56 protein-coding genes and 2 pseudogenes (1 of these 58 cut by a window edge) are annotated in these 55,024 nt (G+C 66.3%); 38 read left to right on the plus strand and 20 right to left on the minus strand.

Going from position 1 to position 55,024, the window contains the following annotated elements; translation table 11 throughout:
• Positions 1-447, plus strand: a 447-nt coding sequence (locus ACWGRX_RS11570) for a branched-chain amino acid ABC transporter permease (RefSeq protein WP_452117664.1), incomplete at its 5' end; no start/stop codon positions are given.
• Positions 448-555: 108 nt separating this feature from the next.
• On the opposite strand, the pseudogene ACWGRX_RS11575 reads toward ACWGRX_RS11570, so the two are convergent.
• A pseudogene (locus tag ACWGRX_RS11575) lies at positions 556-1,296 on the minus strand (IS5 family transposase); the annotation flags it as partial.
• Between the two features lie 165 nt (positions 1,297-1,461).
• Between ACWGRX_RS11575 and ACWGRX_RS11580 the strand changes: the two are divergent.
• The 4 genes from ACWGRX_RS11580 to ACWGRX_RS11595 all read left to right on the plus strand — a co-directional run bounded on the left by ACWGRX_RS11580 (position 1,462) and on the right by ACWGRX_RS11595 (position 5,501).
• Positions 1,462-1,701 (plus strand): hypothetical protein, encoded by a 240-nt coding sequence (locus ACWGRX_RS11580; RefSeq protein ID WP_452117665.1) that lies wholly within the window; start codon positions 1,462-1,464, stop codon positions 1,699-1,701.
• A 181-nt stretch (positions 1,702-1,882) separates the two neighbouring features.
• The gene (locus ACWGRX_RS11585; RefSeq protein WP_452117666.1) at positions 1,883-2,755 is read left to right on the plus strand and encodes an FAD binding domain-containing protein; all 873 of its coding nucleotides are present in this window, start codon (positions 1,883-1,885) and stop codon (positions 2,753-2,755) included.
• A complete protein-coding gene (locus tag ACWGRX_RS11590) occupies positions 2,752-3,231 on the plus strand; it encodes a (2Fe-2S)-binding protein (protein WP_452117667.1) in 480 nt (159 codons plus the stop codon). The genes ACWGRX_RS11585 and ACWGRX_RS11590 overlap by 4 nt, the downstream gene beginning before the upstream one ends.
• Positions 3,228-5,501 (plus strand): xanthine dehydrogenase family protein molybdopterin-binding subunit, encoded by a 2,274-nt coding sequence (locus ACWGRX_RS11595; protein ID WP_452117668.1) that lies wholly within the window; start codon positions 3,228-3,230, stop codon positions 5,499-5,501. Before ACWGRX_RS11590 ends, ACWGRX_RS11595 begins: the two co-directional genes overlap by 4 nt.
• A 705-nt stretch (positions 5,502-6,206) precedes the next feature.
• On the opposite strand, the gene ACWGRX_RS11600 is transcribed toward ACWGRX_RS11595, so the two are convergent.
• From ACWGRX_RS11600 to ACWGRX_RS11610, 3 genes are all read right to left on the minus strand, one after another.
• Complete coding sequence (locus ACWGRX_RS11600; protein ID WP_452117669.1) at positions 6,207-6,554, minus strand: DUF779 domain-containing protein; 348 nt, start codon at positions 6,552-6,554, stop codon at positions 6,207-6,209.
• Positions 6,555-6,622: 68 nt separating this feature from the next.
• On the minus strand, positions 6,623-8,140 hold the full coding sequence (gene adh, locus ACWGRX_RS11605) for an aldehyde dehydrogenase (protein WP_452117670.1): 1,518 nt from the start codon (positions 8,138-8,140) through the stop codon (positions 6,623-6,625).
• A 134-nt stretch (positions 8,141-8,274) separates the two neighbouring features.
• Positions 8,275-9,243, minus strand: coding sequence for a GAF domain-containing protein (locus ACWGRX_RS11610; protein WP_452117943.1), 969 nt, complete (start codon positions 9,241-9,243; stop codon positions 8,275-8,277).
• A 331-nt stretch (positions 9,244-9,574) separates the two neighbouring features.
• Between ACWGRX_RS11610 and ACWGRX_RS11615 the strand changes: the two genes are divergently transcribed.
• From ACWGRX_RS11615 to ACWGRX_RS11630, 4 genes are read left to right on the plus strand one after another with little or no spacing between them, the layout of a single operon-like run.
• Positions 9,575-10,537 (plus strand): extracellular solute-binding protein, encoded by a 963-nt coding sequence (locus ACWGRX_RS11615; protein WP_452117671.1) that lies wholly within the window; start codon positions 9,575-9,577, stop codon positions 10,535-10,537.
• 7 nt (positions 10,538-10,544) lie between these two features.
• Positions 10,545-11,633 carry an ABC transporter ATP-binding protein gene (locus ACWGRX_RS11620; protein WP_452117672.1) on the plus strand — a complete coding sequence of 363 codons (1,089 nt, stop codon included), beginning with the start codon at positions 10,545-10,547 and terminating at the stop codon, positions 11,631-11,633.
• On the plus strand, positions 11,630-12,499 hold the full coding sequence (locus ACWGRX_RS11625; RefSeq protein WP_291635498.1) for an ABC transporter permease: 870 nt from the start codon (positions 11,630-11,632) through the stop codon (positions 12,497-12,499). The genes ACWGRX_RS11620 and ACWGRX_RS11625 overlap by 4 nt, the downstream gene beginning before the upstream one ends.
• The gene (locus ACWGRX_RS11630; RefSeq protein ID WP_291635496.1) at positions 12,496-13,275 is read left to right on the plus strand and encodes an ABC transporter permease; all 780 of its coding nucleotides are present in this window, start codon (positions 12,496-12,498) and stop codon (positions 13,273-13,275) included. The genes ACWGRX_RS11625 and ACWGRX_RS11630 overlap by 4 nt, the downstream gene beginning before the upstream one ends.
• A gap of 75 nt (positions 13,276-13,350) precedes the next feature.
• On the opposite strand, the gene ACWGRX_RS11635 is transcribed toward ACWGRX_RS11630, so the two are convergent.
• Complete coding sequence (locus ACWGRX_RS11635; protein ID WP_452117673.1) at positions 13,351-14,742, minus strand: dihydroorotase; 1,392 nt, start codon at positions 14,740-14,742, stop codon at positions 13,351-13,353.
• A 235-nt stretch (positions 14,743-14,977) separates the two neighbouring features.
• Between ACWGRX_RS11635 and ACWGRX_RS11640 the strand changes: the two genes are divergently transcribed.
• The 7 genes and pseudogenes from ACWGRX_RS11640 (at position 14,978) to ACWGRX_RS11670 (ending at position 19,317) form a co-directional block, all read left to right on the plus strand.
• Entirely contained in the window at positions 14,978-15,721 is a 744-nt protein-coding gene (locus ACWGRX_RS11640) for a GntR family transcriptional regulator (protein ID WP_452117674.1), read from the plus strand.
• Entirely contained in the window at positions 15,714-16,052 is a 339-nt protein-coding gene (locus tag ACWGRX_RS11645) for a hypothetical protein (RefSeq protein ID WP_452117675.1), read from the plus strand. The genes ACWGRX_RS11640 and ACWGRX_RS11645 overlap by 8 nt, the downstream gene beginning before the upstream one ends.
• Position 16,053: 1 nt before the next feature.
• A complete protein-coding gene (locus ACWGRX_RS11650; protein WP_452117676.1) occupies positions 16,054-17,064 on the plus strand; it encodes a CobW family GTP-binding protein in 1,011 nt (336 codons plus the stop codon).
• 190 nt (positions 17,065-17,254) lie between these two features.
• A pseudogene (locus ACWGRX_RS11655) lies at positions 17,255-17,434 on the plus strand (IS3 family transposase); the annotation flags it as partial.
• A 25-nt stretch (positions 17,435-17,459) separates the two neighbouring features.
• Entirely contained in the window at positions 17,460-17,651 is a 192-nt protein-coding gene (locus ACWGRX_RS11660) for a BPSL0067 family protein (RefSeq protein WP_452117944.1), read from the plus strand.
• Entirely contained in the window at positions 17,651-18,118 is a 468-nt protein-coding gene (locus ACWGRX_RS11665) for an STY0301 family protein (protein ID WP_452117677.1), read from the plus strand. The genes ACWGRX_RS11660 and ACWGRX_RS11665 overlap by 1 nt, the downstream gene beginning before the upstream one ends.
• Before the next feature lie 47 nt (positions 18,119-18,165).
• The gene (locus tag ACWGRX_RS11670; RefSeq protein ID WP_452117678.1) at positions 18,166-19,317 is read left to right on the plus strand and encodes an alpha/beta fold hydrolase; all 1,152 of its coding nucleotides are present in this window, start codon (positions 18,166-18,168) and stop codon (positions 19,315-19,317) included.
• A gap of 50 nt (positions 19,318-19,367) precedes the next feature.
• Here the strand turns inward: ACWGRX_RS11670 and ACWGRX_RS11675 are convergent, their stop codons facing one another.
• Positions 19,368-19,955, minus strand: coding sequence for a TetR/AcrR family transcriptional regulator (locus tag ACWGRX_RS11675; protein WP_452117679.1), 588 nt, complete (start codon positions 19,953-19,955; stop codon positions 19,368-19,370).
• A gap of 220 nt (positions 19,956-20,175) precedes the next feature.
• Here ACWGRX_RS11675 and ACWGRX_RS11680 point away from each other — a divergent pair, with 220 nt between their 5' ends.
• The 5 genes from ACWGRX_RS11680 (at position 20,176) to ACWGRX_RS11700 (ending at position 26,037) form a co-directional block, all read left to right on the plus strand.
• Positions 20,176-21,588, plus strand: coding sequence for an FAD-binding oxidoreductase (locus ACWGRX_RS11680; protein WP_452117680.1), 1,413 nt, complete (start codon positions 20,176-20,178; stop codon positions 21,586-21,588).
• A 33-nt stretch (positions 21,589-21,621) separates the two neighbouring features.
• The gene (locus ACWGRX_RS11685) at positions 21,622-21,909 is read left to right on the plus strand and encodes a YciI family protein (RefSeq protein ID WP_452117681.1); all 288 of its coding nucleotides are present in this window, start codon (positions 21,622-21,624) and stop codon (positions 21,907-21,909) included.
• A 64-nt stretch (positions 21,910-21,973) separates the two neighbouring features.
• Entirely contained in the window at positions 21,974-22,792 is an 819-nt protein-coding gene (locus ACWGRX_RS11690; protein ID WP_452117682.1) for an SDR family NAD(P)-dependent oxidoreductase, read from the plus strand.
• 214 nt (positions 22,793-23,006) lie between these two features.
• Positions 23,007-23,960 carry a TAXI family TRAP transporter solute-binding subunit gene (locus ACWGRX_RS11695; RefSeq protein WP_452117683.1) on the plus strand — a complete coding sequence of 318 codons (954 nt, stop codon included), beginning with the start codon at positions 23,007-23,009 and terminating at the stop codon, positions 23,958-23,960.
• Positions 23,961-24,114: 154 nt separating this feature from the next.
• Positions 24,115-26,037 (plus strand): TRAP transporter permease, encoded by a 1,923-nt coding sequence (locus ACWGRX_RS11700; RefSeq protein WP_452117684.1) that lies wholly within the window; start codon positions 24,115-24,117, stop codon positions 26,035-26,037.
• 69 nt (positions 26,038-26,106) lie between these two features.
• Here ACWGRX_RS11700 and ACWGRX_RS11705 read toward each other — a convergent pair whose 3' ends face one another.
• Together ACWGRX_RS11705 and ACWGRX_RS11710 are read right to left on the minus strand one after the other, a co-directional pair.
• Entirely contained in the window at positions 26,107-26,553 is a 447-nt protein-coding gene (locus tag ACWGRX_RS11705; RefSeq protein ID WP_452117685.1) for a hypothetical protein, read from the minus strand.
• 215 nt (positions 26,554-26,768) lie between these two features.
• Positions 26,769-27,515 carry a superoxide dismutase gene (locus ACWGRX_RS11710; RefSeq protein ID WP_452117686.1) on the minus strand — a complete coding sequence of 249 codons (747 nt, stop codon included), beginning with the start codon at positions 27,513-27,515 and terminating at the stop codon, positions 26,769-26,771.
• 213 nt (positions 27,516-27,728) lie between these two features.
• Here ACWGRX_RS11710 and ACWGRX_RS11715 point away from each other — a divergent pair, with 213 nt between their 5' ends.
• The 12 genes from ACWGRX_RS11715 to ACWGRX_RS11770 all read left to right on the plus strand — a co-directional run bounded on the left by ACWGRX_RS11715 (position 27,729) and on the right by ACWGRX_RS11770 (position 39,058).
• Complete coding sequence (locus tag ACWGRX_RS11715) at positions 27,729-29,183, plus strand: methyl-accepting chemotaxis protein (RefSeq protein ID WP_452117945.1); 1,455 nt, start codon at positions 27,729-27,731, stop codon at positions 29,181-29,183.
• Positions 29,184-29,269: 86 nt separating this feature from the next.
• The gene (locus ACWGRX_RS11720) at positions 29,270-29,737 is read left to right on the plus strand and encodes a response regulator (RefSeq protein ID WP_291635464.1); all 468 of its coding nucleotides are present in this window, start codon (positions 29,270-29,272) and stop codon (positions 29,735-29,737) included.
• 157 nt (positions 29,738-29,894) lie between these two features.
• Positions 29,895-30,176 carry an STAS domain-containing protein gene (locus ACWGRX_RS11725; RefSeq protein WP_291635463.1) on the plus strand — a complete coding sequence of 94 codons (282 nt, stop codon included), beginning with the start codon at positions 29,895-29,897 and terminating at the stop codon, positions 30,174-30,176.
• Positions 30,177-30,181: 5 nt separating this feature from the next.
• Positions 30,182-30,541, plus strand: coding sequence for a response regulator (locus ACWGRX_RS11730; RefSeq protein ID WP_066471565.1), 360 nt, complete (start codon positions 30,182-30,184; stop codon positions 30,539-30,541).
• A gap of 9 nt (positions 30,542-30,550) precedes the next feature.
• The gene (locus tag ACWGRX_RS11735) at positions 30,551-32,809 is read left to right on the plus strand and encodes a chemotaxis protein CheA (RefSeq protein WP_452117687.1); all 2,259 of its coding nucleotides are present in this window, start codon (positions 30,551-30,553) and stop codon (positions 32,807-32,809) included.
• Positions 32,810-32,811: 2 nt separating this feature from the next.
• Positions 32,812-33,315, plus strand: a complete 504-nt coding sequence (locus tag ACWGRX_RS11740) for a chemotaxis protein CheW (protein ID WP_452117688.1) — start codon at positions 32,812-32,814, stop codon at positions 33,313-33,315.
• 88 nt (positions 33,316-33,403) lie between these two features.
• On the plus strand, positions 33,404-35,365 hold the full coding sequence (locus tag ACWGRX_RS11745; protein WP_452117689.1) for a methyl-accepting chemotaxis protein: 1,962 nt from the start codon (positions 33,404-33,406) through the stop codon (positions 35,363-35,365).
• Between the two features lie 24 nt (positions 35,366-35,389).
• A complete protein-coding gene (locus ACWGRX_RS11750) occupies positions 35,390-36,238 on the plus strand; it encodes a CheR family methyltransferase (protein WP_452117690.1) in 849 nt (282 codons plus the stop codon).
• Positions 36,235-36,828: a chemoreceptor glutamine deamidase CheD gene (locus ACWGRX_RS11755; protein WP_291635451.1), complete on the plus strand. Its 594-nt coding sequence runs from the start codon at positions 36,235-36,237 to the stop codon at positions 36,826-36,828. Before ACWGRX_RS11750 ends, ACWGRX_RS11755 begins: the two co-directional genes overlap by 4 nt.
• Positions 36,828-37,946, plus strand: coding sequence for a chemotaxis-specific protein-glutamate methyltransferase CheB (cheB, locus tag ACWGRX_RS11760; RefSeq protein ID WP_452117691.1), 1,119 nt, complete (start codon positions 36,828-36,830; stop codon positions 37,944-37,946). The genes ACWGRX_RS11755 and cheB overlap by 1 nt, the downstream gene beginning before the upstream one ends.
• A gap of 10 nt (positions 37,947-37,956) precedes the next feature.
• Positions 37,957-38,343 (plus strand): response regulator, encoded by a 387-nt coding sequence (locus ACWGRX_RS11765; protein WP_291635447.1) that lies wholly within the window; start codon positions 37,957-37,959, stop codon positions 38,341-38,343.
• 154 nt (positions 38,344-38,497) lie between these two features.
• Positions 38,498-39,058: a glutathione peroxidase gene (locus ACWGRX_RS11770; protein WP_452117692.1), complete on the plus strand. Its 561-nt coding sequence runs from the start codon at positions 38,498-38,500 to the stop codon at positions 39,056-39,058.
• A 21-nt stretch (positions 39,059-39,079) separates the two neighbouring features.
• Here the strand turns inward: ACWGRX_RS11770 and ACWGRX_RS11775 are convergent, their stop codons facing one another.
• The 6 genes from ACWGRX_RS11775 to fliK all read right to left on the minus strand — a co-directional run bounded on the left by ACWGRX_RS11775 (position 39,080) and on the right by fliK (position 45,168).
• Positions 39,080-40,498 (minus strand): mannose-1-phosphate guanylyltransferase/mannose-6-phosphate isomerase, encoded by a 1,419-nt coding sequence (locus ACWGRX_RS11775; RefSeq protein WP_291635443.1) that lies wholly within the window; start codon positions 40,496-40,498, stop codon positions 39,080-39,082.
• A gap of 81 nt (positions 40,499-40,579) precedes the next feature.
• The gene (gene mog, locus ACWGRX_RS11780; RefSeq protein WP_452117693.1) at positions 40,580-41,125 is read right to left on the minus strand and encodes a molybdopterin adenylyltransferase; all 546 of its coding nucleotides are present in this window, start codon (positions 41,123-41,125) and stop codon (positions 40,580-40,582) included.
• Between the two features lie 10 nt (positions 41,126-41,135).
• Positions 41,136-42,143, minus strand: coding sequence for an NAD-dependent epimerase (locus tag ACWGRX_RS11785; protein ID WP_452117694.1), 1,008 nt, complete (start codon positions 42,141-42,143; stop codon positions 41,136-41,138).
• Between the two features lie 60 nt (positions 42,144-42,203).
• A complete protein-coding gene (locus ACWGRX_RS11790) occupies positions 42,204-43,337 on the minus strand; it encodes a GNAT family N-acetyltransferase (RefSeq protein WP_452117695.1) in 1,134 nt (377 codons plus the stop codon).
• Positions 43,334-43,606: an EscU/YscU/HrcU family type III secretion system export apparatus switch protein gene (locus ACWGRX_RS11795; RefSeq protein ID WP_291647020.1), complete on the minus strand. Its 273-nt coding sequence runs from the start codon at positions 43,604-43,606 to the stop codon at positions 43,334-43,336. Before ACWGRX_RS11795 ends, ACWGRX_RS11790 begins: the two co-directional genes overlap by 4 nt.
• Positions 43,603-45,168 (minus strand): flagellar hook-length control protein FliK, encoded by a 1,566-nt coding sequence (fliK, locus tag ACWGRX_RS11800; protein ID WP_452117696.1) that lies wholly within the window; start codon positions 45,166-45,168, stop codon positions 43,603-43,605. The genes ACWGRX_RS11795 and fliK overlap by 4 nt, the downstream gene beginning before the upstream one ends.
• A gap of 116 nt (positions 45,169-45,284) precedes the next feature.
• Here fliK and ACWGRX_RS11805 point away from each other — a divergent pair, with 116 nt between their 5' ends.
• The gene (locus tag ACWGRX_RS11805) at positions 45,285-46,295 is read left to right on the plus strand and encodes an aldo/keto reductase (RefSeq protein WP_452117697.1); all 1,011 of its coding nucleotides are present in this window, start codon (positions 45,285-45,287) and stop codon (positions 46,293-46,295) included.
• A 200-nt stretch (positions 46,296-46,495) separates the two neighbouring features.
• Here ACWGRX_RS11805 and ACWGRX_RS11810 read toward each other — a convergent pair whose 3' ends face one another.
• On the minus strand, positions 46,496-46,906 hold the full coding sequence (locus ACWGRX_RS11810) for a DUF2000 family protein (protein ID WP_452117946.1): 411 nt from the start codon (positions 46,904-46,906) through the stop codon (positions 46,496-46,498).
• A gap of 64 nt (positions 46,907-46,970) precedes the next feature.
• On the opposite strand from ACWGRX_RS11810, the gene ACWGRX_RS11815 reads away from it, so the two are divergent.
• A complete protein-coding gene (locus ACWGRX_RS11815; RefSeq protein ID WP_452117698.1) occupies positions 46,971-47,780 on the plus strand; it encodes an AraC family transcriptional regulator in 810 nt (269 codons plus the stop codon).
• 6 nt (positions 47,781-47,786) lie between these two features.
• Here ACWGRX_RS11815 and ACWGRX_RS11820 read toward each other — a convergent pair whose 3' ends face one another.
• Positions 47,787-48,107 (minus strand): hypothetical protein, encoded by a 321-nt coding sequence (locus ACWGRX_RS11820; protein ID WP_452117699.1) that lies wholly within the window; start codon positions 48,105-48,107, stop codon positions 47,787-47,789.
• Positions 48,108-48,218: 111 nt separating this feature from the next.
• Positions 48,219-48,830 (minus strand): TetR/AcrR family transcriptional regulator, encoded by a 612-nt coding sequence (locus tag ACWGRX_RS11825; protein ID WP_452117700.1) that lies wholly within the window; start codon positions 48,828-48,830, stop codon positions 48,219-48,221.
• Between the two features lie 100 nt (positions 48,831-48,930).
• On the opposite strand from ACWGRX_RS11825, the gene ACWGRX_RS11830 reads away from it, so the two are divergent.
• Together ACWGRX_RS11830 and ACWGRX_RS11835 are read left to right on the plus strand one after the other, a co-directional pair.
• Positions 48,931-49,671, plus strand: a complete 741-nt coding sequence (locus ACWGRX_RS11830) for an SDR family NAD(P)-dependent oxidoreductase (protein WP_452117701.1) — start codon at positions 48,931-48,933, stop codon at positions 49,669-49,671.
• A gap of 168 nt (positions 49,672-49,839) precedes the next feature.
• Complete coding sequence (locus ACWGRX_RS11835) at positions 49,840-50,952, plus strand: acyltransferase family protein (protein ID WP_452117702.1); 1,113 nt, start codon at positions 49,840-49,842, stop codon at positions 50,950-50,952.
• Here ACWGRX_RS11835 and ACWGRX_RS11840 read toward each other — a convergent pair.
• Both ACWGRX_RS11840 and ACWGRX_RS11845 read right to left on the minus strand, forming a co-directional pair.
• Positions 50,930-51,727 carry an MBL fold metallo-hydrolase gene (locus ACWGRX_RS11840; RefSeq protein WP_452117703.1) on the minus strand — a complete coding sequence of 266 codons (798 nt, stop codon included), beginning with the start codon at positions 51,725-51,727 and terminating at the stop codon, positions 50,930-50,932. The genes ACWGRX_RS11835 and ACWGRX_RS11840 overlap by 23 nt on opposite strands.
• A 129-nt stretch (positions 51,728-51,856) precedes the next feature.
• Entirely contained in the window at positions 51,857-52,396 is a 540-nt protein-coding gene (locus ACWGRX_RS11845) for a hypothetical protein (protein ID WP_452117704.1), read from the minus strand.
• A gap of 184 nt (positions 52,397-52,580) precedes the next feature.
• Between ACWGRX_RS11845 and ettA the strand changes: the two genes are divergently transcribed.
• Positions 52,581-54,233, plus strand: coding sequence for an energy-dependent translational throttle protein EttA (ettA, locus tag ACWGRX_RS11850; protein ID WP_452117705.1), 1,653 nt, complete (start codon positions 52,581-52,583; stop codon positions 54,231-54,233).
• Positions 54,234-54,432: 199 nt separating this feature from the next.
• Here the strand turns inward: ettA and ACWGRX_RS11855 are convergent, their stop codons facing one another.
• On the minus strand, positions 54,433-55,024 hold the 3' portion of the coding sequence (locus ACWGRX_RS11855) for an alpha-hydroxy acid oxidase (protein ID WP_291647009.1). 581 nt of this gene lie beyond the right edge of the window; 592 of the gene's 1,173 nt are visible here — the last part of the coding sequence; the start codon falls outside the window, past its right edge — the gene reads right to left on this strand; it ends in the stop codon at positions 54,433-54,435.

Here is a 55,024-nt window from a genome sequence, read left to right on the forward strand (position 1 = left end):
CTGATCTTCATGGCCGGGCTGCTCGCCTTCTACCGCATCATCCACTCGCCCTTCGGCCAGGTCTGCAAGGCGATCCGGGACAATGAGCCGCGCGCTATCTCGCTGGGCTATCGCGCCAACCAGTACAAGCTCGCCGTCTTCGTGCTCTCGGCGACACTGGCCGGGCTCGCCGGCTCGACCAAGGCGATCGTCTTCCAGCTGGCCTCGCTGACCGACGTGCACTGGTCGATGTCGGGCGAAGTGGTGCTGATGACGCTGGTCGGCGGGCTCGGGACGATCTTCGGGCCGATCGTCGGCGCCCTCGTCATCGTCTCCATGCAGAACTTCCTGGCGACGCTCGGAGCCTGGGTCACCGTCATCCAGGGCGTGATCTTCGTGCTTTGCGTGCTGCTCTTCCGAGAAGGCATCCTCGGCGTCATCGCCAAATGGATCAAGAAACCGCTCTGAGCGGCGGCAGACACTTCAAACCCGATCGGCAGGAGCACGCGCATGAAGAAGGCTTATCCCGATGGGGCGGCGGCGCTCGCAGGCGTCGTCCAGGGTCGAGACACAACGCAGCCAGCATGAGACGAGAGCGGCGGGGCAAAGCGAGGCGAGATAATTTCTGGCGAGCTTGTCATTGCGTGTTGCGATGCGCCTGAAGTCCTTGAGGTGGCAGAACATGCGCTCGATGGCATTGCGATCTCGATAGCGCTTGCGGTCGAAGGGATGAAGGAACCTGCGGTCGCCCTTGTTCGGGATGACCGGGCGCATGCCTCTTTCGATGAGGTTTTCGCGGACCGCATCGCTGTCATAGGCCTTGTCGGCCAGAAGCTCGTCCGCTGGTGGTGCGGCGTCGAGCATGACGGGCAGCATCCTGATGTCTGCGGCCTGTCCGGGTGTGAACGCGAGAACGAGAGCGCGCCCTTTGCCGTCGCTCAGGGCATGGATCTTAGTCGTTCGACCACCGCGGGAGCGGCCAATCGCCTGACATTACTCCCCCCTTTTTCGGCGCCGGCCACCGAGCGATGCGCCTTGATGTGAGTGCTGTCGGCGAGAAGTTGTCGGTAGCGTGCGCTTGTCTCCAGTCAGGGCGGCGTAGATGCCCTTCCGGAACCACCGGTTGAAGCGATTGTAGACCGTCGTGCAGGGGCCGTACTCCGCCGGGCAGCCGCACCAGCGGCAGCCGCGCCGAAGCACATGGACGATCCCGCTCAGGATGCGCCGGACGTCGACCCGAGGCGGGCTGCCATAATGCGGCAGCAGCGGCTCGATCTTCGACCATTGCTCGTCATTCACCCAGAACAGGCGGCTCATGGAACTTCCCTTTCCCATGAGCCACCTGAATCACAAGATGCCCGTTGAGTTTAGACCCTAGGACTGGATGACCATCAAGCAGGCGGCTTCGGCCTTTGCTGTGTTTCGGCCCTTTAATTGCGGAGAGCTGTCAACCTCGGATTTCGCGAGGTCATCGTCGGGGTCATGGTCCTTTCCGAGGTCGTGCGCCTCATGTTGCTGTTTGGGTCGGGTGCCTCGATGGCGCTCGCGGACGCCTTACGATGCCGGCCGGAGGGGGCATCCACCTCATCAGTTCACGCCGATCTTCCGCGCTTCATCGATCAGGTTTACAACGCCAACCGACTGCACTCCGCGTTCGGCTATCTCAGCCTGCAGCAGTTCGAGGATCAACACGTCCGGATCACGATCAAATCTACAGTCTGATGGCTGATTTCGGCCGACAAGTGACCTGTGGGGCGGGTGCTTTTCTATCGAGAACCCGGCCTTCGCGCGGAAGCGGTCATCAAGGATATGTCTCTATCCGTGGAGACACCACCCGCGTCGGAGTCGGTGAAAAACTGTTTCTTTGTCGCCGCCGGCGACCAGCTCGCAGGGACCCGTCCAGTTGAACGAGATCCAATACCAACGGCCAACAGCGCTGGCTGACGCATTGGCGATCCTTGCCTGCGACGGAGCGAGACCTCTGGCAGGCGGCAGCGATCTCATCCCGCAGCTGCGCGAAGGGCGGCGGCAGTCGAAGATCGTCGTCGACCTGAAACATGTTCCGGAGCTGACCGCGATCGAGGAGCTGGAGGACGGCTCCTGGCGGATCGGGGCCGCGGTGGCAATCGCCCCCCTGCGTAAGCACGCCGGCTTCCGCATTGCTCACGCGGCGCTGCTCGATTCCGCGGGATTGATCGGCAGTCTCCAGGTGCAGAGCCGTGCAAGCCTAGGCGGCAATCTTTGCAACGCGGCGCCGTCGGCCGATGGCGTTCCCCTCCTGATCGCTCTTGATGCCGCCGCGATCATCCATGGTCCCGCTGGAGACAGAAAGATCCCCGCGGGCGAGATCGTCGCCGGACCGGGCCGGGCCAGCCTCGCTCCGGGAGAGCTGGTCGTCTCGCTCCTGCTGCCGAAGCGGTCGCAGCGATCGGCGGACCGCTATTGCCGCTTCACCCCGCGCCGCGAGATGGATATCGCCGTTGCCGGCGCGGGCGTCCGCATCGATCTCGCTGGAGACGGTACGATCACGGCCGCGCGGCTGGTCCTGTCGTCGGTCGGCCCGACGCCGATCCGCGCCGTCGCGGCCGAAGCGACGATGATCGGCGAAAAGCCCTCCGCCGCGCTGTTTCACGCGGCCGGCGTCCGGGCCGCGCAGGAAACTCGGCCGATCAGCGACACGCGCGGCTCGGCCGAGTACCGGCGTGAGCTGGTCGCCGTGCTCACACGGCGCGCGCTAGCCGATTGCGCCTCGCGTTTGGGAGTTTCCCTGTCGTGAGAATCATCGTCTCGGCGGAGGTCAACAGCGAAGCGCGCCAGGCCATCGTGGACACGCGGGACACGCTGCTCGTGCTGCTGCGCGAGGGGCTCGGCCTCACGGGCACGAAGGAAGGCTGCTCCAACGGCAATTGCGGCACCTGTACCGTGCTGGTCGAGGACGAGCCCGTCTGCTCCTGCCTCATGCTGGCGGCGGAGGCCGAAGGCGCGCGCATCACCACGATCGAGGGCATCGCGCAGGGCAACACTCTGCATCCCGTCCAGGCCGCGCTCGTCGCCCTTGGCGGCACGCAATGCGGCTATTGCACACCGGGCATCGTGATGTCGGCGGTCGCGCTACTCGCGCGTAACCCTGCGCCCAACGAACACGAGATCCGGCACGCGATCGCCGGCAATCTCTGCCGCTGCACTGGCTACGACAAGATCGTCTGCGCGATCGAAGCAGCGGCCGAGACGATCGCCGGAGCTTCGACATGAGCGGCGTCTCCGAGGAGGATGGCATGAAGGTCGTCGGCAAGCGGGTCGCGCGCGTCGATGGCGGCGAGCGCGTGACCGGCCGCGCGATCTATTCTGGCGATTTGAAACGCCCCGGGATGGTGGTCGGCAAGATCCTGCGCTCCCCGCATGCGCATGCGCGGATTCTCGGGATCGACACGTCGAGGGCTCGCGCGCTGAAGGGCGTTCTCGCGGTCATCACCGCCAAAGATCTGGCGGATCTCAAGCCCGGCACCCTCTACCCCAATGCGGACAGCTTCGCCGATGCCTGGGTTTCAGCGCGGACCGTCATTGCGCGCGACAAGGTTCTGTGGCGCGGCCATGCGGTGGCGGCGGTCGCCGCCGTTGACGAATACAACGCCCGGGCCGCATTGCAGTTGATCGAGGTCGAATACGCACCGCTGCCGGCATTGATAGACATCGAGACCGCAACGGCGTCGGGCTCGAAGCCGATCGTCGCCGAGCACGCGCCCAAGGGGTTCGACACTGACTGCCCGGCCCCACGCAATGCCGGCAGCCGCACGGTCATCGCGCGTGGCGATACGACGGCCGCGTTCGCTGAGGCAGCCATCGTCGCCGAGATCTCCGTGGCAGTCGACACAGCGCATCACGGCTATCTCGAGCCGCATGCCTGCGTCGCTGAAAGCGACGCCGACGGCCGCTTGACGGTCTGGGTCTCGACGCAGGGTGTGTTCGCGACCGAGATGCAGCTCGCCGCGCTGCTCGCCCTGCCCCAGAGCAGGATCAAGGTGATTCCGCTCGAGGTCGGCGGTGCGTTCGGTGGCAAGATCACCGTGCATGTCGAGCCGCTCGCGGCGCGTCTGGCGCAGTTGACCGGACGCCCGGTGAAGATCGTGACCTCGCGCGAGGAGGTCCTGCAAGGCGGCTCTGGTACGGGCGCCGCGGCGCGCATCGGCGTTAGGCTCGCCGCCGACGAGGCGGGCAGTCTGAGCGCGATCGAGGGCCGCTACATCGTCGATGCTGGCGGCCTTCCGGGCACGCCGACAACCTTGCTGATGCAGTCATCGGCCGCGCCCTATCAGTCTGCGAACCTGGACCTCCAAGGTTGGGACATCCTGACCAACAAGCCGCATACCGAATCCTATCGCGGCCCGGGCGGTATCCAGGCCGCTTTCGCCATGGAGCAGGCGATCGACGAGCTTTCGCTTCGGCTCGGCCTCGACCCGCTTGAATTGCGGCGCCGGAATGCCGCTTACACTGGAACCCCGATGCCACTCGGCATGCCCTTTCCTTCGATGCCGTTCCCAGAGGTCATCGCGTGCATGGCGAGCCACGCCTGCTGGCGAGAGCCGATCGCGCCCGGGAGCCTGCCGCGCGGACGCGGCGTCGCGCTCGGTTACTGGCGCGGCACGTCGATGACCTCGGCCGCGCATGTCACAATCGCGGGCGATGGGCGCCCGATGGTCACCATGGGCGCCGTCGACCTCTCCGGCACGCGCACCGCTATGGCGCAGGTGGCTGCGGAAGAGTTCGGCTATGCGGCGGACGACGTCCATGTCGCGACGGGCGATTCGAAATCGGTGGGCTTTACCGACATCGCCGCCGGCAGTCGGATCGCCCGCACGATGACCGTCGCCGTCTCCGAAGCTTGCCGGGATGCGATCGCGCAATTGCGTCGGCGTGCCGCGATCAAGCTGCAATGCAAAGTCGAGGACGTCACTTACGCGGCGACCGCGTTTCATAGCAAGATCGGCGGCTCGATCGGCATCGCCGACCTGATGCGCCTGACGTTGTCGGACGGCGCGGTCATCGGCCGCGGCGTTTCGACGAGGCTTCCGCTCGGCGTCGAGATCGGCGGGCATGTCTGCGACGTCGAGGTCGATCCGGAAACCGGGCAGGTGACGATCCTGCGCTACACCGCATTCCAGGAGGTCGGCCGGGCCCTGAACCCAACTGCGATCGAAGGCCAGATCCACGGCAGCATCGCGCAGGGCGCGGGCTGGGCGCTGACGGAGCATTTGGACTATGCGCCGGACGGGCGGCTGCGCAACGCCAGCCTTCTGGATTACCGCATGCCGACGGCACTCGATCTACCGAAGATCGGTGTGGTGATCCTGGAGACGCCGGTTCCCGACGTGCCCTATGGCGTCCGGGGCGTCGCCGAGATGCCGATCATCCCTGTTGCCGCGGCTATCGGCAACGCGATCCGGCGTGCGATCGGCGTGCGCATGACGCAGATGCCGATGACACCGGAGCGTGTTCTAGCAGCAATCGGAAATCGAAGGCCTTGAGAGAGATGGCGGTGGGCAGCGGGTCAACTAGGCTGTTCCGAGAGGGAATGCCTCATGCTAACCAGGGCCGGAAAATGTCGAGCTGAATTTCAGTTCCCTGGCATATTGAGCTCCGTTTCCGTGCGAGTATTCCCTGTTTTCCCGGCAGAACAGGGATTCGAAGCGGAGACCTGTGCGCTTCCAACCGCCCCCACCACCACCATCTTCGCCGGCCCCGTGTTTTACCAGGTGCGGGATTCTACGTGATTTCAAAGGTTTGCGGCGGGATTTGGGGCGAGCTTTAGCTCTCTGAGCTGTGACTTGGGCCGAATCGGACCATTCTGCCCTGGCGGTCCCTGGGGCCTGGTTTTGTCTTTCCGGAGGGTGGCGGTAGGCACCACCGGAGACCGGTTCGCGCGCTGTCGGAGTCGGTTTCGCTTCCGCTGTGGTCGTCTGAGGGCGGTTGAAGGTCGCGCCAGAGGCGGCGGGCGCTCTTTGGTGACGATCTTCGTTTCGACGGCGTCGATGGCGAGCTTCTTCTTCACCGCGCTACGCTTTTCGACCTCCTGCGTCGTATAGCAGGTCGGGCCCGTTCTCCAGGTAACCAACGGAGCCTGATGCCTGCTCACATGTTTGGCGACGATATTGGGGATCGCACCGGCGCATGCGCCAATTCCTCGCTCGGCAGCAAATCAATGGGTGCTGTGCCGGAACTCCCGCTGCCAACTAGCCGATCGAGCAGAGGTCCGATCGCACGAAGAAACGACGCTCACGCCCGTTGTCGAGTGAGAACATGCCGCCGCGCCCCGGCACGACGTCGAGCGTCAGGCGTGTATGCTTCCAGACCTCGAACTGCGGTGCGCCGATGTAAAATGGTGTTTCGCCGATCGTGCCGAGCAGGACATCGTGGTCGCCGAGAATAAAATCGTTCCGCGGATAGCACATCGGCGATGAACCATCACAGCAGCCACCCGACTGGTGGAATAGTACCGGGCCATGTTCGGCGATGATCTCGCGCAGAAGCTCCTCGGCGGCCGGTGTCGCCGAAACGCGTTCCAATGAAGCTATAGCCATGCTTTCCTGCCCTTTGGAAAGGCGCGCCGCGCGAGCCGTGGGCCCGCGCGGCTCAGTGCAAGTGATCGTCAGAAGAAGCCGAGCTTCTTCGGCGAGTAGCTGACGAGCATGTTCTTGGTCTGCTGGTAGTGATCGAGCATCATCTTGTGGTTCTCACGCCCGATGCCGGACTGCTTGTAACCGCCAAAGGCGGCGTGAGCCGGATAGGCGTGGTAGCAGTTCGTCCAGACGCGACCCGCCTGGATCGCACGGCCGAAGCGATAGGCGCGGTTGCCATCGCGCGTCCACACGCCGGCGCCCAGGCCGTAGAGCGTGTCGTTGGCGATGGAGAGCGCTTCCTCGTCATCCTTAAAGGTCGTGACGGAGACCACGGGCCCGAAGATTTCCTCCTGGAAGACGCGCATCTTGTTATTGCCCCGGAGAACCGTCGGCTTGATGTAGTACCCGCCGGCCAGATCGCCCGGAAGCTCGTTGCGCGCCCCGCCGGTCAGCACTTCCGCGCCCTCCTTCCGGGCGATATCAAAATAGCTAAGGATCTTTTCGAGCTGCTCGGACGAGGCCTGCGCGCCGATCATGGTGGCGGCATCGAGCGGATCACCCTGCTGGATCGCCTCGACCCGCTTCAGTGCCCTCTCGATGAAGCGCTCGTAGATGCTTTCATGGATCAGCGCGCGGCTGGGGCAGGTGCAGACCTCGCCCTGGTTGAGCGCGAACATGACGAAGCCCTCGATCGCCTTGTCGAGGAAGTCGTCGTCGTCGACCGCCACGTCCTTGAAGAAGATGTTCGGGGACTTGCCGCCGAGTTCCAGCGTCACCGGGATCAGGTTCTGACTGGCATACTGCATGATCAGCCGGCCGGTGGTCGTCTCGCCGGTGAAGGCGATCTTGGCGATGCGGCTGCTCGAGGCCAGAGGCTTGCCGGCCTCGAGACCGAAGCCGTTGACGATGTTCAGCACACCCGGCGGGAGGATGTCGGCGATCAGTTCGGCCAGTACGAGGATCGAGGCCGGGGTCTGCTCGGCTGGCTTCAGTACGACGCAGTTGCCCGCGGCCAGCGCGGGCGCGAGCTTCCACACTGCCATCAGGATGGGGAAGTTCCAGGGGATGATCTGGCCGACGACGCCAAGCGGTTCGTGAAAATGATAGGCGACAGTGTCGTGGTCGATCTCGGAGATGCCGCCTTCCTGCGCGCGGATGGCGCCGGCGAAATAGCGAAAATGGTCGATTGCGAGCGGCAGATCGGCGGCGGTCGTCTCGCGGATCGGCTTGCCGTTATCCCAGGTTTCGGCTCGGGCGAGCAGGTCGAGATTGTCTTCCATCACCTGCGCGATGCGGTTGAGCAGCACGGAGCGTTCGGCTGGGCTGGTCCGTCCCCAGATATCCTTGGCGGCGTGCGCGGCATCGAGCGCAGCATCGACATCCTTGGCGTCGGAGCGGGCGACTTCGCAGAGCAACTGGCCGTTGACCGGCGAATGGTTCTTGAAATATCGCCCGCTCAGCGGCTCCGCCCATTTGCCGCCAATGAAGTTGCCGTAGCGCGCCCTGAAAGGCGCCCCGGACGAACGGGTGAATTCCGGCCTGTTCATGCAAATCTCCCTTGCTCGACGCTGAAACCGCGTCCTCAGGAGAGTCTGAACGCTCCTTGGCGGCTGTCAGCCCTCAGAATCCGAGAGACACCGCCAAACCGTCGCATCTTTGCGACACTGTGCAGCGCAATACTTCAGTCTGGCCGTTCAATCCCGAGCCTGTTCAGCTTGCGGTGAAGCGTGGCGCGCGAAACACGTAGCTCACGGGCTGCCGCAGTGACGTTGCCGCCGGAGCGGAACAGGGCACGTTCAAGAATCCCTCTCTCGGCGTTCTTGAGTTCTTCACCGAACCGCGTCTCGCAGAGGTCTTCCTCGCTCGACGGAAAAGGTCTGCCCGTCAGCCCGTCGCGATAGCGATAGGCTTGCCTTGCCGCCCGGGTGGCTCCGACCACAAGATCGTCCTTGTCGAGCGCGAGCAAGCAGTTCAGGTGCCATTTCGCGGCGGGAGCCACGACGATGCGAGAGCCAGGGAACGCCAGGCGAAAATGTTCGACTTCGATGCGGCGTGCCGCGTCCCCCACGGCCATCGCGATGAGGTTGACCAGCTCTTCCGTGAGATCTGTTCGGCACGAGGACACGTCGAGGGCGCCGGCGAGGTTGCCTTCGTGGTCATGGATTGGGGCGGTCGTACACGAGAGTAGCGTGTTGCGTGTGAAGAAGTGCTGATCCCGGTGAATCGTGAGCGTGCGCTGCTCGACAAGACACGTTCCGATGCCGTTCGTTCCCTCGTTCTCCTCGCTCCAGACCGAGCCGGGCCACAGCCCCCACTTTTCGAAGGTTTCGTCGTCGCCGACAGTGCCGCGGCGTTCGAGCGGTACACCGTCGCGATTGGCGAGCAGCACGCAGCAGCCCATCGCGCCGACCGCACTATAAAGTCGGTCAAGGCTTGCCTGCGCCGCTCTCAGCATAAGCTCCATCGGCCGTTTCGCCGCGCCAAGCTCTCCCTCGCTCAGCCGGTTCGGGCTGCGCCGCTCGGCCGGGTCGAGCCGATGAAGGCTCGCTGACCTTTGCCAGGATGCGACGAGCGCAGAGTTGACTGCTTCGCCTGACCGGATGGCGGAATGAACCCTGTCAGCATGCCACACTGCCTCTGCCTTGGTCATCGCGACCTCCTTGCCGGGCGCCAGATTGGCCTGTTCAACTCGGAATATCATGCCCCGTTTTCATTTTGCATAAATGGTGTATAAAACGATTGTCATAGCCCGCCCATCGTCGAGGATCGCGGACCGATCCGGAGACGTTGCGGCATCGGCTCTGCGCAACATGAGTGTGTCCTCGCGAACCTTTCGGTCAGTGGGGCATGCAAAATAAGATGGGGAATGCCAAATGGGTTCGCACACAACGAAATTCAGCCGACGCCAGATGGGAGGTTTGCTCGGGGGGGCCGCGGTTGCAGCGACGATCTCCCGTCCGGCTTTCGCGCAGAACCGGCGTTTGGCGGTTGTCGTCTCGGCCATCTACAAGCGCTCCTTCGACGCTTACGTCGTGCCGAAGATGAAGGAACTGCACGGCATTGACGTTGCCGCTTCTTCCATGCTGAGCGCCGAAGCGCTGGCCCGCGCCATCGGCCAGCGCGCCAATCCACAGATCAGCCTGTTCACGCTCGACCAGGGCCCATGGCAGCAAGGCAAGGATGTCGGCCTGTGGGCGCGTCTCGACACGACCGCGATCACGAACGTCAACGCCATTCCCGAAAAGTTCCGCGATGCCGATGGGCGCGGCGTGTCGCTGTTCAATTATCTGACGGGCTTCTGCTATGACGAGGAAGCGCTGAAGGCGGCCGGTGTGCAGCCTCCCGGCGCGTTCTTCGACATGTGGAAGCCGGAGTTCAAGAACCGCATCGCGCTGCCGCAGTTCACCAACACCTTTGCCTATGTCACGCTTGAGCGCACCACGCAGCTGGCAGGCGGCAACCCTGCGCAGTCCTTCGATCCCGGCTTCGCCAAGCTCGCCCAGTTGCGCCCGAACGTGCGCACCTTCATCGGGCCCCTCGGGCAGCTCATCCAGCTCTTCCAGCAGAAGGAGATCTGGCTCGCCTTCGCTCCCCAGCTCAGTGCTCTTCAAGCAGCCGCAGCGGGCATGCCGATCCGCTGGAAGGCGCCCACCGACGGCGCCGTGGCGCTCTCGCAGTTCCTCGCCATTCCCGAGAATGCGCCGGCGCGGCGCGAAGCGGAACTCCTGGCCGAGCTGATGCTTTCGCCGGAGTATCAGAAGGTGCTGGCCGAGACGGATTTCATGGTGCCGTCCAATCCGAAGGTGCAGCTGAGCCCGGAGTTCGCCGCCATGTTCCCGGTCACGCCCGAGATCAGCGCCGCCGCGGCGCAGGTGTCGTGGATCGAATATAATCGTCAGCGCGTGGCTCTGAGCGAGCGCTGGCAGCGTGAGATCCAGGGCTGAGGCGGGTATGTCTGATTGCATGTCGCTCGAGATCCTGAACCTGCGCAAATCGTTCGGGGCTGCAACCGTCCTCAGCGACATATCGATGAGCGCCGGGCGAGGGGAGTTCATTTCCCTCGTCGGCCCATCAGGATGCGGCAAGACCACGACGCTCAACATCGTCGCCGGCTTCGAGGCTCCCGATGTCGGCGATGTCAAGATCGACGGCGTGTCCATGTTGGGCACGCCGTCTTATCGTCGCAAGCTCGGCATGGTGTTCCAGAGCCATGCCTTGTTCCCGCATATGACGATCGCGGAGAATGTCGGCTTCGGCCTCGCCATGCAGCACGTGCCGAAACCGGAGGTCGCCGAGCGCGTCGGCGAGGCGCTGGCGATGGTCAAGCTGGGCGCGCTGGCGGATCGGTATCCACGCCAGCTTTCGGGCGGCCAGCAGCAGCGTGTCGGCATTGCGCGGGCGCTGACGGTACGCCCGAAGGTCCTGCTGATGGACGAGCCGCTTTCCAGCCTCGATGCCAAGCTGCGCCGCGAGATGCAGGTCGAGATCCGGCGCATCCAGCAGGAGGTCGGGATCACAACGCTCTACGTCACCCATGACCAGGAAGAAGCCCTGACCATGTCCGACTGCATCGTTCTGATGAACCGCGGACATATCGAGCAGGCTGGGCGTCCCGAGGAGCTCTACAAAGCACCCAAGAGCCTGTTCGCTGCTTCCTTCATCGGGGAGTCGTCCTTCCTCGATGCCAATGTCGAGGCGCTTTCGGGGGAGGCGGCGCTCGTCCGCATCGATCCCGCGACGCAGGTCGAGATCGCGCGCGCGCCCTGGATGCATCCGAATGCCAGGCTGCAACTGGCGGTCAGACCGCAGAGCGTTGGCATCCGGTCGGCGGGTGCCGGGGAAGGTTCGATCGAAGGCGTCGTGGTCAGCCGTGCCTTCGTCGGCTCAGTGATCCGCTATGTGATCACCCTGCCGGGAGGGCAGGAGGTTCAGGCCCAGCCCAGCGCGCAGCAGGATTTCCTTCCCGAGATCGGCGACCGCGTCGGGCTCTCGATCGAGCGGCCCCGCTGGATGGCGTTCGCGCCGGAGAAGGCACCGTGAGCGCGCTCGCCCGGGCCTTCAAGGGCAGCGTGCTCGCGCTGCCGATCACCGTGCTGATCGGTGGGTTCTTCGTCGTCCCGCTCGCCGTCGTCTTCGCGATGGCATTCAGGCCTTACGATCCCATCACGCTGATCGGCAGCGGGCTCACCCTCGCCAATTTCCCTCGCTTTCTCGGCGACGGAAACTACATCGCCGCGTTTCTGCGCACGGTCGGCATTTCGGCCGCCGCGACGCTTCTGAGCATGGTCTTTGGTTTTCCGGTGGCCTGGCACCTGCATCGCTTGCGATCGGGGACGGCGCGTCTTTGGTTTACGCTGATCGTTCTGCTCCCACTGATGGTCAGCCTCGTTGTCGCCTCCTTCGCCTGGGTGCTGATCCTCGGCAACAACGGCATCCTGAACTCGGTCCTGCTTGGCACGGGGCTGATCTCGGAACCGATCCGCCTGATGAACACGACGACGGGCGTCGTTATCGTGACGGTGTTCAGCCATATCTCCTACGTCATCCTCACCACCTTTGCGGCGCTGGAGAACATCGATCCGAACCTAGCGCGTGCCGCACGTATCCACGGCGTGACGGAGACGAAGATCTTCACCCGGATCATCCTGCCGCTCAGCTTGCCGGGCGTGCTGGCGGGAGGGCTGATCGTCTTCGCCCTGAGTATGGCGGCCTTTGTCATCCCTTTCCTCATCGGTGGAGGACGCGTCAATGTCGTGCCGCTGCTGATCTATCAGTTCACCGTGCAGTTCTTCGATTGGCCGGGCGCGGCGGCGCTGGGGCTGCTGCTCTTTGTCGTCACGCTCGCCTGCAGCTGGGTGCTCTCGGTCACGGCCCAGCGCTGGATGCCCTGGGAGAAACTTCGGTGACGCGCTTCATGAGCTTCCTGGCATGGCTGGTCTATGCTGCGCTGACGCTGCCGATCCTGATGGTCATCGGCGCTTCGCTAACGGCCGGCGCTTATCTCAGCTTCCCACCGCAAGGGCTCTCCCTGCGCTGGTGGAACGTGATGATCCAGGATCCCGACATGGTGAACGGCTTCGTGGTGACTGCGCGCGTGGCCGTGCTGGCGGTGCTGATCTCAGTGCCCTCTGGCGCGTTGGCGGCGATTTTCCTCAGCCGCCAGCCGCCGGTGCGGCGCAACCTCCTGGCCGCAATCTTTACTTCGCCGCTCAGCGTGCCGCTCGTGCTGACGGGGTTCTCGTTTCTCGTCTTCTTCACCCAGCTCGGCCTGCTCAATGAGGTCGGGCTCGTCATCGGCCATACGGTTATCGCCGTTCCCTACGTGCTTCGCTCCGCCCTGGCGAGCCTGTCGCTCAACGACACCTCGCTGCCGCGTGCCGCCGCCATCCACGGAGCGAAACCTTGGCAGGTGATCTGGCACGTTACCATTCCGATGATGAAGGCGGGGCTGATCTCCGGCGGGCTCTTCGCCTTCCTGGCCTCGGTCAACAACATCGTGGTGTCGGTCTTCGTCTCGCAGCCGGGCGACAACCCGCTGCCGGTGGTGATCTTCAGCCGCATGGAGAACTTGGCGGAACCTTCGGTGGCGGCGGCAAGCGCGGCCGTGATCATCGCCACTGCCGTGATCTGCCTCGTCATGGAGAAGCGCTATGCGCTGTTCCGCTCGCTCGCGGGTCGATGAGGCGGCATTTTCATTCATTTCTTCCGTAGCAGATAGGGGCCGGCGTTATCGCCGGCCCCTTTCTTTGTCCGCTGTTCAAGCTCTGGCGGCTGTGCCTGGGACGAAGCGGCCATAGCCCCGGTCACCGACCAGCTTGCCGTCCTGCGCGACGACCTTGCCACGCACGATGGTGTGCGTTGCCGCCCCCTTTGCCCGCATGCCTTCCCAGCTCGTGTGCCCGGCCTTGGAGAGCATGTCGGCCTTGGTGAAGACCACCTCGCGCGTCATGTCGACGATCGAGAAATCAGCGTCGGAGCCGATCTGCGTTACACCCTTCCGGGGGAAGATGCCGAAGCGGCGGGCCGGCGCCTCTGCGGCGAGGCGCGCCACCTGATTGAGAGTGAGGCGGCCCTCGTTCACCGCATTCAGCATCATTGGCACGAATTCCTGCGCGCCGGTCATGCCGAGCGGGATGGAGAACATATCCTGCCAGCCGGGCTGAACCTCGTCATAAGTGTGCGGCGCATGCTCGAGCACGATGAAATCGGCCACGCCGTTCTCGATCGTCTTCCAGCCGCTCTCCGGTGCATAGCCCCAGTTGTAAGTGGCCGGGCCGACCTTCTCCATCTGCTCGCGGGTCATGAACATCGTGCCGAGTTCGAGTTCCGCCGAGACATCCTGACCAAGGTCGAACTTGGCATGGTGGATCATCTCGTTGGCGCCCTCGGGCATGACGCCGAGGTGCAGGACGTGCAGCTTCACCCCGGCGAGCTTGGCATAATAGAGCGAGGCGGCGAGCCCGGCGACCATGCCGTGGCCGTACATATACCCCTTGGCGAAGCTATCGTGATAGGAGCGCGCGTCGGTGCGACCCTTGTCGATGAAGTCGCGGAAGGTGATGCGCTTGCACCATTCCGGATCGTCATGGTGCACCGAGGCAACCAGGCCCTGATCTCGCGTCGCTTCGTAGAGCTCGTAGAGAATGCCGTGGTCGAGCACGCCAAGCTCGGTAATGTAGGGGTAAACTTCCTTGATATGGCGCGTGTTGAAGATCTTGATGCCGAGCGCGCCAGCCTTGGCAAGGGCCTCGACCGTCCGGGGGTAGAGGCCTCCGCCGTAGAGTGCGTAGTCAACATAGGCCTTCGGCGCGACTAGTTCCTTCTTTTCCTCGAATGTCTCGAGCGAGGTCGGATGCGGCGTATTGTTGGTCATGTCGATGCACATAGTCACGCCGCCGACCGCTGCCGCGCTCGATCCGGAGGCGAAGTCCTCCTTATAGGTATGGCCGGGCTCTCGGAAATGGCAGTGGACGTGCCAGAGCCCCGGCAGGATATCGAGGCCCTTCGCGTCGATCCGCTTCTCCGCCATCGGGAAGTGCGCGCCGATGCCGGCGATCTTTCCATCGAGAATGGCGATATCTGCTTGGTAGCTGCTGGACGGCGTGTGCAACCTTCCGTTCTCGATGACGAGATCATAAGGACGGGTCATGCGTGTCTTCTCCCAAAAACCCGGCCGATCCGTTCGGGCGGGGTCGATACATGGCCTCAGGCACAGGCCACGCCCCCCTTTTGGAGCGCTGGCTCGGAGCCCTGTGGAGTGTCGCGCGCCGTCCAGCCTTCCCGGGGCGGACACGGCGCTGTAGACACCGTGGTTGTTTATACATAGTTTATGCAAAATTGGGAGAGCAGGAATGTCAAAGTCTGCCGCAGGGATTCCGCGGGAAATGGAGAAGCCCGGAAAGGGCGAGAGCGCCCAGTTCGCCTACCGGATCCTGCGTGACGAGATCATCTCGCTGCGGCTCGCGCCGGGGAGCGATTTCGAGGAATCCGAGATCGTCCAGCGCCTCGGCATTTCGCGCACGCCGCTGCGTGAGGCTGTGGTGCGCCTCTCCGGGGAAGGGCTGATCAGGCTACTTCCGAACCGCGGCGCGCGGGTAGCACCGATGGAGTGGACGGATATCCGCGAGCACCTCGAGGCGTTCGACGTGATGCAGCGGCTTGCCACGCGCTGGGCAGCCGCGCGCCGGAGCGAGGAGCAGCTCACACGTATCGCCCGGGCCCGCGATGCATTCCAGGTCGCGTCCGACAGGCGAGAGATGGAGCTGCTGGCCGATCTGAACTGGGATTTCCATGCCGAGATCGGGCGAGGCTGCGGCAATTCACGGATCGAGCAGTTCTACCTGCAGCAGCTGACCGAGAATCTGCGGATCTCGCGGATGGCGATGGTCTATTCCTACTACGACAGCGACGCGGCCTATGCGCAGCACCTCGGCCGGATCCTCGAGGAGCATGATGCGCTCGTAGAAGCAATTCGCGGGCAGGATTGCGAGCGTGCCGATGCGTTGGCGACCTCGCATACCGGGCTCGCCCGCAAGCGTGTCATCGAAGTGCTGGCGCGAGAGCCCTCCCAGGGAATGCGGATGGATTTGGGCGGCACCGAAAGTATCAAGGATCGCGGCGATGTGTGAGGTTTGCGCGATCTTCGGCGCCGGGGAGCATTGGAGCGACTTTGCCCGCCTGCGTGACGACCGTTTCCCCTTCGATGACATCATGCACTACCGCTCCGAACGGAAGCATCGGCTTGACCTGCTCAACGCTCTGCTCGCGGAGCAGGGCGTGCATTGCGAGGACTGGGACGGAGAGGCCATAGCCGTGTTCGATGCGGTCGGGCGCTTCAAGATCGCCGCCACGCTCAGCGATATCTGGAAAATGGCTGAAGAGCTCTCGAAAATGACCGTCGATCCTTTGGCGCCAGACTTCCTCAAGGGCAGCATCCCTTCCGACCAAATGGTGGCATGACATGAACGATCGGCTCGCGCTCACCCTCGTCACGGGCTTCCTCGGCAGCGGCAAGACGACGCTGATCCGGCGCTTTGTCGAGACGGATCGCGGGGCGGATACCGGCATCATCGTCAACGAATTCGGCGAGGCCGGCGTCGACCACACGCTCTTCGTCCATGCCGTCGAGCAGATCGAGCTCGTCGACGGCGGCTGCCTCTGCTGCGCCCGCCGAGCCGACGTGGCGCAGGCCATGTACCGCCTGGTACAGGCGGCCCGCGGCGGGCGTCGGTTCAGCCGTGCGATTCTTGAGACCTCGGGGCTGGCCGACCCCGCCCCGATCATAGCGACGCTGGCCAACGATCCCTGGCTGCGTTCCAATGTAAGGCTGGCCTCTGTGGTCACGGTGGTCGATGCCGTGGCCGGGCTGCGCAATCTCGAAACGCAGCCGGAGGCCCGCCGGCAGGTCTCGATCGCCGATACGGTGGTGGTGACCAAACGCGACATGCGGGACGCTCGTTCTTTCGAGGAGATCGCCAAGGCCGTCAGTGCGATTGCACCCGATCTGCGCATCATCGATGCCCAGGAGTCCGATTTCGATGCGGAGGCTGTGCTCGGTGGGCATGGTTCGCCGGATACACCGAGCCGCTCGCGGTTCCAGGCGGTGGAGGCGGTCAGCCATCGCGATGAACTGACTTCCTTCACCCTGGAATTCACCGAGCGCATCGACTGGCCGGCGTTCACGATCTGGCTCTCGTCGCTCCTGCACGCGCATGGCGACCGCATCCTGCGCGTGAAGGGCTTGCTCAACACCACCTCCGCCCACACGAGGCTAGCCATCCACGGCGTGCAGCATGTGATGCACCCGCCAACTCATTTGCCGCTTGATCCTGAGGATTCTCGCTCCTTTCTCGTGTTCATCACCCGCGGCGTCGAGTACAGCGCAGTTGAGCAAAGTCTGCAGAGGATGTTGGTCTGGGCTGAGCGATTCCGGAAACCTTCTCTGCGGACATCGCTACCGCCCGCGGCGTAACCTCAGTCCTTCGCCTTTCCAAATTCGTGACCAGCGCAGCATCGATACTTTAAATACATAAGTATTTGCAGGTTTATCCTGAGCGGCGCGCCAAAATTCCACCATTCCAAAACAGAACAGGGAACGAGTATTTGACTGGCGTCGATGTCGCCGGTCTGGCCTGACCTCTCATCCAGCGTGCAAGTCGCGGATATGCCGGGCGAGTTCGGCTGCCACGTCCGAAGCGCCGGCCGAGCAGGTCGTGAAGGATGTCCGGCGAGCGACGCAGCGGCAGTTCTTGGCTGAAGAAAAGATCCGCATCGTTCTGGAAGGCGTTCGCGGCGAGAGATCCGCAAAGCACTTCAGGCACCGCAAACCGATCTCTGGGGCGAAAGGTCGAGAAGGGCAGCAATACCGTGACCGGTACTGCGATTGCGACCTTTGTCGACAGGAAATATCCGCAGGCCGGAAATAGCGGGAAGCGCGCTGTGATCCATCTCGGCCAGAATTTCCTTGGAACCCGGGTTCTGGACCAATGGAAGGCGCAGGGAGAAGCTAGGGTTCGCGCGATTCGTTGGGTTCCGGCAAAAGGCTGGCTTGAGCAATGATGGCAATGCATTTTCGGCGATCGAATGGTGACCGGCGTTCGCTGACGCGCCGGATCCTGATCGTCGCGGGGTTTGCGAACCTGGTCGCTGGCGAGGCGGCAGCCACCCCGCAATGTCCTTCCGAGGTGGAGGTCGCCCAGCAATTGACCGTGTCGCTGCCGGACTGGACCGCCCTGCGCGACCCCGTGCCGCATCGGCTGAACAGGTTGGCATTTTTTGACGGCCCGCCAGAAGAGCAGGCTTCTCTGATGCCCGATGTCTCCCGAAAGGTGAAGGACCGCACGGTCTCGACCTGGCGCTTCGGCGCCGCTTCGGACCGGCGGATCTGGATCACCTGCGGCTATGCCGGGACCTCGGTTTGGCTGGTCCGCGAACTGCAGCCGGGAACGCGGCGCTGTTCGGTCACCTATTATTCGAGAGTGCGTTTCGCCGGCATGCCGTCGATCGAGAAGCTGGATTGCGAATGACGATGCCGGCCTCGGCACCCGACATGCCGCGTTGGTGACCGGCTCAGATGTCGCCGTCGACCGGCCTTCCGCTCGCGACCTCCGCCGGCCCGCATGGACGCGGGCCGGAGAGGCCGGCATCGCCCTCGCTGATCTACCGCTCGCCCAACCTGTTGGTGAAGCTTGCCGATCGCGGCGGTGCGAGCTGCGTCGTGACCTTCGATTCCTATACCGACACGACCGATCTCGATCGCGATGCCTTCGGCGAGCGCTTCTTCGCCGAGCACGGCGTTTCGGCGATCCATGTCGTGAATGCCCGCAACCGCTGGTACCACGAGCCCGACTGGCGCGAGGCGACCACGCGGGTGCGCGAGGCGGCCTGCGGCTTCTCCCGGATCGTCACCTATGGTTCGAGCATGGGCGCCTATGCCGCCCTGCGTTTCGCGGACCATGTCGGCGCCACGGGTGCCTTGGCGCTCTCCCCGCAATACAGCCTCGATCCGCGCAAGGCCCCATTCGAGAAGCGTTGGGCCGGCCATCGTCGGACGCCCTGGCTGGCGGAGCTGTCGGGGCCGCTCCCGGCCGGCGTACCCGCCCTGATCGTCTACGATCCACTGATGAAGCCGGAACGGCTCCATGCCGAGCTGATTGCAGCCGAGATGGCGGCGGAACACCTGACATTGCCCTATGCCGGCCATGCGGCTGCGGCCTATCTGTCGGAATGCGGGCTGCTGTCCGAACTCGTCCTCGGAATTGTCGCAGGGCCGGTGGATGGCGCCGCATTCGGCCGCCGCGCGCGGGCGCTGCGCAAGCGCTCACTCCACTATCTGATGACGCTTGCCGATGCTGTGTTCAAATCCGGGCGAGGCGAGGCAGCCCTGGCGCTCGCGCGGAAGGCTACCGAGATGGCGCCGAACGCCGAACTCGGCTGGCATTTTCGCGGCTCTCTGCTCTCCCGGCTGCGGCGACACGACGAGGCACTCCTGGCTTGGCGTCGCGCGGCGGAGCTTGCTCCGGAGGTCGGTGCGATCCAGCTGTGCTTCGCGCAGGCGCAACGCAGGGTCGGCGACTATGAGGGCGCCCTTGCCACGTTGCGCTCGATTTCCGGCAAGCCGATGACACGGGAAGCAGGACGGAGGATCGCGACGCAGATGCTCGCCCTGCGCTTGCTGCGCCCCCTCGGCCTGGCTCGGCGCGCCCTGCGGGCGATGGCCGATTGACCCGAGGCCTCGCGCCGATCCGGCGCTGTGACAATCGCCGGGCGCTTCGCTCAGCCCCGCCCTGTCGCCAGGCCGTTCAGCGCCAGCGTGACGTGCTCGCGGACGAACTCCGCGGTCAGCGGCTGGTGCCCGACGAGCAGACGGTAATACAGCGGTGCATAGAGCATATCGAGGATGACATCGGGATCGGCCTCGCGGATCAACCCGGCCGCGATGGCCGCGTGCACGATCGCGACACCCTCCTGGCGCCGCGCCAGTACATAGCCCTCGCGGAAGGCCTGGGCGATTTCGGCATCGGACTGGCCTTCCGCGATGAGCGCGCGGACCATGTTGCCGATCGGGCCATGGAACTCCTCGGCCATGCGGTGCAGCCGGTCGAAGATGCTCGTCATGTCGAGCTGCTGCGGATAGGGCAGGGCGTTGCTCGCCTCGCGCAGGAAGGCCGACATGATCACGGCGGCGCGGTTCGGCCACCATTTGTAGATCGTTGCCTTGCTGACCTTGGCGCGCTGGGCGATCGCCTCCACCGTGGTGGCCTGCAGCCCCTCCGTCGCCAGCAGATCATAGGCCGCCGCCAGCACCGCATTCTCGGCTGCGGCACTGCGCTTGCGGCCACGCGTTCCGGCAGACTGCGTCATGCTCTCGAGGTCCTTTCCCGCTGTCGCGGCTATTTACAATACTGAACGTTTAGTTTTTAAGCAGAGATAATCAAGTGCCGCGAGGCGCGCGAGGCAGCTCCGCCGCAGCCACGTCGTGCGCTGCCGGTTGCGCGATTCACCGGCAAGGAACGTGCAGGGCTCGTTTGCGACGGGAGCTGCCCTGCGGCCCGCTGCCGGCCCGAAACGATCGAGGACGCATATGACATTCGCGGCGCAAGATGCTCCCAAGGTTCAGGCGAACGAAGCGGTCGCGCTGGTCATCGCGACCCTGGCCGATCGCTTCGGCGAGCAGGTCACGCGCAACAGTGTCATCCGGGAGCAGCACGCCAACGCCACCTCCTGGCACCCGCTCGAAGTGCCTGATGCGGTCTTCTTCGCCCGCTCGACCGAGGATGTCGTGGCGGTGGTGAAGCTCTGCGCGGCGCACAAGGTGCCGCTCATCCCCTTCGGCACCGGCACTTCGCTGGAAGCCGGCGTCAACGCGCCATTCGGCGGGATCTCGCTCGACCTCAGCCAGATGAACGCCGTCCTCGCCGTGCACGAGGAGGACATGGACTGCGTCGTCCAGGCCGGTGTGACCCGGAAGGCGCTCAATGCGCATCTGCGCGCCACCGGCCTGCATTTTCCGATCGATCCCGGCGCCGACGCCTCGCTCGGCGGCATGGCCTCGACCCGCGCCTCGGGCACCACCGCCGTCCGCTACGGCACGATGAAGGACAATATCCTTGGCCTCACCGTGGTGATGCCGGACGGCACCGTCTGCAAGACTGGCACGCGGGCGCGCAAATCTTCGGCCGGCTACGACATGACGCGACTGTTCATCGGAGCGGAAGGGACGCTCGGGGTGATCACCGAGCTGACGGTCAAGCTGCACGGCATCCCGCCGGCGGTCGTCGCGGCCGTCTGCCCCTTTCCGGATCTGGCATCCGCCTGCAATGCGGTGATTGCCAGCATTCGCTACGGGCTGCAGCCCGGCCGCATCGAACTGGCCGATGCCTTGCAGATCCGGGCCTGCAACGCTTATTCGAAGCTCGCCATGGCGGAGACGCCGACGCTGTTCGTGGAGTTCTCCGGCCTCGAGGCCGCGGTGAACGAGCAGGTCGAGATCTTCGGGCAGATCGCGGAGGAGTTCGGCTGCCAGTCCTATGACCATGCCTCGACCCAGGACGAGCGGAACGCGCTCTGGACCGCACGGCACGATGTCTACTGGGCCTGCCTGCAGCTCCGGCCCGGCTCGAAATTCATCGCCACCGATGTCTGCGTGCCGATCTCGCGGCTGGCCGATTGCATGACCGAGACACATGAGGACATCGCGCGCACCGGCCTCGTCGCGCCGATCGTCGGCCATGTCGGCGATGGCAATTTCCACGTCTCGATCATGGCGATGACCGAGGATACCGAGGAGATGGCGCGGACCAAGGCCTTCATCGACCGGCTCAACCATCGCGCCATCGCCATGGACGGAACCTGCACCGGCGAGCACGGCATCGGCGAGGGCAAGCGCAGCTTCCTGCGCGACGAGCTCGGCATCACCGTCGACTATATGCGGCGCCTCAAGGCGACGCTGGATCCCCATGCGATCATGAATCCGGGCAAGGTCTTCGAGGCCTGAGAGCCGCAATCTGGAACCTATCGAGGAGACGTCATGCTGTTTGCGATCCTGTGCTTCGACAAACCCGGAGCAACCGCGCTGCGCGCCGAATTGCGGCCGAGCCATCTCGATTATCTCGCCCCGCGCTGCGAGCAGATTCTCTTCGCCGGCCCGTTCCTGGCCGAGGATGGTGCGACCTCGACCGGCAGCCTGATCGTCATCGACTGCCCGGACCGGGAGGCGGCGGAAGCGTTCGCCGCCGGCGATCCCTATGCCCGTGGTGGCTTGTTCCAGAGCGTCGATGTGCGGGCCTGGCGCAAGGTCCTGCCCGAAGGGGCCTGAGCCAGGGCCCTTCGGCGCAATTGGGCAGAAGCGAAGCGTTCGCAGGTCAGGAAAGGAAAAGGCGATGTCCGCCAGGATTGACCAGCGTTCGATCATGTCCCGTCACCGGGAGGCCGGTGCCGCGATCATTGTCACCGGCGCGGCAGGCGGAATCGGCGGCGGAATCGTCGAGCACCTGCTGGCCGATGGCTGGCGCGTCATCGCGACCGATCTCAGCGCCTCCGCCCTGGAGCGCCTGAAAGACGGGGCGGGAGATGGCGCCCTTTCGCTCGCCGCGCTGGATGTTGCCGATTCCGCGGCTGTCGATGCGCTCGCCGGGGATCTCAAGGCGCGCGGCGTCGCGGTTGCAGGCTTGGTCAATGCCGCCGGATTGCTCCAGGATGTCACGCCCTTCATGGCGATGGACGAGGCGGCTCATCGCCGGATCTGGGATGTGAACTATTTCGGGGCGCTGGCCTGTACGCGCGCATTCGGCGCCGCGATCATGGCCGCTGGCGGCGGCGCGATCGTCAACATCACCTCGATCAATGAGAGCCGCCCATTGCCTTTGCACGCCTATGCCCCGACCAAGGTTGCGCTCGGCTCGCTGACGGCGCTGACCGCGGGTGAGTTCGGACAGGCCGGGCTTCGCGTCAACGCCGTCGCTCCCGGTTTCACGCTGACGCCGATCATGCGGCAGAAGATCGAGGCCGGCCTGCGCGACGACAGCGCCATCAAGCAGGCGACGGCGATGGGCCGGCTCGTCGAGATCGAGGAAATCGCGGCGGTCGTCGGCTTCCTGATGTCGGATGCGGCAAGTGCCGTTTCGGGCGCCTCGATCCCGGTCGATGCCGGCTGGCTCGCGACCGCCCATTGGATGAATTTCGGCTCGGCACTCGGGTAGGCCAGGCGCTCAACGCGGCGCCGGGCGAGGGCATGATCGGCCGGCCCGGGGAACTCCACCGCCGCCCCGTCGGGAAATCGGGGCTTGCCAGACGGGCTTCAGCCGATAGCTTCTGTCCCTGGGGTGCGCGGTCGCAAGGACCGGGCCGCCATCGGAAAGCGACCGCGCGCAAAGACGCGGCGCCGAGGGAAGAATGCTCGAGGGAGGAAGACCGATGTCACGCATACCGAGCTATCTGTTCTGTCTGGCTGCCGTCGCGACGCTGAGCCTGCCGGCTGCGGCTGCGGCCGCGGAAATGCGGCTGATGACCGGGCCGCAAGGCGGCGTCTGGGTGCCGCTCGGCGGCCAGCTCAAGGATCTCTGGGAAAAGGCGGTGCCAGGGCTTGCGGTTCAGGCGCTGCCGGGCGCCGGTATCGCCAATGTCCGCGCCATCGAGGAGAACAAGGCGGAGGTCGGATTCGGCAACTCGATCTCGACTGTGGACGGGCTCGCCGGCAATGCGCCATTCCCGAAGAAGCACGAAAACATCTGCAATGTCGCTTCGCTCTATCCGCAGTATTTCCAGATGCTGGTGCCGGTCGATTCCGGGATCAAGACCGTCAAGGATCTGAAGGGCAAGGCGATCACCACCCAGCCGCGTGGCAATACGGGCGAGCTCATCACCGGGCAGCTGCTGAAGGTCCACGGGATGAGCTACAGCGACGTCAAGATCTCCTTCGTCTCCTATACGGACTCGGTCGAGCAGGTGAAGGACGGCCATGCGCAGGCCTTCTCGCTCGGCACCGCCATTCCCTCGGGCGCGGTGATGGATCTGGCCTCGGCACGCGACGTCAAGCTGCTCGACCTCTCGGCCGATCTCGACGGCATGCGCAAGCTGAACCCTGGCTACACGCTGGTGACGGTGCCGAAGGGCACCTATCCGAAGCAGGGCGAGGATGTGAAGGTGATCGGCTACGCCACCCATATCGTCGCCTCCTGCAAGCTGCCGGCCGAGCAGGTCTACGCCATGACCAAGGCGATCGCCGACAATGTCCCGGCGCTGGCGGCGACCAGCAAGGCGCTGGCGGGGCTGACGCCGAAGCTGATGGCGGAGGATGTCGGCGTGCCTTTCCACCCCGGCGCGGCGAAATTCTACAAGGAAAAGGGCATCACGGTCGCGTCGAAGTGACCGGTTCCCGACGCTCCGTGCGGACGGTTTGAAAGCCCGGCGCGCCGGCGGCGCCGGTGCGCGATCCCCAGCAGCCACCGATCCGGTCGCGCCGCTTTAGCGTGCGCGACCCTCGCCGCCTGGCGGAGGGTCGGTTCCGAGCCAGGATGCGCCCGTGGACATCAGCATTCCCAGACCCGAATTCAAGTTCGAGTTCAGCCATGTCGGCATCGTGCGGCTGGTCACGGCGGTGATCGCCGTCGCCATGGCGCTCTATCATATATGGGTGATCCTGCCGCCGGCGCTCGGTGGGCAGGGGACGCCGGAAGCGATCATCTTCCGCGGCACGCATCTTCTGTTCGCGCTGGCGCTGACTTTCCTGATCTATCGCAGGACGGGCGCCGATGCGGCGCCGTCGTTGCTCGACTATTCGCTGCTCGCGCTCGCGGTCGCGCCGATCACCTATCTGTTCTGGAACTACGACTACATCGTCAACCGGATCTACTATGTCGACGACATGACGCCGGTCGACATGGCGATGGCGGTCCTTCTCGTCGTCCTGGTGCTCGAGGCGACGCGGCGGCTGATTGGCTGGGCGCTGCCGCTCACCGCTATCGCCTTCCTCTGCTACGCGCTGTTCGTCGCGCGGGTCGAGCCGATGCGGCTGCTCGACCAGCTGTTCATGACGACGGAAGGCGTCTTCGGCGCGCCGCTCGGCGTTTCCGCCGCCTATGTGATGATCTTCGTGCTGTTCGGCTCCTTCATGGAGCGCACCGGCACCGGCCAGCTCTTCATGGATTTCGCGCTCTCGCTGACCGGCCACACCGCCGGTGGGCCGGGCAAGGTCTCGGTGGTCTCGTCGAGCCTGTTCGGCACGATCTCGGGCAGCGCCGTCGCCAATGTCATGGTCGACGGGCCGATCTCGATCCCTCTGATGAAGCGGACCGGATTCAAGGCGCATTTCGCGGCGGGCGTCGAGGCGGTGGCCTCGACCGGCGGGCAGATCATGCCGCCGATCATGGGCGCAGCCGCTTTCGTCATGGCCGAGTTCCTCTCGGTCTCCTACGGCCAGGTGGTGATCTGGGCGCTGATCCCGGCGGTGCTCTACTATATCGCCTGTTTCGGGGCGGTGCATTTCGAGGCCAAGCGCCATGGCATCATGGGCGTGCCGCGCAGCCAGTTGCCGAGGCTCGGCACGACCTTGCGCGAGCGCGGCCATCTTTTCATCCCGGTGCTGACCATCCTCACCGTGCTCTATTCCGGCTATAGCGCACCGCTGGCGGCTTTGGCCGGCACGGTGCTGTGCTTCCCGGTCGCGGCTCTGCGGGCTTCGACGCGCGGCAATGTCCGGTTGCCTGTTATCATCGACGCGATGATCGACGGCGCGCGCAACGCGCTCGCCGTGGCGCTGGCCTGCGCCTGCGCCGGCATCGTCATCGGCGTCGTGGCGCTGACCGGCGCCGGCATCGTCTTCACCCAGGCGGTGATCGGCCTGTCGCAGAACTATCTGCTGCTGGCGCTGCTGCTCACGGCCGTCGCCGGCATCGTGCTCGGCATGGGCATGCCGACGACACCGGCCTACATCGTAATGACCTCGCTCCTGGTGCCGGCGCTGATCAAGCTCGGCGTGGCGATGCCGGCGGCACATATGTTCGCCTTCTATTTCGCCATCCTGTCGGCGATCACACCGCCGGTCGCGCTCGCGGTCTTCGCCGCGGCGGGGCTCGCCAAGGCCGATCTCTGGAGCAGCGGCTGGGCGGCAATGAAGATCGGTGCGGCCGGCTTCATCGTGCCGTTCATGTTCGTCTATGAGCCGGCCCTGCTGATGATCGGCGACTGGCCGACGATCATCTGGCGCTTCGTCTGTTCCGTGATCGGCATCGGACTGCTCGCCGCCGGGCTGCACGGCTACCTGCTGCGCCGCGCCGCGGCGTGGGAGCGGATCTTGCTCATCGGCATGGCCTTCTGCCTGGTCAAGCCGGACTGGATGACGGATCTGATCGGCCTCGGCGCGGCGGCGGCGATGCTGGCCTGGCAATGGCCGAGCCGGGACCGGGCTTCTGAGACCGCAGAGGCGCAGCCTGACCCGGCCAAATAGCGCCTGGCCCGGCGCGTCGCGGTGCGACACGCGCGCCGAGCCTTAAACTCGCAGCAGCCCGGGCAGGGGCTATTTGAACCCGATCACCATGCCGTCGACGCCCGAAGCGAGCTGCAGACCCTGGCGGCGAGCGTCGAGGCTGATGGTGACGCCCTTGTTGTTCTTGAGGACCAGGCGCCCCCGGCCGGCGCGGCCGACCGCCCAGCCTTCGCTCAACTGGACATAGGTTCCGGCGAAATCCTCGCGCTGCCTGAGCCCGTAGACCCGGCCCGTGGCGGTGAGCTTGGACGCGCCGATGCCGCCGACGCCGAGGCCGCCGACGCTGATCGGATAGTTCCGGCCGTGAAAGGACAAGGTGCCGCCGCCGAGCTGGCCCTGGCCGAGGAAGGCGATGGAGACCGCCTCGATGCGGACGGAGCCGCTCGGCGGGCCGAGCGTGCGCTGCTGCGCTATGGCGGCGGGCGGGAGAAGCATCAGCGCGACCGCGCCGATGCGGGCAAGGCTGTTCAGTGTCACGAGCATGCTCCCTGCTAGGCGAATGCAACCTGAACGATAGAGCCGGCCGAGGTGTTCCACCAGCCGCGATCACCTTGTCGTGGCCTCGGAATCTTCAAAATTCTTCGTTTCCTCAACCCGGTCTTTCGGCAGCACCGGGGGATCAAGGCTGGAGCCGTACGAAAAAATGCCCGGCCGTTGCGCCGGGCATCATGGCGGCGGGTCGTCGTCTGCGGTCAGATCGTCAGCTTGCCGGCCTTGGCGGCGGCATAGCGGGCATTGACCTTGTTCCAGTCGACCACATTCCACCAGTTCTTCAGATACTCGGCCCGGCGGTTCTGGTATTTCAGGTAATAGGCGTGCTCCCAGACATCGTTGCCGATCAGGACCATCTGCTTGTCCATCAGCGGCGTATCCTGGTTGGGCTTGCTGGCGAGGGCGAGCTTGCCGTCCTTGGTCACGGTGACGAAGGCCCAGCCCGAACCGAAGACACGCAGGCCGGCCGCGTCGAAATCGGTCTTGAACTTGTCGAAGCCGCCGAGGTCGCGGGTGATCGCCGCAGCGACCTCGCCGGTCGGCGCGCCGCCGGCATTGGGGCCCATGATTTCCCAGAACATGCTGTGGTTGGCATGGCCGCCGCCGGCATTGCGTACCGCGACGCGGGCGCCTTCGGGCACCTTGCCGAGATCGCCGAGCAGTTGCTGCAGCGGGGTTTGCGCAAGCACGCCATGGTCCTTCACCGCAGCATTGAGGCCCGCGACATAGGCGGCGTGGTGACGGCTGTAGTGGATGTCCATGGTGGCGGCGTCGATATTGGGTTCGAGCGCCGCTGCTTCATAGGCTCGCTTGGGCAGCGAGAAGGGCCCGGCCGGAGCGGCCGGCGCGGCGGCCTGTGCCCAGACCTTCGGGGCCAGGGCGAGGCCTGCGGCAGTGGCGCCGAAGCCGAGCAGCGAGCGGCGCGAAAGCGAAGCGAGGTGATGCATGGGACTCCTCCAGGGGCCGGTCGCCTTATGCTTGGGCTGCCGTTAGGTTATCGTGAAGAGCAAGGCTGGAATACGGCGATCGTGAGATCGGAGTTTCGGGCGGGTATGAGCATTCCATCGGCCAAAAATGGCATGATCACGGCCATTAACCGCCGATTTACTGCGTTCGTTTAGGTTCTGCCCGCCGATTGCTCATGCGGAAGCGCCGTGTCCATGCACGCCCAGGCATTGAAGACGCCTGTCCCGGCCAATGAGGAAGCGCCCGAAGCGCTGGCCGCCTCGCGCGCGGTCGTCGAGATCGCCGAGCGCTTCGGCAAGCTGAGCAGCGAGATCACCGACATTTCGGGGCGGATCGGCGACGTCAATGGACAGCTCGACCGGCAGACCGACGGGCTGCACCGCGTCGTCGACTCCGTCGATCAGGTGGCGCGCGCCAATCAGGCGATCCAGCGTTCGGCTGAGGAGGCGCAGAATGCCGCCTCCGTCGTGAAGATCGGGCTCGAGCGCGTCACCGGCGCGGTCCGGCTCGGCCTCAATGCGGCGCAGAAGGACATTGGCGAACTCTCCGACGGCGCTCAGTCGATCTCGCAGGCGCTCGCCGGTGCCGCGGACCGGGCCCACAAGCTGCGCGAGGCGAGCGAGGCGATCCAGTCGATCACCCGCGAGATTCAGCTGCTTTCGATCAATGCTGGCGTCGAGGCCGCCCGCAGCGGTGCCGCCGGACGCGGCTTCGCGGTGATCGCCGCCGCGGTCAAGCAACTCGCCGAACAGACCCGCGACGCCACGACCGCAAGCGCCCGGCAGCTCGAGGCGCTCGTCGCCACCGTCGACCAGCTGGCGAGCCAGAGCGAGGCCAATGCCCTGGCGGCACGGCGTGCCAGCGAGGAGAGCCAGGGAATTTCACGCCAGATCGGCGAGCTCGACCATTTCGGTAAGTCGGTGGTCGGACTGATCGCCGAGATCGACAGCATTTCGGCGCCGACGCGCGACAATGCGGTGGCCTTCGCCAGGGTCGGGGCGGAGCTGAAGGATCTGGTCGGCGGCGTCGAGCAGTCGAGCCACAGCCTCGAAGTCGCGGCGCGCCGGGCGAGTTCGCTCGTCTCGACAAGCGAGGCGGTCCTCGGCGCGATCGCCGCCTCCGGCGTGCGCACCCCGCAATCGGAGATGATCGCGACGGCGATCGAGGTGGCGACGACGATCGCCGGCATGTTCGAGCAGGCGCTCGCCAATGGCGAGATCGGCATGGCCGAGCTGTTCGACGAGGATTACCGGCCGGTACCGGGAACCAATCCGGTGCAGCAGATGACGCGCTTCGTCGCATTGACCGATCGTCTGCTGCCGCCGCTGCAGGAGAGGCTGCTCGCCGACAACCGGCGTGTCGTGTTCTGCGTCGCGGTCGACCGCAACGGCTTCCTGCCGACGCACAACCGCAAATATGCGCAGCCGCAAGGCCCCGATCCGGTCTGGAACAATGCCAATTGCCGCAACCGGCGCCTGTTCGACGATCGCACCGGACTGGCGGCGGCGCGCAATCAGAAGCCGTTCCTGCTGCAGACCTACAGGCGCGACATGGGCGGCGGCAATTTCCTGGTGATGGAAGATCTGTCGGCGCCGATCTTCGTCAGGGGCAGGCATTGGGGCGCTTTCCGCTTCGGGCTCAGCGTCTGAGCGGCGGATGGTGCGGCAAGCGGTTCTTGGAGTAGCGGGCCTGCGCGCCCGGATGTGGTGTTGAGTATCGGGTCGCAATCGCCGTCATGCATATCGCTCCCGCCTTTCCCAATCTCTCGGTGCTGCTGATCGACGCCAGCCCGCACTATCGGCGCATCATCCGCACGATGCTCTATCAGGCGCAGCTGCAGCGGATCTTCGAGGCGGCGGATCTCGCCGCCGCCGCGACCATGTTCATCCAGAAGCAGCCCAACATCGTCATCCTCGACTGGGATCTGCCGGACGGGGACAGCATGAAATGCCTGGCCTCGATCCGCTCCTTCAAGACCTCGCCCTTCGCCAAGGCGCCGGTGCTGGTGATGATGGAGCGGCCCGACCGACGCGCGGTCGTCCAGGCCGCCAAGCTCGGGGCGCATGAGATCATCGTCAAGCCGATCTCTCCGAACAATCTCTGGCTGCATCTGTCGGGGATCATCAACATCCCGCGCAAATACAAGGAGCAGAGCGGCGCCATCACCCTGGTGCCGCGGGCGATCAGCAATAGCCTGTTCTGAGGCCTCCATCGAATTCCGGGCATCGGCGGATCGGGAGCGTGGGCGCAGCGCCGCACGCCCCGAAACGGTCACAATCCTTCCTCGTCCGGCGAGCGCTTAGCGAAATTTTTACCAATTCCGTGACAGCGTTCGACAATTCGTCACAGGTCGAGCTGCCGTGGTCATTACCGTCTCCCTGCCGCCCCTTCTCGGCCGTTCCGAAGCTGCCGCCTTCCGCAATCAGCTCCTCGTCGCGCTCGAGCAGCGCGAAAGCGTCTGCGTCGAATGCGCAGGGGCCGGAGCGTTTCCCAGCCTCTGGATCCAGTTGCTGCACGCTGCTGCGGCCAGTGCGAAAGCGCACGATCTCAGCGTCACCCTCAAGGCGATGTCCGAGGAGTGCCGTCAGTCCTTTCAGGCGATCGGCTTCGATTTCGCCCAAAGCGCCCTCGTCCTGGAGTGAATGCGATGCGCATCCTGGCAATCGACGACACCAAGACCCTGCTCAGCCTGCTCAGTATGACGCTGCGTAATGCCGGGCATGAGGTGGCGGAGGCGGAAAATGGCGAGGAGGGCCTCGCGCGCTTCGACCAGTTCAAGCCCGACCTCGTCATCACCGACCTCAATATGCCGGTGATGGACGGCATCGAGTTCACGCGCGCCTGCCGCGCGCGGCCGGCCGGACAGAACACGCCGATCATCGTGCTGACCACCGAGAACGGCGCCGAGATCAAGGCGGAAGGCCGCCGTGCTGGTGCCAGCGCCTGGATGGTCAAGCCGTTCGAGCCCAACACCCTGCTCGGCCTCGTCGCGCGCTACCAGAACTGAGGCGGCTTGATGGATCCTCTGGCGGAACTCAAACAGACTTTCTTCCAGGAATGCGAAGAGCTGCTCGGCGCCCTCGAGCAGAAGCTGCAGGCGCTCGACGAGGGCTCGCGCGATCCCGAGGACGTCAATGCCGCGTTCCGCGCCATCCACTCGATCAAGGGTGGGGCCGGGGCCTTCGGCTGCACCGAGCTCGTCTCGTTCGCCCATGTCTTCGAGGCTTCGCTCGACCATCTGCGTTCGGGCCGGGTAGCTCTGGACGATGCCCCCTTCAGCCTGTTCCTGCGCTGTTCGGATGCGGTTTCCGATCTCGTCGCCGCGGCGCGTAACGACGAGCCGGCGCAGGCCCGTCCGGATCTGCTGGCGGCGCTGGAAAAGGTCGGACAGGCCAAGCCGGACGCTCCGGCGGCTGTCAGCGACGAGCCCCCCGGCATCGCTGCGCTCGGCAATCTGCTCGCCATGGTCGAGGCCAAGAGCGCAGCGCCGGCCGCATCGGCGCCCGCCGCCGATGATGGCTGGGACGACGAACCCGTCGCCGCCGTCGCCGCGCCCCGGCCCGGCCGCGAGGTCTGCGTCCGGATCAATCCGGACAGCGACCTGTTCCGCCGGGTGATCGAGCCGCGCGTCGTGATCGGCAGCCTGCCGGACGAGGAGATCGTCTCGGTGGCCTGCGACATGAGCCAGGTTCCGGCGCTGGAAGCGCTCGACGTCACCGATTGCCATATGCGTTTCAGCGTGCTGCTGCGCACCGAGTTGCCGGTCGAGGAAATCGTCGCCAAATTCGACTTCACCCTCGCCAATGAGGAGTTCGAGGTCGAGGTCATGCCGGCCGCGGCCAATGATGACGGGCTCGACGAGATCGCGCCGCCTTCCGAGGTGCCGCAGAACGTCGCCGCGGATCTCTCGGCGATCCTCGCCCGTCTCGGCCCGCCTGCCGCGCCGCTCCCGGCTGCGCCAGAGGCGCCGTCGGCGGCTTCGTTCTCGCCCGCTACCGTCGCCCCGCCGCCGGTCGCCGCGCCACGCCCCGCCGCCAAGCCAGCGGCGAACGACGCCGCGGCGGCACGCCAGCGCCAGGCGGTCAGCGTGCGCGTCGATCTCGACCGCATCGATCGGCTGATGAACCTGGTCGGCGAGATCGTGATCACGCAGTCGATGCTGGTCGAATGCGTCCGTTCTTTGCCCTATGACGTCTACGCCAAGACTGCCGAGGGCATCCTGACCCTGTCGCGCCAGACGCGCGAACTGCAGGACCATGTCATGGCGGTCCGCGCCCAGCCGGTGAAGGCCGTATTCCAGCGCATGCCGCGCCTGGTGCGCGAGCTCGCCCAGACGCTCGGCAAGGAAGTGAAGCTCGTCCTCGAGGGCGAGAATACCGAGGTCGACAAGACGATCATCGAGGAACTCGCCGACCCGTTGACCCATATGATCCGGAACTCCATGGATCACGGGCTCGAAACGCCGGAGGAGCGCATCGCCGCCGGCAAGAACCCCGAGGGCACGATCAGGCTGATCGCCGAGCATCGCGCCGGCCGGATCGTCATCTCGGTCACCGATGACGGGCGCGGCATCGGTCGTGACAGGCTGTTGGCCAAGGCCAGGTCTCGCGGCCTCGTCGGCGCCGACGAGAGGCTCGCGCCGGAGGAGATCGACCAGCTGATCTTCGCTGCCGGGCTGTCGACCGCCGATGCGGTCAGTGATATCTCCGGCCGCGGCGTCGGTATGGACGTGGTGCGGCGCAATGTCGAATCCCTCGGCGGCCGCATCAGCGTCGATTCCGAGCCGGGCCGCGGCTGCAAGTTCACGCTCGCTCTGCCGCTGACGCTTGCCGTGCTCGAAGGCATGGTGATCCGCTGCGGCGACGATCGCTATGTCATCCCGATCGCCAGCGTGATCGAGACGCAGCATCTCGCCAATACGCCGATCGAAAGGCTGACCTTCGGCCAGGAAGTGCTGCGCTGGCGCGGCGAGGTGACGCCGCTCTACCGGCTCGGCGCCGTGATGGGCTCGTCCGGCACGCGCGACGAGAACATCATCATCATCGCCGAGACGGAGCGCGGCGGAAATGTCGGCATCGCGGTCGACGAGATCGTCGGCCAGCAGCAGGTCGTCGTGAAGAGCCTCGAAGCCAATTACGGCACGGTCAACGGCGCTTCGGCGGCGACGATCCTCGGCGATGGCCTGGTCGCCCTCATCCTCGACGTCGACTCGATGCTGCGCCTGGCGGCGGCCGGCGGTCGCCCAACTGCTCCCGAACTCAAATTGGCTGGATGACCATGACCCTGCAACTCGGCGAAAAGCACTTCACCTCGGCCCAGCCCGAATCGGCCGCACGCCGGATCGTCACCTTCCGCGTCGGTGACCGCACCTTCGGCATCGATGTCGGCATGGTCCGCGAGATCAAGGGCTGGCAGGCCACGACGCCGCTGCCGCATGCCGCTCCGCATGTGCGCGGCGTGCTCAATCTGCGCGGCGTGATCCTCGCCGTCTACGATCTGCGCACCGCGATCGGACTTGGCGTCACCGATGCGACCGCGACCCATGTCATCGTCGTCGTCGATGTCGAGGACAAGACTGCCGGCCTGCTTGTCGATTCGGTCTCCGACATCGTCGATGTGCCGGTCAGCGCGGTGCGTCCGGCGCCGGATCTGGAGCGCGACGAGCACGGCCTGATCGAGGGACTCGTGCTGCTCGACACCGATATCGTGGCGCTGCTCGACCTCGCGGCGGTGATCAAGGACGGCGGCGACGCCCAGGCTCGGCACGCACGCGCCAACTGAATCGTCGAGCGATCGCCCAAGGACGCCCGCCACCGCGCCAGAGGAACCTGTCCGGCCTGCGACCGCCCCGAAGAAACCAACAGAGCCGATGAGCATGATGCCGGCGGGCCTTTCGAAACTGACCTTCAAACTGCCGGTGCTCTTTGCCGGCGGGGCTCTGCTCGCCGCCACCGGGGTCACGATCGCGGTCCAGCAGGCGACTGCGGCGAAGCTTGCAACGCTCGGCCTCGCCGGTCCGCAGGCCGAAACCGTAACCTCCGCCATGCTCGGCCCGGCGCTGGTCTTCGGCACTGCCGGGATCGCCGTCGCCGCCGGGCTCGGCTGGCTCGTCGCGCGCTCGCTCGCGCGGCCGCTGGCGGCGATGCGCGAGGGCACCGAGCAGCTGGCGCAGGGCAAGGAAGCCGATCTGCCGGAACTCGCGCGTCAGGACGAGGTCGGCGATCTCGCCCGCAGCCTGCAGCAGCTTCAGGACAGCAGCGTCGAAGCCAGCCGGATTCGCGCAGCGCTCGACGGGTGCCGTACCAACATCATGGTCTGCGACGCGCAGGGTCGTGTCGTCTTCGCCAACCGGTCGCTGCTGAAGTTCTTCGCCGAGGCGCAGGACGATTTCCGCATCGCCTTTCCCGGCATTTCCGCCAAGGACATGCTCGGCAAGGTGATGGACGTCTTCCACCATCAGTCGTCCGGCGGGTTCGTGGCCGGCGGCATGCGCTCGCTGCGCTTCGCGCTCGGGCGGCGCACGGTCGCGCTCACCCTGAGCCAGATGGTGCAGGCGGACGGCCGGCTGCTCGGCGCGACCATGGAGTGGCGCGAGCTGACGGACGAGGTCGCGGCAGCCAACGAAGTCGCCGATGTCGTCTCCGCAGCGGCTGAAGGCGACTTCTCGCGGCGCATTCCGCTTGCCGGCAAGTCCGATGCGCTCGCCCGCATCGCCGAGGGCATCAACCAGATCAACGATATCGTCGACAGCGGCGTCGGCGAATTCGCCGAGGTCCTGGCCGGCCTGGCGGAAGGGGATCTGACCCAGCGCGTCGTCGGCGACTATCAGGGCCGGCTCGCCGAACTGAAGCGCGGGCTGAACGAGACGATGGCGCGGCTGGCGCAGACCGTCTCGGGCATCCAGGCGACCTCCGGTCATGTCGCGACCACCGCCGCCGAGATCCGCAGCGGGGCTGCCGACCTCGCGCAGCGTACCGAGGACAGCGCTGCCAGCCTCGAGCAGACCGCGGCGACGACCGAGCAGCTCGCCGCCTCGGTCAAGCAGAGCGCGTCGCGCTCGCGCATGGCGACGGAGCGCGCCGGCGAGGCGATGGGCGTGGCCGAGGCAGGGCAGAAGGTCGTCGCGGACGCGATCCGCGCGATCGAGCGGATCGAGCAGTCCTCGGCGCGGATCTCCGATATCGTCTCGGTCATCGACGGCATCGCCTTCCAGACCAATCTTCTGGCATTGAACGCGGCGGTCGAGGCGGCTCGCGCCGGGGAGGCCGGCAAGGGCTTCGCGGTGGTCGCCTCGGAAGTCCGTACCCTGGCGCAGCGTTCGAGCCAGGCGGCAAAGGATATCAAGGGGCTGATCGCCGCTTCCAACGAGCAGGTCGCCGACGGGGTTCGTTTCGTGCGCCATACCGGCGATGCGCTGAACCAGATCGTCACCGCGGCGGGGCAGGTGACGAGCACGGTCGCCGAGATCTCCGAGGCCACGGCCGAGCAGGCCGGCGGCATCGCGGAAATGAGCCAGGCCGTGGCGCATATGGACGAGGCGACGCAGCAGAATGCCGCGCTGGCCGAGCAGAGCGCCGGATCGGCGAACAGCCTCGCCAGCCAGATCGAGGCACTGCGGAACCTCGTCGCCTTCTTCCATACCGAACAGGCCTCGAGCCGAGGCCTGCCGATGCCGGCCGTCCCCCATGTGCCTGCGCCGCGCCAGAACTCGGCCTCGCAGCGTCCGGCGCCGGCGACGCCTTCCCGCGGCAGCGACAACCGTTTCCGGCCCGAGCCGCCGCGCCGCAAGGTCGCAGCCGGCGGGCGGCGCGACGAATGGGCGGAGTTTTAAGCGTTGCGGGTGCAGAGTCAGACCATGCTAGCTCCCAGCCCCCCGGCCGAAGCCACCCTGACGCGCGACGATATGGGTTTCGTCGCCAGACTGGTCTACGAGCATGCCGGCATCGTCATCCGCGAGCACAAGGAGGCGATGACGCGCGGCCGGCTGGCCCGCCGCGTCAAGGCGCTCGGGATGAGCTCCGTCGCCGAGTACTGCGCCTTCCTGAAGACGCCGGCGGCGATCGACGAGATCCCCGAGCTGATCAACGCCGTCACCACCAACCACACCGCCTTCTTTCGCGAGCGGCATCATTTCGACCATCTGCGCGCTGAGGTCCTGCCACGCCTGATCCAGGAGCGCGCCGCCCGGCGGGGACGTATCCGGATCTGGTCCTCGGCCTGTTCCTCGGGCGAGGAGGCCTACAGCATCGCCGCCGTTTCGCGCGATGCGATCGGCCATCGCGGCGATCTCGATTTCAGGATCCTGGCGACCGATATCGACACCGACATCCTCGACCGCGCCGCCGCCGGGGTCTATCCGCTCGAACAGTTCGAGCGCCTTCCCGGCGATCTGCGTCCGCTGCTGCGGAACGAGGCCAATCCCATGCGCGGAGAGGCCCGGATCAGCGATGATCTCAAACGGCTTATCGCCTTCAAGCGGCTCAACCTGATCGAGCCCTGGCCGATGCGGGGCGCCTTCGACGTCGTCTTCTGCCGCAACGTCTTCATCTATTTCGACACGCCGACCAAGGCGGCGATCCTCGATCGCTTCGTCGGGCTCATCCAGCCCGGCGGCTTCCTCTATCTCGGCCATTCGGAATCCCTGCCGCAGCCCCACCCCGGGCTCCGGCTCATCGGCCGGACGATCTACGAGCGCATCCCATGACCCTGGCCCGATCCTCGCGGCGCTATTTTGATCCGCGCTTCGATGCGACCATCATCACGGTCGCGCCGGGCGAGCATGAGATCACCTCGGCGAAGGACGAGATCGTGGCGACGGTGCTCGGATCCTGCATCTCCGTCTGCATGCGCGATCCCCAGGCCGGGGTCGGCGGGCTCAACCATTTCCTGCTGCCCAAGAACAATGGCGGTTCAGACACCCATGCCGGCGAGCGCTATGGCGACACCGCCATGGAGGTGCTGATCAACGGGCTGATGAAGCGCGGCGCAAGGCGCAACCAGCTCGAGGCCAAGGTTTTCGGCGGTGCCCGCGTGCTCTCCGGCGCCACCATGCTGGCGATCGGCGAAGGCAATATCACCTTCGTCAACGAGTTCCTCGCCCGCGAGGGCATCCCGGTCGTCTCCAAGGACGTCGGCGGCACGCGCTCGCGCCGCATCCATTACCAGCCTTCCACCGGACGCGCCTGGGTCCAGCACGTGCAGCAGGCCGCGCGCGATCCCGAACGGGAGCAGGAGCTCGCTTACCTCAACCGTCTCAAGACCCAGCCGGTGGCGGGCGAAGTGGAGATCTGGTGATGGGCATGCAATCCGCTTCGGCCGGCCCGGTAAAGGTCCTGGTCGTCGACGATTCCGTGCTGATGCAGAAGCTGATGACGCAGATCGTCAACGCGACGCCCGGATTCCAGGTGATCGGCGTCGCCGGCAGTGCAGAGGAAGGCTGGGACGCGATCCAGGAATTGCGGCCCGACATCCTGACGCTCGATCTCGAACTGCCCGGCCGGCACGGGCTGAAGCTGCTCGCCCGCGTGCTGAAGCAGGATCCGCTGCCGGTGCTGATCGTCTCGGCCTTTGGCGGCCCGGGCGCCGACAACACCATCCAGGCGCTGGAGCTGGGAGCGATCGACTTCATCGAGAAGCCGGACGGCACCACCCATACGCTCGAAGGCTTCATGAAGCATGTCGGCACGGCGCTGCAGCGGGCTTCGGCCAGCCGCCGCCTGCTCTTGGCGGCGCGTGCCACGACGCAGGGCGCGGTCGGCGCCGGAACTCCGATCCCGAACCGCCCGGCCATGGCCCGCGAGATCAGCCGCACGGCCGGTAGGGCGCCGCTGATCGCGATCGGAGCCTCTACCGGCGGCGTCCCGGCCGTCCAGGTGGTGATGCGCGATCTCGCCTTCACGCGGCTGCCGATCGTCGTCGTCCAGCACATGCCGGCCGGCTATACCGCGAAGTTCGCGGCCAGGCTCGCGGCGGCTACGGGCCTCGATGTCCGCGAGGCCGCCGATGGCGACCGGCTGAGGCCGGGCATGGCGGTGGTCGCCCCCGGCGGCCATCGCCATCTCGAGATCGAGGAGCGCCGTGGCGAGCTCGTCTGCGTGCTCAGGGAAGGCCCCCTGGTCAGCGGACATTGTCCTTCGGTCGACGTGATGTTCCATTCGATGGCGCGGGCCGCCGGCGCCCAGGCCGTCGGCGTGCTGCTCACCGGAATGGGACGCGATGGCGCTGACGGTTTGTTAGCCATGCGCAAAGCCGGGGCCGAAACATTAATCCAAAGCGGCGAGACCTGTGTGGTAAACGGGATGCCGAAAGCCGCGTTCGAGATCGGCGCCGCTGACCGGGCCGTCGCGCTCGACCAGATCGGTGGCGTCGTCGCGGGGCTGATCGGCGACAGGCCGCATCAGCGCACCGCCTGAGGAGAGTGTTATGACAAAGGCGAGAAGCGATTATCGCATCCTCGTGGTGGACGACCAGAAGAGCATGCGCGGCCTCGCGACCTATTTTCTGAAGCAGATCGAGTTCCAGGATATCGACGAGGCCGAGAACGCCCGCGAGGCGCTGATGAAGATGCAGGTCAAGCGCTATGATCTGCTGCTGCTCGACTGGAACATGGACGGGATGAGCGGCATCGACCTGCTGCGTGCCATCCGCTCGGTGCCCGAGCTCAACCAGATCAAGATCATCATGGCGACCTCCGAGCGCTCGGTCGACAAGATGGACGAGGCGACGACTAATGGCGCCGACCATTACGTCGTGAAGCCCTACGAGCTGCGCGACCTCGAAGTCCGGGTGAAGAAGGTCCTGGCCTGCTGAGGCCCGGACCGGATCTTGTTTTTTCCGCGAAGCCCCGGCCGCAAGGCCGGGGCTTCGCCGTCCCTGGCGAGCGGCCGAGGCGGTACCAAAAAACCTGCTCCCGCCGAGGCTGATTTTACATTAGAGTGCCTGCCGACCTTGCGGGAGCCAGCCCATGCGCCTCCACCGCCGCCATCTGCTCGCCTTGCTCGCCTGTCCGCTGATCGCCGAGGTGAAGGCGGCGCAGGGAGAGAACAACGCCTATGCCTTCAGCTTCGACAGGGCGGAGGGTGGCCGGGTCCCGCTCGAGGCCTATCGCGGCAAACCCATCCTGATCGTCAACACCGCGACGCGCTGCGGCCTCGCCGGCCAGTTCGCCGGGCTGGAGCAGCTCTGGCAGCGCTATCGCACCCGCGGGCTGATGCTGATCGCGGTGCCGAGCAATGATTTCGGCGGCCAGGAGCCGCTCGCCGGGGCCGCCATCGCTGAGGCGGTGCGGCAGAGCCATGGCGCGAGCTATCTGATCACCGAGAAGGTCGCGGTGCGCGGCGAGGCGGCCCACCCCTTCTATCGCTGGGCGGCGAGCCAGCGGCCGGCCGAGACCCCGACCTGGAATTTCCACAAATACCTGATCGGCCGCGATGGCAGTCTCGCCGGCAGCTTCAGCTCGCGTACCGACCCGGTCTCGTCCGAACTTGTCCAGGCAATCGGGCAGGCGCTGGAGAAGCGGCGCTGACGAGAAGGCGCGGGCCGGTTCTCAGCCGCGCGCGTAGATGTCCTCGATCCTGACGATGTCGTCTTCGCCGGTATAGGCGCCGACCTGGACCTCGATCAGCTCGAGCGGAATCCGTCCCGGATTCTTCAGTCGGTGCGTGCAGCCGATCGGCAGATAGACCGATTCGTTCTCATGGATCATGACGGTGCGCTCGTCGACCGTGACTTCGGCCGTGCCCGAGACGACGACCCAGTGCTCGGCCCGGTGGAAATGCTTCTGCAGGCTGAGCTGGCCGCCTTCCTTGACATGGATGCGCTTGACCTGGAAGCGGGCGCCGATGTCGATGCGCTGATACCAGCCCCAGGGCCGGTAGATCCGCAGATGCTCGCTGGCTTCGGGTCGGCCGGCGGCCTTCATCCGTTCGACCAGGTTCTTGACCTTCCCGGCTGCCGCCATCGAGGAGACCAGCACGGCGTCGCGGGTCGCGACCACGACGACATCGTCGAGACCGACCACCGTGGTCAGCATCTCGTCGCTGCGCACCAGCGAGCGGCGGCTGTCGATCACCACGGCGCGCCCCTCCAGCACATTGCCGTCGCCGTCCTTGGACTTGATCTCGTGGATCGAGTTCCAGGAGCCGATATCCGACCAATCGAAGGAAGCGGCGAGCATACCGGCGAGCTCCGTGCGCTCCATCACTGCGTAGTCGATCGAGATGCTGGTGGCGCGGACGAAGCTGTCCCGGTCCAGCCGCAGGAAGTCGAGGTCTCGTCCGGCCTTTTCAACGGCGGCCTCGGCGGCTTCGAGCACCTCGGGGGCGTGATGCGCGAGTTCGCTCAGCATCGTCCTTGCGGCGAAAAGGAAATTGCCGCTGTTCCAGAGATAGCCTTCGGCGAGATAGCGCGTGGCGAGTTCGAGTTTCGGCTTCTCGACGAAGCGGGCCAGGCGGCTGGCTCCCGGCTCGGCGAGCTCCTCGCCCGGTGCGAGATAACCATAGGCTGTCGAGGGATATGTCGGCGGGATGCCCAGCGTCATGATCAGCCCGGCCGCGGCGAGGCGCGCGGCGCGCTTGCAATCGCTGCGGAAGGCGGCAGCATCGACAATGAGATGATCGGAGGCGAGGGCGATGCCGACAGCTTCGGGATCGCGCCGACTGGCCAGCACGGCGCCGACGGCGATCGCGGCGGCGGAATCGCGACGCTCGGGCTCCAGCACGATCTCGCCCTCGATCCCGCAGGCGAGCATCTGCTCGGCGGCGATGAAGCGGAAATCGTTGTTGGTGATGACGATCGGCGTGTCGAAGGTCGGGTCTGCCAGCCGCAGCAGAGTCGCCTGGAAGGTCGAGAGCCCGCCTTCGAGCAGCGGGATGAACTGCTTGGGCATGGTATCGCGCGACAGCGGCCAGAGCCGTGTGCCGGCGCCGCCGGCCATGATGAGCGGAATGATCTTGGGCGAAGGCATCTTGCGGTCTCGACGGCGAGCGAAACGGTGTCTGCCTCTCTAGGGCAGCGAAGCTACCATGTCATGAATGGTGCCGATTCTTCAGCCCTTCGGCTTCTGCCCCGGGCGGAAGGCCTGGATCACGGTCGGATCGGTCTCGAGATAGGGGCCTTCGATCAGGTCGATGCAGTAGGGGATCGCCGGCATCACCGCGTCGAGGCATTCGGCGATGGCGCGCGGGCGGCCAGGCAGGTTGACGATCAGCGATTTGCCGCGGATGCCGGCGAGCTGGCGCGAGAGGATCGCGGTCGGCACCTTGGCGAGGCTGACCTGGCGCATCAACTCGCCGAAACCGGGCATGAGCTTGTCGATCACGTCCTCGGTCGCCTCGGGGGTGACGTCGCGCGGGGCCGGGCCGGTGCCGCCGGTGGTGACGATCAGGCAGCAGCCCTCGACATCGGCGAGCTCGGTGAGTGTGGCTGCGATGCCGGCGCGGTCGTCGGGAATGACGCGCGAGACCGCCTGCCAGGGGCTCGTCAGCGCCCTGCCGAGGTAGTCGAGGATCGCCGGGCCGCCTTCATCGGCATAGACACCGGCGGAGGCGCGGTCAGAAACGGTGACGATGCCGATCTTCGCAGGTGACGTCATGGCCTGTCCTTCAAACCCGGTAGAAATCGCGATACCAGCTGACCATCCGCCCGATCCCCTCGGCCAGCGGCGTATGCGGACGGAAGCCGACGGCCGCTTCCAGCGCCGAGACGTCGGCGGCGGTGCGCAGCACGTCACCCGGCTGGCGCGGCTTCATCTCCATGACCGCCTTCCTGCCGACGGCCTGCTCGATGGTCGCGATGAACTCCATCAGCGGCACCGGGGCGGCGTTGCCGATATTGTAAAGCCGCCAGGGCGCCGAGGACGTCGCGGGGCTGGGATCGTCGCCGGACCAGGCGGGGTCGGCGGCGGCGATGGTATCAAGCGTGCGGACGACACCCTCGACGATGTCGCCGACATAGGTGAAGTCGCGCTCGTGTCGGCCTTCGTTGAAGACCTCGATCGGCTCGCCCGCCAGGATCTTCCGGGTGAAGATCATCGGCGCCATGTCGGGCCGGCCCCAGGGGCCGTAGACCGTGAAGAAGCGCAGGCCCGTCGCCGGCAGCCCGTAGAGATGGGCATAGGCATGGGCCATGGCCTCGTTCGCCTTCTTGGTCGCGGCATAGAGGCTGACCGGGTGGTCGGTGTTGTCCTCGACGCGGAAGGGCGTGCGCGTATTGGCGCCGTAGACCGAGCTCGACGAGGCGTAGACCAGATGCTCGACGCCGTTTTGGCGGCAGCCTTCGAGGACATGTCCGAAACCGGCCAGATTGCTGTCGAGATAGGCCTGGGGATGGGTGATCGAGTAGCGCACGCCGGCCTGAGCGCCGAGATGGACGACGCGCTCGAAACGCCTTTCGGCAAACAGCGCCCGCATGGCTTCGCGGTCGGCGAGGTCGAGCTTTTCGAAGCTGAAGCGGTTGTGACCGGCGAGACGCTCCAGGCGCGCCAGCTTCAGGGCGGGATCGTAATAATCGTTGAGATTGTCGATGCCGACGACTTCGTCGCCGCGTTCCAGCAGGACCCTGGCCGTCTCGTTGCCGATGAACCCGGCTGCTCCCGTCACCAGAACGCGCATCGCCTTACCAAGCTGCTCTCGAACACCTCGCGTCGTCTATCGGCCAGTGCGCGGTCCCGGTCAACGCGCCGTGCCGCCTTTGCGGTCGCGCCATTGCCGCAGCAGCAGCCGTCCGCGGGCGGCGAGCCGGGGCAGGGACGAGCCGGCGGGGCCGATCGCGATGATCGCGTTCGCCATGGCCTGCCGCTCGCCCCAGGGATAGGCCGAGGCATCGACCCGGTCGCCGGCGCCGCTGTCGAGCCGGAACGACCCATCGCCGGCAAAGTCGTGGCGCAGCATTTCGATGGCGAGGCCACGGCCGGGCGAGAGCCGGGCGAGGGTTTCGTCATAGGCGATCTTCAGGAAATGCGCCTGTCCGGCGAAATCGAGCAGCACGCCCGCGGCGACCGGCTTCCCGTCGAGCCGGAGCAGGTCGATCCTCGCCATGTCGGCCTCGGCGAAGCGGCCGATCACCTCGCGGAAATAAGCGGCATCGGCCGGAAGCCTCGCCAATGCCGTGCCGTTCGTGCCTTTCCAGCCGGCGGCTTCGAGCGCGAGGAAGTCGTCCAGAGCGGTGACGGCGTCGGAGCGGCGATGGCGGCCAAGCTGCAGGGTGCCGGCGCGCTCCAGCATGCGATGCTGCTGCAGGCGCTTCTTGTAGCTCTGGCCCAAAGCGCGGCGCAGATAGCGCTCGGCATCCTCGCCCGGCCGTGGCATCGCCATCGGCCGCTCCCAGCTGTCGAAGCGGTGCAGCCTGCTGCCGGTTTCGGCGCAGGCCGCTGCCAGTGCCGCGAAGCTGGCGCCTTCCACAGGCAGCAACGGCAGGCGCAGCAGCTTCGGCAGGTCGGCGGCGCCGGCGAGGAAGCGCAGCAGGGCGAGCGCCGCCGGCGCAGCGACCTGCCGGTCGAGCACCGGGGCGGAGGAGACCTCGTAGAGCGGCACCAAGGGCGCCTGCAGCATCGTCGTGAAGCCGGTATGGAGGCTGCGCCGCTTGCCGAAGGCCCAGACGCCGACGAGTTCACCGGCGCCGCCCTCGGCGCAAAGGATGACGATCTCGTCGGCCCGTCGCACGGGCCCCGACAGGGCGGCGGCGATGGCGGCCGGGGCCATGTGCAGGTTCGGGGCTTCGGCGCGCCGGCACAGATCCGCGAAGGCCGCGGCCATCGCGCCATAGCTCGCAGCGGAAACGCGGCGGACGTCGATCTCTTCGCTCATGTCCGCCTGAAGTCGCGCCGCAGCGACAAGACGAAGGCGATCACCTGCGCGGTTGCGCGGTAGAGTTCTTCGGGGATGGCGTCATCGAGCTCGACGGCGGACAGCGCCTCGGCCAGCAGCGCGTTCTGCTCGATCGCGACCTCATGCTCGCGCGCCGTTTCGACGATCTTCCGGGCGACTTCGCCCCGGCCTTTGGCGGTGACGCGCGGCGCGCCATGCCCGTCATATTCGAGCGCGACCGCGACCTGCGGGGCGAGTGGCTCGGTCATGAGCGGCGGTCCAGGAACTGGCCGGCCACAGCCTTGCCGGGGCGCGGCTGGCCGGTGTGGACTTCCAGTGCGGCACTGTCGAAACGGGCCTGGACCAGCGAGGCCTCGAGATCGGGCCCCGCCTGGCGCAATAGGCGGCTGGTTTCCTCGCGTTCCGCCCAGAAGGAGACGGAGATGGCGCGGCCCTGCAAGGTCACCAGGCCCTGGAGCGCGCCGAGCGGCTCGGCATCGAGCCCGAAGCGAACGCGCCAGATCGGAGCTTCGGGCGTGGCAGCTCCCGGTTGCGGCGGGTCGCGTTCGATCTCGAGCGGCAGCAGCGCGGTGCCATCGTGCAAGGCGAGGGGAAGTTCGACGAGCCAGCGTTGCGGGGCTTGCGGCTCGCTGCGGCCGGTCTCCGGCGGCAAGGAGGCGTATTGGGCCAGCGTGATCCGGTCGAGCCCGGATTCTGTCTGCTCGAACAGGGTCTGGGCGATGGCTGCCGGACGCGCAGCCGCTGTCAGGCTGGGCTCCTGTGCCGGCTGCGGCGTCAGCAGGCCGGCACGTGGCATGGCCGGGCGGGAATCGGCGGCGGGCAGTGCCGCGGCGCTCGGCCCGGTCTGCGCTGAGGGACGTGCCGGCGCTGGCTCGCCCTCGGCAGAGCGCAGCTCGCGGGCGGGCAGCGCCTGGATGGCCGGCCGCAGCAGGTCGCGCAGGGCCTGTAGCCCGGCCTTGAGATCCGCCTGCGGCAGCCGTGCTTCGCCAATCGCCTGCCGGGCTTCGAGGAAGACGCCGGAGCGCGCGACGGCGTTGCGCAGGGCCTCTGCGGTGAGCGGTTTGCCTTCGACCGGCAGGCGCTGGGCGAGGATCTGGTCGACCAGGGCGAGCAGCGGCTTCGGCAGGACCAGTGCGACCGAGCCCTGCGCCAGCGCTCCGAGATTGGCGAAGAGCGGGGCGAGGCTGTCTTGCCGGGCGATGGCGGCGCCGAGCAGCGGGCCGGCGATCATGCGCGGTGAGGCGGGGGCGTGCTGGGGCTGGATGCCTGGCGCGGGAATCGCAGCGCTCGCCCGCTCGGTCGGAAGCGGCGAGGCGATGGACGCCGTCGCGGTTGCGGCGATAGAGGCCGAGATCGATGCAGCGGCGCCGGCTGCGGGAAGCGTGGCGCCAGCGGTCGTCACCGGCTGCTGGACGAAAGCTCCGGGGCGCGGCGTCGCCAGCGCCGTCTGGGCAGAGGGGGCGGTTTGGCCCGGGGCCCGAGCGGGCGAACCGGAAGAGGCGGGGCGGCTGCCGATCAGGACGGCCTGCATGGGCGCGCCGGGCTTGGCCGGTTCGTCGAAACGGAGCAGCAGCGTGGCGCCGGGCTGAAGAGCCGCCTGCCGGGCTTCCGGCCCTGCCAGGAGGAGCGCGATCTTGACGCCGTTGACGAGCGCGGTGGCGTTGCCTTCGCCGTCGAGCGACAGGAGCCTGGCCTCGACCGTATTGCCCGCTTTCAGGCCCGCGCTGTTCAGCGCCGCGAGCAAGGTCGCGAAGTTCTGGCTCTGCGCGAGCGTGGCGAGGTTCGCCTGGATGGTCGGCTGAACGGGCATGGGCAGAGCCTGTCACGAAAGGTTGAGGATTTCCTTGCGCAAGGTCGCCCTGCGCCGGTCGCGCTGGTGCGGGCGGGGCGTATCGGGCAGGTTTCCCGTCCCCCATGGAGATCGCCATGAATTATCGCCAGCTCGGCCGTTCCGGCCTCAAGGTCTCGCCGCTCTGCCTGGGCACGATGATGTTCGGAGGGGCGACGCCGGAAGCGGAGTCGCGCGCCATCATCGACCATGCCGCCGCGGCCGGGATCAACTTCATCGATACGGCCGACGCCTATTCCGACGGGCGTTCGGAGGAGGTCGTCGGGCGCGCCATTGCCGGCAAGCGTCATGACTGGGTGCTGGCGACCAAGGCGGCCAATCCGATGGGGCCGGGGCCGAACCAGCGCGGGCTCTCGCGCAAATGGCTGCTCCAGGCCTGCGATGCCAGCCTGAAGCGCCTCGGCAGCGATTTCATCGACATTTACTACCTCCACAAGGAGGATCACGAGACGCCGCTTTCCGAGACGGTACGAGCCGTCGGCGATCTCGTGCGGCAGGGCAAGATCCGCCATTTCGGCGTCTCGAACTTCCGTGCCTGGCGCATCGCCGAGATCTGCCGGCTCTGCGACGAGCTCTGCATCGACCGGCCGGTGGTCAGCCAGCCCTATTACAATGCGATGAACCGCATGCCGGAAGTCGAGCACCTGCCGGCCTGCAGCTATTACGGGCTCGGCGTCGCCAGCTATTCGCCGCTGGCGCGCGGCGTGCTGACGGCGAAATACGAGCCCGGTCAGGCGCCGCCGGAAGGCACGCGGGCAGGGCGCGCCGACCGGCGCCTGATGCAGACCGAATGGCGCGAGGAATCGCTGGTGATCGCCCGGCAGATCCGCGACCACGCCGCGGCGCGCGGCATGACGCCGGTGCAGTTCGCGGTGCTCTGGGTGCTCAACAACAAGCTGCTGACGGCGGCCGTCGCCGGGCCGCGCACCATGGAGCAATGGCAGGGCTATCTTTCCGCCCTCGATGCCGCGTTCAGTGCTGAGGACGAGGCGCTGATCGACGCGCTGGTGCCGGCCGGCCATCCCTCGACGCCGGGCTATTCCGACCCGGCCTATCCGCTGGAGGGGCGGGTGGCGCGCACGGGGTGAGGGCGCTCCACTTTTTCCTTCTCGCTGAGGATGAAGTGGCCCGAAGGGCTGGATTGTGGGGGCGGCCTTTCCGTCATGCTCGCCCTTGTGGCGAGGGTCCACGGCTTGAACGCTGTATGCGTCAAAGGAAGACGTGGATGGTCGGGACAAGCCCGACCATGACGCGGGGAGGCCGCGCGACCCCGGAATTTGCCTCCGCCTTAGGGGTGCAGCTTCAGACCCTTTATCGCCTTGTCGACGGTCTTGCGCTCGCCATGCAAAGCGAGGCCGACGAGATCGAGCGCCTCGGTCGCGACCGCCTCGACCGCGGCACGGTTGGCCTCGTCATGGCCGGTGGCGAAGAGCTCGCGCGTGTAGAGCGAGGGACGCAGTCCCGCCTCACCGGCGCGGTGCAGCACGCGCGACAGATCGGCGGAGGAGGCGGCGAAGACCAGCACCGGCTGGCGGATCAGCGGGCCGTAGACCTTGCCCGAGCCGTCGCGGTAGGCTTCCCCGCCGAGTTCGGGCGTGGCGGCGACGAGCCCGCCCGAGAGGAAGCAGGCGACGTTGAGCTTCTGCCAGCTGGCGAGCTCCGCGTGGACGATGACGGCAATCTTGGTGTCGAAGCGTATGACGGGCACGATAGGGCGCGGGCGGCCGGCTGGTCTTGAACGTTCGTGCGTTGCGGGCGACTGGATGCGCGCAGCCCCGGACGAGGCCGGTCCCGAGCGGATCGAGGCATTTTTCGACGACCACGCCTATGATCCGCACCGGCACGACACCTATGCGGTCGGCTATACGCTGAGCGGGGTGCAGAGCTTCGACTATCGTGGCGCCAAGCGCGATTCGACGCCGGGCGACCTGATCGTCTTGCATCCCGACGAGCTGCATGACGGGCGGGCCGGCATGGCCGGCGGCTTTCGCTACCGCATGGCCTATGTCGAGCCGGGGTTGATCATGCGGGCGCTCGCCGGCCGGGCTGGCGGCACGCCCTTCGTCCGCGATGCGGTCTGCCGCGATGGCAGATTGCTGCGGGCGCTGATCGGCCTGCTCGGCGATCTCGACCATGCGCTGGAACCGCTGGAGCGCGATGCGGCGATCGGTGAGCTCGCCGAGGCACTGCTGGCGCTCGACCCGTCCTGCGCACCGCGCCGGCCGGAGACACCGGCCGAGCGGGCCTGCGCCCTGGCGCGCGACTTCCTGGCTGACAATCTCGACGAAGCCGTCGACTCGCAGAGGCTGGAAGCCGTCACGGGGCTAGACCGTTATGCGCTCGCCCGGCATTTCCGCCGCCGCTACGGCACCAGCCCGCATCGCTATCTGGTGATGCGCAGGCTGGAGCGGGCGCGGGCGCTGCTCCGGCAGGGGCAAGGACTGGCCGATGTCGCCGCGGCGAGCGGCTTTGCCGATCAGCCCCATATGACGCGGCGGTTCCGGCAGGCCTACGGGCTTTCGCCGGGGCGCTGGCGGGCGATGCAGGCAGGTGCGACGGCCCCGGCCGCCTGAGCGCTGTCAGTTCAGGACGCAGAAGCCGCCGACCACTACCTGCGAGCGGCACCAGACCCGCGGCTCCTCGGCGGAACTCAGCCGCAGCGGCACGGTCGCGCTCGCCGCAGCCTGGCTCGGGCTGCTGGCGTAGGGCGGTCGGGCCGGGACAGGCTGGCCGGCCTGTCGGGTGCGCAGGCCGGGGGTCACGATGAGGGAGCCGTCACGGTTCGCCGGGCGCGCCTGGCTATCATGCGAGCGGCTGCCGTTGGACCTGAACTTGGCAGCTTCGGCGCTGGCCGGAGCGAGCATGACGGCGAGCACGGCGACTGCAAGGGCGCGGATCATCGAAAGCTCCATCGACTGCCGGCGACGGTGCCGGAGATCGATGCGCTTGCCCAGAAGAGCTTCGATTTAATCTGAGCAAGGGGTTAAGCGCACCAGCCGAACCCGCCCGGTTCAGCTCCTGGCCTGCGTCAGGCCATCCCAGGCCGAAATCGCCGATCTTGCGATCGCTTCCAGCTCGGGCCGGGTCGCGCCGTCGCGCGCCCGGATCGACATGCCCTGCTGCACCGTGACGTAGAACGAGGCGATGGCGGCTAGGTCGGATACCGCCGGTAGCTCGCTCGCCTCGACCGCGCGGCGCAGCCGCGCCTCGATCATCGCCTGGGCCTCGGCTCTCGCATCGCGCAGTGCCGTGCAGGTCTGTGGGCTCGTGCCGGCGGCATGGATCACCGAAAGCACGACCATGCAGCCGGCCGGTTTGCCGGGACGCGTGAAGAGCGCCGCCGAGCGCATCAGATAGGCCTCGACCGCCGCCTTCGCGCTCGGGGCGTCGGCGATCTGCTGGCCGAGCTCGACGCCGTCGCCTTCTTCATAGAGCGCCATCGCCTCGCGATAGAGCGCATCCTTGCTGCCGAAAGCGGCGTAAAGGCTCGGCGCGTTGATGCCCATCGCGGCGGTGAGCTCGCTCATCGAGGTGCTCTGGAAGCCTTTCTCCCAGAACAGCATCATTGCGTGGCGCAGTGCCTCGCCCCGGTCGAAGCTGCGTGGTCGGCCGCGTTCCGCCAAGTCGAACTCCTTTTTGTAGCGGTCGATAAATAATCTGCTTGACGCAAGGCGGCAAGCGCATCACCTATTATGTATCATTCGATACATAATAGGTGATGCGATGATGAGGATGACCGGGAAGAAGGCGCTGGTGACCGGCGGCAGCCGCGGTATCGGGGCTGCGACGGCGCTGCGGCTGGCGCAGGAGGGGGCGGATATCGCGATCACCTATGAACGCGCCCGCGACAAGGCGGAGGCGGTGGTCGGGCGGATCCGAGCGCTCGGCCGCAAGGCGATCGCGCTGCAGGCCGACAATGCCGATGCCGAGGCGCTGAAGGCTGCGGTCGAGGGCGCCGCGCGCGAACTCGGCGGCCTCGATATTCTCGTCAACAATGCCGGCATCTGGCATTATGGCGAGGCCGGCGGCTGGAGCCTGCAGGAGATCGACGCGATCCTTGCGGTCAATGTCCGGGCCGTGATCATCGCCTCGCAGGCGGCTGCCGCGTATCTGCCCGAGGGTGGGCGCATCATCACCACTGGCTCCTGCCTCGCCGAGCGGGTGACCGAGCCCGGCATCGCGCTCTATGCGATGAGCAAGGCGGCGCTGGTCGGCTTCACCAAGGGGCTGGCCCGTGATCTCGGGCCGCGCGGCATCACTGTCAACGTCGTCCATCCCGGCTCGACCGATACCGACATGAACCCGGCCGCCGGCGAGCAGGCCGAGGAGCAGCGTGCCCGCATGGCGATCCCACGCTTTGGCAAACCGGAGGATATCGCCGGGCTCATCGCCTATCTGGCGAGCGAGGAGGGGCGTTTCGTCACCGGTGCGGGGCTCACCATCGATGGTGGGGTGAACAGCTGAGACATGCGGCGAGCCGCCGGGGCGTTTCGAGGCCATCGCGGCCGCGGTCGTCCCGGGGGACTTTCTTGACGGTTCCTTGCGATATCATCCGTGGTTTCGGGGATCGACCTAACCGGCCGCTAAACTTGGCATGCCAGGGTGCCGTGTCGGAGCGGAGCCTTGCAGAGCATGTCGGAATTCGCGAGATCGGCCGAGGGCCGTGCCTCTTCTCGCCTGGATTGGGTCGATACGGCCAGGGGCTTCTGCATCATTCTGGTCGTGCTGATGCATGTCGCCGGCGGCCTCCAGATCGCACTGGAGCGTGAGAGCTGGATCGGCCCTTTCATCGATTGGGCCAAGCAGTTCCGGATGCCGGGCTTCTTCCTGCTCTCGGGATTGTTCGCCTCGCGGCTGATCGGGAAGAGCTGGCCGGAATTCCTCGACCGGAGGATCGTGCCGCTGGTCTATCTCTACCTGCTCTGGCTGGCGATCCATAGTCTGCTCAAATTCCGGAGCTGGGGCGAAGGTGATGCGGCTGCTCTGTTCGGCTCCTATGCGCTGGGGCTGATCCAGCCCTTCGGCCTGCTCTGGTTCATCTACCTGCTGGCCGTCTTCTTCGTGGTGACCAAGGCGATGCGCGGCTATCCCCTGGTGACCTGGCTGGTCGCCGCGGCGATCGCGACCGTGCCGGTGACGACCGGCTGGCTGCTCGTCGATGCGTTCGCGGCTTATTTCGTCTTCTTCCTGAGCGGGGCGCTGTTCACCCCTGCGATCTTCCGCTTCGCCGACTGGGTTCGCGAGCATCGCACCGCCGCGCTGAAGCTCTGGCTCGTCTGGGCGGCGGCGAGCGCCTTGCTGGCCGGCCTCTTCGGCTATCAGACGCTGCATGAGACATTCGCGGCCGATCTGGTGCTCGGCCATGCCGGCGCACTCGGCGTCATCGCCTTTTCGGCCCTGTTCGCCGGGCATCTCGGCTGGATCGCCTATTGCGGCCGCAATTCCCTGCCGATCTACCTCGCCTTCTTCATTCCGATGGCGGCGACGCGCATCGCGCTGATCCGGACGGATCTGGAGTTCGACGTCGGTACGGCATCGTTGCTGCTCACGCTGCTCTGCGTCGCGCTGCCGCTGGTCCTGCATCGGCTCGTCGGGGGAACGATGCTGCGCTTCCTGTTCGAGCGCCCGCGCTGGTTCAGGTTGAGCTTCGCGGGCAGGCGCACTGTTGAGGCCGGGGCGCACGGATCGGCGCCCACAACGGAAGGCCGCTCCGCATTGCCGCTCAAGAGCCCGGCAGAACGATGATCGTCGGCTTCGCCGGCAGCGAGGCCTTCGACAGCACGATCTGCGACTGCTCGCGCCGCTCGACCGGCCAGAGCTCCTGTGAGCGCGAGAGGAAGCGGTTGAGCGTGCCGCCACCGAAGAAGTGCATCGGGATCATCACCCGCGCCTGCAGCGATTTCAGCACGTCGAGCATGCCTTCCTGGTCGAGCGTGTAGCTGCCGTCGACCGGGAAGAGCACGATGTCGACCCGGCCGAGCGCGCGCAAGTGGCCGGGCTCCAGCGGATGGTGGAGATGGCCGAGATGGGCGATGCAGAGCTCGCCGATCTCGAAGACGAACATCGAATTGCCGTCGAAATCGGTGCCGCCGGAATAGGTGCGGATATTGGTCGGGACATTGCGCACGCGCAGGTCGCCGAAGGTGACGTCATGCTTCGCGGCGCCGCTCTGGTCCCAGCCGGGCAGGACGCGCTTGATCGCCGGGTCCGGCGCTCGCGAATAATGCGTCGAATGGGCCTTGTTCATCGTGGCGATGTCGGGCGTCGCCGTCGGGCGGACATAGTCGTTGTAATCGGTCGCCGCCTTCACCCCGCCCGGCGTCTCGATCAGGAAGGTGGCGTGGCCGACGAAGGTGAGGCGGACCTCGTCCTTGCCGAGATTGGCGAGGCTGATCGGCAGGCGGCTGCGCGCCATCTCCGGACGGCAGCCGGGCTCACCGGTCTCGGAGCGGGCCGGCGAGGCAAGCAGAGCCGCTGCCGCCAGCATGGCGAGGCCATGTCGCAGGAGAGTGTCCGACAAGCCCATCGCAAGCGCTCCGTCTCTGCCGACATCGCAGAGCTTCAGGCAAAAGCGGGGCCGTGAAAAGTCCGGGGGCGGGCTCTGGCGGTTTCGTGACTTCGCAGGCTGCTTTCGGGCTTCTTGCCGGCCTCAGCCGGTGCGGACCGTCACCGTCGCGTCGGCGAGGCGCCGGAACAGGGTCTTCTGCCGCAGCAATGGCAGCCAGTCGTAGAGGAACATTTCGGCAGGCCGCCACATCACCACCCAGCCGACGATCACCAGGCTTTCCTGGATCACCCGCGTGAACGGGCCCTCGAAGGTTTGGGTCAGCAGCCAGACCAACGCCATGCAGAGCGCAAGTCCGGCAAGGCCGATCAGAAAGGCGAGCCGCCCGTCCCGGAAGAGCTGGCGGATGGCGCGTGCCTGATCGCGTTCCCTGGCACGAAACCAGCCGGTGATCGCGGCGGGGATGTAGGCGGCGGGGTCCGGAGCCGAACCGGCCGATTGCAGATGCACCACAATCTCGATCGGCTGCTTCTTCGGCAATTCCTCTGCCCATTCGACGATGTACTGTTCGGCCTCGGACGAGAGATCGCGCTCGCGGAAGGGGAAAGGGTCGAGGTTGTTGAAGAGCTGGGCGCCGTCCGTCAGCCGTAGCTCGATGGCACCCTTGCTGCCTGGTTGCGCCAAGATCCGTTCCCCCGCTTTGCTAGCGTTCATAGGCCCGGGAGCCATCCGGTGGAAGCGGGAGCGAGGCTCGCGGAAGGAGGCGTAGCGCCGCGGCCTGTTGCGGCCCGCTGCCCCTGTCGCTACATACGCGGCAGATTTCCCGAAAGCCTCAGGCCATCACGCCCGGAGCGGAGTTCGCACCTCTATGTCCCGTCAGTTCATCTACCATATGCGCGGCCTGTCGAAGACCTATCCGGGCGGCAAGCAGGTCCTGAACAACATTCATCTGTCCTTCTATCCGGACGCCAAGATCGGCGTGCTCGGCGTCAACGGCGCCGGCAAGTCGACCCTGCTGAAGATCATGGCCGGCTTCGACAAGGAATGGACCGGCGAGGCCTGGGTCGCGGACGGCGCCCGTGTCGGCTACCTGCCGCAGGAGCCGAAGCTCGACGAGAGCCTGAATGTCCGCGACAACGTCATGCTCGGCGTTGCCCCGCAGAAGGCGATCCTCGACCGCTACAACGAGCTCGCCATGAACTATTCGGACGAGACCGCCGACGAGATGACCAATCTCCAGGACGAGATCGAGGCCAAGGGCCTGTGGGATCTCGATTCCAAGGTCGACCAGGCGATGGACGCGCTGCGCTGCCCGCCTGATGACTGGCAGGTCGACAAGCTTTCGGGCGGCGAGCGCCGCCGCGTCGCGCTGTGCAAGCTCCTGCTGGAGCAGCCCGAGCTGCTGCTGCTCGACGAGCCGACCAACCATCTCGACGCCGAGACCACCGCCTGGCTCGAAGGCCATCTGCGGACCTATCCGGGCGCGATCCTGATCGTCACCCACGATCGCTACTTCCTCGACAACGTCACCAGCTGGATCCTCGAGCTCGATCGCGGCCAGGGCATCCCCTATGAGGGCAACTACTCGGCCTGGTCGGTGCAGAAGCAGAAGCGCCTCGAGCAGGAAGGCCGCGAGGACGTCGCCCGGCAGAAGACGCTGGCGCGCGAGCAGGAATGGGTTTCGGCCTCGCCGAAGGCCCGCCAGGCCAAGAGCAAGGCCCGTATCCAGCGCTATGACGAGCTGGTCCAGAAGGCCTCGCAGAAGGGACCGGACACCGCCCAGATCATCATTCCGATCGCCGAGCGGCTCGGCAACAACGTCGTCGATTTCGAGGACCTCTCGAAGGGCTTCCAGGACAAGCTGCTGATCGACGGGCTGACCTTCAAGCTGCCGCCGGGCGGCATCGTCGGCGTGATCGGCCCCAACGGCGCCGGCAAGACCACGCTGTTCAAGATGATTACCGGCGCCGAGAAGCCCGATGCCGGCACGATCAAGATCGGCGAGAGCGTCCAGCTCGGCTATGTCGACCAGAGCCGCGACTCGCTCGACGACAAGAAGAATGTCTGGGAGGAGATCTCGGGCGGCAACGACATCATCTATCTCGGCAAGCGCGAGATCAATTCGCGCGCCTATTGCTCGGCCTTCAACTTCAAGGGCGGCGACCAGCAGAAGAAGGTCGGCTCGCTCTCGGGTGGTGAGCGCAACCGCGTCCACCTCGCCAAGATGCTGAAGTCCGGCGCCAACGTCCTGCTGCTCGACGAGCCGACCAACGACCTCGACGTCGACACGCTGCGCGCGCTCGAAGAAGCGCTGGAGGATTATGCCGGCTGCGCCGTCATCATCAGCCACGATCGCTGGTTCCTCGACCGCATCGCGACCCACATCCTCGCTTTCGAGGGCGACAGCCATGTCGAGTGGTTCGAGGGCAACTTCGCCGACTACGAGGAAGACAAGAAGCGCCGGCTGGGGATCGATTCCACGATCCCGAAGCGCATCCAGTACAAGAAGTTCACGCGCTGAGGCAAAAGCTCGCCGCCGCTCCCGAGTCTCCCCGGAGGGAGGCGGAGCGGCGGTTGTGCAATGGTGTCGGCTTACCAACGCGGCGTAAGGGCCTGACGCCCTATCCGGCCGGATGCACAGACAAAAAAGACCGGCGGCGCTTTCGGCGCGGCCGGTCTTTTCTTTTCGGAGCCCGTGACTGCGCCGGTTTCGGCCGGCGTCAGCCGGCGGCAAGCCGCCGCAGCGCCTCTTCGCGCCCGCCGACGAGGATGTTCTCGTCGATCGTGTTGATGTCGCGCTTGCCGCAGAGCGCCATGGTGACGTCGAGTTCCTTGCGGATGATGTCGAGGCAGCGGGTGACGCCGGCCTCTCCCATGGCGCCGAGGCCATAGAGGAAGGCCCGGCCGATGAAGGTGCCGTGCGCGCCGAGCGCCAGCGCCTTGATGACGTCCTGCCCCGAGCGGATACCACCGTCGAACAGGATCTCGGTGCGCCCGCCGACCGCATCGACGATCGCCGGCAGGGCCTCGATCGAGGACAGGGCGCCGTCGAGCTGGCGGCCGCCATGGTTGGAGACGATCAGTGCATCCGCACCGCTCTTCACGGCGAGTTCAGCATCCTCGGGATCGAGGATGCCCTTCAGGATCAGCTTGCCGCCCCATTGGTCCTTGATCCACTGCACGTCGTCCCAGTCGAGCTGAGGGTCGAACTGCTCGGCGGTCCAGGAGGAGAGCGAGGACAGGTCGCCGACGCCCTTGGCATGGCCGACGATGTTGCCGAAGGTCCGGCGCGGCGTGTCCAGCATCTGCAGG

The sequence above is a fragment of the Allobosea sp. NPDC055594 genome (assembly GCF_053618995.1).

What these genes read in the sequence shown, in the direction of transcription:
- ACWGRX_RS11580 (WP_452117665.1), top strand. Translation starts at nt 1,462, where the DNA reads ATGGTCCTTTCCGAGGTCGTGCGCCTCATGTTGCTGTTTGGGTCGGGT.
- ACWGRX_RS11595 (WP_452117668.1), top strand. Translation starts at nt 3,228, where the DNA reads ATGAGCGGCGTCTCCGAGGAGGATGGCATGAAGGTCGTCGGCAAGCGG.
- ACWGRX_RS11600 (WP_452117669.1), bottom strand. Translation starts at nt 6,554, where the DNA reads ATGGCTATAGCTTCATTGGAACGCGTTTCGGCGACACCGGCCGCCGAG.
- adh (WP_452117670.1), bottom strand. Translation starts at nt 8,140, where the DNA reads ATGAACAGGCCGGAATTCACCCGTTCGTCCGGGGCGCCTTTCAGGGCG.
- ACWGRX_RS11610 (WP_452117943.1), bottom strand. Translation starts at nt 9,243, where the DNA reads ATGACCAAGGCAGAGGCAGTGTGGCATGCTGACAGGGTTCATTCCGCC.
- ACWGRX_RS11620 (WP_452117672.1), top strand. Translation starts at nt 10,545, where the DNA reads ATGTCTGATTGCATGTCGCTCGAGATCCTGAACCTGCGCAAATCGTTC.
- ACWGRX_RS11635 (WP_452117673.1), bottom strand. Translation starts at nt 14,742, where the DNA reads ATGACCCGTCCTTATGATCTCGTCATCGAGAACGGAAGGTTGCACACG.
- ACWGRX_RS11640 (WP_452117674.1), top strand. Translation starts at nt 14,978, where the DNA reads ATGGAGAAGCCCGGAAAGGGCGAGAGCGCCCAGTTCGCCTACCGGATC.
- ACWGRX_RS11645 (WP_452117675.1), top strand. Translation starts at nt 15,714, where the DNA reads ATGTGTGAGGTTTGCGCGATCTTCGGCGCCGGGGAGCATTGGAGCGAC.
- ACWGRX_RS11650 (WP_452117676.1), top strand. Translation starts at nt 16,054, where the DNA reads ATGAACGATCGGCTCGCGCTCACCCTCGTCACGGGCTTCCTCGGCAGC.
- ACWGRX_RS11665 (WP_452117677.1), top strand. Translation starts at nt 17,651, where the DNA reads ATGGCAATGCATTTTCGGCGATCGAATGGTGACCGGCGTTCGCTGACG.
- ACWGRX_RS11670 (WP_452117678.1), top strand. Translation starts at nt 18,166, where the DNA reads ATGTCGCCGTCGACCGGCCTTCCGCTCGCGACCTCCGCCGGCCCGCAT.
- ACWGRX_RS11675 (WP_452117679.1), bottom strand. Translation starts at nt 19,955, where the DNA reads ATGACGCAGTCTGCCGGAACGCGTGGCCGCAAGCGCAGTGCCGCAGCC.
- ACWGRX_RS11680 (WP_452117680.1), top strand. Translation starts at nt 20,176, where the DNA reads ATGACATTCGCGGCGCAAGATGCTCCCAAGGTTCAGGCGAACGAAGCG.
- ACWGRX_RS11685 (WP_452117681.1), top strand. Translation starts at nt 21,622, where the DNA reads ATGCTGTTTGCGATCCTGTGCTTCGACAAACCCGGAGCAACCGCGCTG.
- ACWGRX_RS11690 (WP_452117682.1), top strand. Translation starts at nt 21,974, where the DNA reads ATGTCCGCCAGGATTGACCAGCGTTCGATCATGTCCCGTCACCGGGAG.
- ACWGRX_RS11695 (WP_452117683.1), top strand. Translation starts at nt 23,007, where the DNA reads ATGTCACGCATACCGAGCTATCTGTTCTGTCTGGCTGCCGTCGCGACG.
- ACWGRX_RS11710 (WP_452117686.1), bottom strand. Translation starts at nt 27,515, where the DNA reads ATGCATCACCTCGCTTCGCTTTCGCGCCGCTCGCTGCTCGGCTTCGGC.
- ACWGRX_RS11715 (WP_452117945.1), top strand. Translation starts at nt 27,729, where the DNA reads ATGCACGCCCAGGCATTGAAGACGCCTGTCCCGGCCAATGAGGAAGCG.
- ACWGRX_RS11720 (WP_291635464.1), top strand. Translation starts at nt 29,270, where the DNA reads ATGCATATCGCTCCCGCCTTTCCCAATCTCTCGGTGCTGCTGATCGAC.
- ACWGRX_RS11730 (WP_066471565.1), top strand. Translation starts at nt 30,182, where the DNA reads ATGCGCATCCTGGCAATCGACGACACCAAGACCCTGCTCAGCCTGCTC.
- ACWGRX_RS11735 (WP_452117687.1), top strand. Translation starts at nt 30,551, where the DNA reads ATGGATCCTCTGGCGGAACTCAAACAGACTTTCTTCCAGGAATGCGAA.
- ACWGRX_RS11740 (WP_452117688.1), top strand. Translation starts at nt 32,812, where the DNA reads ATGACCCTGCAACTCGGCGAAAAGCACTTCACCTCGGCCCAGCCCGAA.
- ACWGRX_RS11745 (WP_452117689.1), top strand. Translation starts at nt 33,404, where the DNA reads ATGAGCATGATGCCGGCGGGCCTTTCGAAACTGACCTTCAAACTGCCG.
- ACWGRX_RS11750 (WP_452117690.1), top strand. Translation starts at nt 35,390, where the DNA reads ATGCTAGCTCCCAGCCCCCCGGCCGAAGCCACCCTGACGCGCGACGAT.
- ACWGRX_RS11755 (WP_291635451.1), top strand. Translation starts at nt 36,235, where the DNA reads ATGACCCTGGCCCGATCCTCGCGGCGCTATTTTGATCCGCGCTTCGAT.
- cheB (WP_452117691.1), top strand. Translation starts at nt 36,828, where the DNA reads ATGGGCATGCAATCCGCTTCGGCCGGCCCGGTAAAGGTCCTGGTCGTC.
- ACWGRX_RS11765 (WP_291635447.1), top strand. Translation starts at nt 37,957, where the DNA reads ATGACAAAGGCGAGAAGCGATTATCGCATCCTCGTGGTGGACGACCAG.
- ACWGRX_RS11770 (WP_452117692.1), top strand. Translation starts at nt 38,498, where the DNA reads ATGCGCCTCCACCGCCGCCATCTGCTCGCCTTGCTCGCCTGTCCGCTG.
- ACWGRX_RS11775 (WP_291635443.1), bottom strand. Translation starts at nt 40,498, where the DNA reads ATGCCTTCGCCCAAGATCATTCCGCTCATCATGGCCGGCGGCGCCGGC.
- mog (WP_452117693.1), bottom strand. Translation starts at nt 41,125, where the DNA reads ATGACGTCACCTGCGAAGATCGGCATCGTCACCGTTTCTGACCGCGCC.
- ACWGRX_RS11785 (WP_452117694.1), bottom strand. Translation starts at nt 42,143, where the DNA reads ATGCGCGTTCTGGTGACGGGAGCAGCCGGGTTCATCGGCAACGAGACG.
- ACWGRX_RS11790 (WP_452117695.1), bottom strand. Translation starts at nt 43,337, where the DNA reads ATGAGCGAAGAGATCGACGTCCGCCGCGTTTCCGCTGCGAGCTATGGC.
- ACWGRX_RS11795 (WP_291647020.1), bottom strand. Translation starts at nt 43,606, where the DNA reads ATGACCGAGCCACTCGCCCCGCAGGTCGCGGTCGCGCTCGAATATGAC.
- fliK (WP_452117696.1), bottom strand. Translation starts at nt 45,168, where the DNA reads ATGCCCGTTCAGCCGACCATCCAGGCGAACCTCGCCACGCTCGCGCAG.
- ACWGRX_RS11805 (WP_452117697.1), top strand. Translation starts at nt 45,285, where the DNA reads ATGAATTATCGCCAGCTCGGCCGTTCCGGCCTCAAGGTCTCGCCGCTC.
- ACWGRX_RS11815 (WP_452117698.1), top strand. Translation starts at nt 46,971, where the DNA reads ATGCGCGCAGCCCCGGACGAGGCCGGTCCCGAGCGGATCGAGGCATTT.
- ACWGRX_RS11820 (WP_452117699.1), bottom strand. Translation starts at nt 48,107, where the DNA reads ATGATCCGCGCCCTTGCAGTCGCCGTGCTCGCCGTCATGCTCGCTCCG.
- ACWGRX_RS11830 (WP_452117701.1), top strand. Translation starts at nt 48,931, where the DNA reads ATGATGAGGATGACCGGGAAGAAGGCGCTGGTGACCGGCGGCAGCCGC.
- ACWGRX_RS11835 (WP_452117702.1), top strand. Translation starts at nt 49,840, where the DNA reads ATGTCGGAATTCGCGAGATCGGCCGAGGGCCGTGCCTCTTCTCGCCTG.
- ettA (WP_452117705.1), top strand. Translation starts at nt 52,581, where the DNA reads ATGTCCCGTCAGTTCATCTACCATATGCGCGGCCTGTCGAAGACCTAT.